This is a genomic window from Desulfocurvus sp. DL1XJH-121, assembly GCF_054819825.1.
The window spans coordinates 1-57157 of sequence record NZ_JBTVWW010000007.1 but is presented as its reverse complement, the minus strand read 5'-3'; the positions used below and the strand labels follow the sequence as shown (position 1 = coordinate 57157).

The 57157-nt window shown below is 65.0% G+C and carries 55 protein-coding genes and 1 other RNA gene (1 of these 56 cut by a window edge); 32 read left to right on the top strand and 24 right to left on the bottom strand.

Going from position 1 to position 57157, the window contains the following annotated elements; translation table 11 throughout:
* A protein-coding gene (locus ACYYG1_RS06690) for a response regulator (protein ID WP_461209518.1) crosses the window boundary here: on the top strand, positions 1-757 show its 3' portion. It extends 602 nt beyond the left edge of the window; only the last 757 of its 1359 coding nucleotides appear in the window; the start codon falls outside the window, past its left edge; the stop codon is at positions 755-757.
* Positions 758-1020: 263 nt separating this feature from the next.
* Here ACYYG1_RS06690 and ACYYG1_RS06685 read toward each other — a convergent pair whose 3' ends face one another.
* Both ACYYG1_RS06685 and ACYYG1_RS06680 read right to left on the bottom strand, forming a co-directional pair.
* Positions 1021-1998 (bottom strand): ABC transporter substrate-binding protein, encoded by a 978-nt coding sequence (locus tag ACYYG1_RS06685; RefSeq protein WP_461209517.1) that lies wholly within the window; start codon positions 1996-1998, stop codon positions 1021-1023.
* A gap of 157 nt (positions 1999-2155) precedes the next feature.
* A complete protein-coding gene (locus tag ACYYG1_RS06680; RefSeq protein WP_461209516.1) occupies positions 2156-2917 on the bottom strand; it encodes an alpha/beta hydrolase in 762 nt (253 codons plus the stop codon).
* Positions 2918-3005: 88 nt separating this feature from the next.
* On the opposite strand from ACYYG1_RS06680, the gene ACYYG1_RS06675 reads away from it, so the two are divergent.
* The 16 genes from ACYYG1_RS06675 (at position 3006) to ACYYG1_RS06600 (ending at position 20676) form a co-directional block, all read left to right on the top strand.
* Complete coding sequence (locus ACYYG1_RS06675; RefSeq protein WP_461209515.1) at positions 3006-4322, top strand: amidohydrolase; 1317 nt, start codon at positions 3006-3008, stop codon at positions 4320-4322.
* A 14-nt stretch (positions 4323-4336) separates the two neighbouring features.
* Complete coding sequence (locus tag ACYYG1_RS06670) at positions 4337-5653, top strand: amidohydrolase (RefSeq protein WP_461209514.1); 1317 nt, start codon at positions 4337-4339, stop codon at positions 5651-5653.
* 135 nt (positions 5654-5788) lie between these two features.
* Positions 5789-6079, top strand: coding sequence for a PxxKW family cysteine-rich protein (locus ACYYG1_RS06665; RefSeq protein WP_461209513.1), 291 nt, complete (start codon positions 5789-5791; stop codon positions 6077-6079).
* A 130-nt stretch (positions 6080-6209) separates the two neighbouring features.
* Positions 6210-7436, top strand: coding sequence for a M20 family metallo-hydrolase (locus ACYYG1_RS06660; protein ID WP_461209512.1), 1227 nt, complete (start codon positions 6210-6212; stop codon positions 7434-7436).
* Between the two features lie 141 nt (positions 7437-7577).
* The gene (gene mnmG / locus ACYYG1_RS06655; RefSeq protein WP_461209511.1) at positions 7578-9482 is read left to right on the top strand and encodes a tRNA uridine-5-carboxymethylaminomethyl(34) synthesis enzyme MnmG; all 1905 of its coding nucleotides are present in this window, start codon (positions 7578-7580) and stop codon (positions 9480-9482) included.
* 595 nt (positions 9483-10077) lie between these two features.
* Positions 10078-11169, top strand: coding sequence for a PilZ domain-containing protein (locus tag ACYYG1_RS06650; protein ID WP_461209510.1), 1092 nt, complete (start codon positions 10078-10080; stop codon positions 11167-11169).
* Between the two features lie 92 nt (positions 11170-11261).
* The gene (locus ACYYG1_RS06645) at positions 11262-12101 is read left to right on the top strand and encodes a hemolysin family protein (RefSeq protein WP_461209509.1); all 840 of its coding nucleotides are present in this window, start codon (positions 11262-11264) and stop codon (positions 12099-12101) included.
* Entirely contained in the window at positions 12094-13611 is a 1518-nt protein-coding gene (gene lnt / locus ACYYG1_RS06640) for an apolipoprotein N-acyltransferase (protein WP_461209508.1), read from the top strand. Before ACYYG1_RS06645 ends, lnt begins: the two co-directional genes overlap by 8 nt.
* 100 nt (positions 13612-13711) lie before the next feature.
* Positions 13712-14825 (top strand): peptide chain release factor 2 gene (prfB, locus tag ACYYG1_RS06635; protein ID WP_461209507.1). Its coding sequence is split into 2 segments (ribosomal slippage): positions 13712-13786 and positions 13788-14825, totalling 1113 coding nucleotides; the frame shifts between segments, so codons are not numbered across the junction.
* The gene (locus ACYYG1_RS06630) at positions 14809-15678 is read left to right on the top strand and encodes a GGDEF domain-containing protein (RefSeq protein ID WP_461209506.1); all 870 of its coding nucleotides are present in this window, start codon (positions 14809-14811) and stop codon (positions 15676-15678) included. Before prfB ends, ACYYG1_RS06630 begins: the two co-directional genes overlap by 17 nt.
* Positions 15679-16512 carry a MinD/ParA family protein gene (locus tag ACYYG1_RS06625; protein WP_461209505.1) on the top strand — a complete coding sequence of 278 codons (834 nt, stop codon included), beginning with the start codon at positions 15679-15681 and terminating at the stop codon, positions 16510-16512.
* A 94-nt stretch (positions 16513-16606) separates the two neighbouring features.
* Positions 16607-16882 (top strand): HU family DNA-binding protein, encoded by a 276-nt coding sequence (locus ACYYG1_RS06620; protein WP_461209504.1) that lies wholly within the window; start codon positions 16607-16609, stop codon positions 16880-16882.
* Entirely contained in the window at positions 16883-17767 is an 885-nt protein-coding gene (locus ACYYG1_RS06615) for a UshA-like (seleno)protein family 2 (RefSeq protein ID WP_461209503.1), read from the top strand.
* 65 nt (positions 17768-17832) lie between these two features.
* Positions 17833-18693, top strand: a complete 861-nt coding sequence (gene dapF, locus ACYYG1_RS06610) for a diaminopimelate epimerase (RefSeq protein ID WP_461209502.1) — start codon at positions 17833-17835, stop codon at positions 18691-18693.
* Positions 18694-18713: 20 nt separating this feature from the next.
* Positions 18714-19592, top strand: a complete 879-nt coding sequence (dapA, locus tag ACYYG1_RS06605; protein WP_461209501.1) for a 4-hydroxy-tetrahydrodipicolinate synthase — start codon at positions 18714-18716, stop codon at positions 19590-19592.
* A gap of 142 nt (positions 19593-19734) precedes the next feature.
* Positions 19735-20676, top strand: a complete 942-nt coding sequence (locus ACYYG1_RS06600) for a hypothetical protein (protein WP_461209500.1) — start codon at positions 19735-19737, stop codon at positions 20674-20676.
* Here ACYYG1_RS06600 and ACYYG1_RS06595 read toward each other — a convergent pair.
* Positions 20673-21305, bottom strand: a complete 633-nt coding sequence (locus ACYYG1_RS06595) for a YkgJ family cysteine cluster protein (RefSeq protein WP_461209499.1) — start codon at positions 21303-21305, stop codon at positions 20673-20675. The genes ACYYG1_RS06600 and ACYYG1_RS06595 overlap by 4 nt on opposite strands.
* A 202-nt stretch (positions 21306-21507) precedes the next feature.
* On the opposite strand from ACYYG1_RS06595, the gene ACYYG1_RS06590 reads away from it, so the two are divergent.
* Entirely contained in the window at positions 21508-22017 is a 510-nt protein-coding gene (locus ACYYG1_RS06590; protein ID WP_461209498.1) for a hypothetical protein, read from the top strand.
* A gap of 112 nt (positions 22018-22129) precedes the next feature.
* Here the strand turns inward: ACYYG1_RS06590 and ACYYG1_RS06585 are convergent, their stop codons facing one another.
* The 14 genes from ACYYG1_RS06585 to pyrG form a co-directional block, all read right to left on the bottom strand.
* On the bottom strand, positions 22130-23047 hold the full coding sequence (locus tag ACYYG1_RS06585) for a manganese-dependent inorganic pyrophosphatase (RefSeq protein WP_461209497.1): 918 nt from the start codon (positions 23045-23047) through the stop codon (positions 22130-22132).
* A gap of 155 nt (positions 23048-23202) precedes the next feature.
* Positions 23203-23904: a PTS sugar transporter subunit IIC gene (locus ACYYG1_RS06580; RefSeq protein ID WP_461209496.1), complete on the bottom strand. Its 702-nt coding sequence runs from the start codon at positions 23902-23904 to the stop codon at positions 23203-23205.
* The gene (locus ACYYG1_RS06575; protein ID WP_461209495.1) at positions 23898-24365 is read right to left on the bottom strand and encodes a PTS sugar transporter subunit IIB; all 468 of its coding nucleotides are present in this window, start codon (positions 24363-24365) and stop codon (positions 23898-23900) included. Before ACYYG1_RS06575 ends, ACYYG1_RS06580 begins: the two co-directional genes overlap by 7 nt.
* A 4-nt stretch (positions 24366-24369) precedes the next feature.
* Entirely contained in the window at positions 24370-24807 is a 438-nt protein-coding gene (locus tag ACYYG1_RS06570) for a PTS sugar transporter subunit IIA (RefSeq protein ID WP_461209494.1), read from the bottom strand.
* A 54-nt stretch (positions 24808-24861) separates the two neighbouring features.
* Positions 24862-25764 carry an RNase adapter RapZ gene (gene rapZ, locus ACYYG1_RS06565; protein ID WP_461209493.1) on the bottom strand — a complete coding sequence of 301 codons (903 nt, stop codon included), beginning with the start codon at positions 25762-25764 and terminating at the stop codon, positions 24862-24864.
* A gap of 4 nt (positions 25765-25768) precedes the next feature.
* Entirely contained in the window at positions 25769-26218 is a 450-nt protein-coding gene (locus tag ACYYG1_RS06560; RefSeq protein WP_461209492.1) for a PTS sugar transporter subunit IIA, read from the bottom strand.
* Between the two features lie 3 nt (positions 26219-26221).
* Positions 26222-26758 carry a ribosome hibernation-promoting factor, HPF/YfiA family gene (hpf, locus tag ACYYG1_RS06555; RefSeq protein ID WP_461209491.1) on the bottom strand — a complete coding sequence of 179 codons (537 nt, stop codon included), beginning with the start codon at positions 26756-26758 and terminating at the stop codon, positions 26222-26224.
* Between the two features lie 101 nt (positions 26759-26859).
* Positions 26860-28308, bottom strand: a complete 1449-nt coding sequence (gene rpoN, locus ACYYG1_RS06550; protein ID WP_461209490.1) for an RNA polymerase factor sigma-54 — start codon at positions 28306-28308, stop codon at positions 26860-26862.
* A gap of 210 nt (positions 28309-28518) precedes the next feature.
* A complete protein-coding gene (gene lptB / locus ACYYG1_RS06545; RefSeq protein ID WP_461209489.1) occupies positions 28519-29241 on the bottom strand; it encodes an LPS export ABC transporter ATP-binding protein in 723 nt (240 codons plus the stop codon).
* Positions 29241-29786, bottom strand: a complete 546-nt coding sequence (locus ACYYG1_RS06540) for an LptA/OstA family protein (protein ID WP_461209488.1) — start codon at positions 29784-29786, stop codon at positions 29241-29243. The genes lptB and ACYYG1_RS06540 overlap by 1 nt, the downstream gene beginning before the upstream one ends.
* Positions 29783-30364, bottom strand: a complete 582-nt coding sequence (gene lptC / locus ACYYG1_RS06535; RefSeq protein ID WP_461209487.1) for an LPS export ABC transporter periplasmic protein LptC — start codon at positions 30362-30364, stop codon at positions 29783-29785. The genes ACYYG1_RS06540 and lptC overlap by 4 nt, the downstream gene beginning before the upstream one ends.
* Positions 30361-30891, bottom strand: a complete 531-nt coding sequence (locus tag ACYYG1_RS06530) for a KdsC family phosphatase (RefSeq protein WP_461209486.1) — start codon at positions 30889-30891, stop codon at positions 30361-30363. Before ACYYG1_RS06530 ends, lptC begins: the two co-directional genes overlap by 4 nt.
* Positions 30872-31693, bottom strand: coding sequence for a 3-deoxy-8-phosphooctulonate synthase (kdsA, locus tag ACYYG1_RS06525; RefSeq protein WP_461209485.1), 822 nt, complete (start codon positions 31691-31693; stop codon positions 30872-30874). Before kdsA ends, ACYYG1_RS06530 begins: the two co-directional genes overlap by 20 nt.
* Before the next feature lie 9 nt (positions 31694-31702).
* A complete protein-coding gene (gene pyrG, locus ACYYG1_RS06520) occupies positions 31703-33346 on the bottom strand; it encodes a CTP synthase (RefSeq protein ID WP_461209484.1) in 1644 nt (547 codons plus the stop codon).
* 311 nt (positions 33347-33657) lie between these two features.
* Here pyrG and ACYYG1_RS06515 point away from each other — a divergent pair, with 311 nt between their 5' ends.
* The gene (locus tag ACYYG1_RS06515) at positions 33658-34467 is read left to right on the top strand and encodes a phosphoribosylformylglycinamidine synthase subunit PurQ (RefSeq protein WP_461209483.1); all 810 of its coding nucleotides are present in this window, start codon (positions 33658-33660) and stop codon (positions 34465-34467) included.
* Positions 34468-34497: 30 nt separating this feature from the next.
* Complete coding sequence (gene tadA, locus ACYYG1_RS06510; RefSeq protein WP_461209482.1) at positions 34498-34977, top strand: tRNA adenosine(34) deaminase TadA; 480 nt, start codon at positions 34498-34500, stop codon at positions 34975-34977.
* 99 nt (positions 34978-35076) lie between these two features.
* Here tadA and ACYYG1_RS06505 read toward each other — a convergent pair whose 3' ends face one another.
* The gene (locus tag ACYYG1_RS06505; protein ID WP_461209481.1) at positions 35077-35625 is read right to left on the bottom strand and encodes a hypothetical protein; all 549 of its coding nucleotides are present in this window, start codon (positions 35623-35625) and stop codon (positions 35077-35079) included.
* A gap of 343 nt (positions 35626-35968) precedes the next feature.
* Here ACYYG1_RS06505 and ACYYG1_RS06500 point away from each other — a divergent pair, with 343 nt between their 5' ends.
* From ACYYG1_RS06500 to ACYYG1_RS06485, 4 genes are read left to right on the top strand one after another with little or no spacing between them, the layout of a single operon-like run.
* The gene (locus tag ACYYG1_RS06500) at positions 35969-36430 is read left to right on the top strand and encodes a type III secretion system chaperone (RefSeq protein ID WP_461209480.1); all 462 of its coding nucleotides are present in this window, start codon (positions 35969-35971) and stop codon (positions 36428-36430) included.
* Positions 36431-36439: 9 nt separating this feature from the next.
* Positions 36440-36904 carry a type III secretion system chaperone gene (locus tag ACYYG1_RS06495; RefSeq protein WP_461209479.1) on the top strand — a complete coding sequence of 155 codons (465 nt, stop codon included), beginning with the start codon at positions 36440-36442 and terminating at the stop codon, positions 36902-36904.
* Positions 36905-36918: 14 nt separating this feature from the next.
* The gene (locus tag ACYYG1_RS06490; RefSeq protein WP_461209478.1) at positions 36919-39657 is read left to right on the top strand and encodes a hypothetical protein; all 2739 of its coding nucleotides are present in this window, start codon (positions 36919-36921) and stop codon (positions 39655-39657) included.
* Between the two features lie 50 nt (positions 39658-39707).
* On the top strand, positions 39708-40235 hold the full coding sequence (locus ACYYG1_RS06485; protein ID WP_461209477.1) for a hypothetical protein: 528 nt from the start codon (positions 39708-39710) through the stop codon (positions 40233-40235).
* Positions 40236-40668: 433 nt separating this feature from the next.
* Here the strand turns inward: ACYYG1_RS06485 and ACYYG1_RS06480 are convergent, their stop codons facing one another.
* The 6 genes from ACYYG1_RS06480 to ACYYG1_RS06455 form a co-directional block, all read right to left on the bottom strand.
* Positions 40669-42003, bottom strand: coding sequence for a glycerate kinase type-2 family protein (locus tag ACYYG1_RS06480; protein ID WP_461209476.1), 1335 nt, complete (start codon positions 42001-42003; stop codon positions 40669-40671).
* A gap of 209 nt (positions 42004-42212) precedes the next feature.
* The gene (locus ACYYG1_RS06475) at positions 42213-43187 is read right to left on the bottom strand and encodes an ABC transporter substrate-binding protein (protein ID WP_461209475.1); all 975 of its coding nucleotides are present in this window, start codon (positions 43185-43187) and stop codon (positions 42213-42215) included.
* 245 nt (positions 43188-43432) lie between these two features.
* Complete coding sequence (locus ACYYG1_RS06470) at positions 43433-46423, bottom strand: CHASE4 domain-containing protein (protein ID WP_461209474.1); 2991 nt, start codon at positions 46421-46423, stop codon at positions 43433-43435.
* 313 nt (positions 46424-46736) lie between these two features.
* Positions 46737-47150 carry a PaaI family thioesterase gene (locus ACYYG1_RS06465; RefSeq protein WP_461209473.1) on the bottom strand — a complete coding sequence of 138 codons (414 nt, stop codon included), beginning with the start codon at positions 47148-47150 and terminating at the stop codon, positions 46737-46739.
* Between the two features lie 122 nt (positions 47151-47272).
* The gene (locus tag ACYYG1_RS06460) at positions 47273-48037 is read right to left on the bottom strand and encodes a DUF4197 domain-containing protein (protein WP_461209472.1); all 765 of its coding nucleotides are present in this window, start codon (positions 48035-48037) and stop codon (positions 47273-47275) included.
* Positions 48038-48234: 197 nt separating this feature from the next.
* Positions 48235-48372, bottom strand: a complete 138-nt coding sequence (locus ACYYG1_RS06455; protein WP_461209471.1) for a hypothetical protein — start codon at positions 48370-48372, stop codon at positions 48235-48237.
* 813 nt (positions 48373-49185) lie between these two features.
* On the opposite strand from ACYYG1_RS06455, the gene ACYYG1_RS06450 reads away from it, so the two are divergent.
* The 8 genes from ACYYG1_RS06450 to ACYYG1_RS06415 all read left to right on the top strand — a co-directional run bounded on the left by ACYYG1_RS06450 (position 49186) and on the right by ACYYG1_RS06415 (position 56881).
* The gene (locus tag ACYYG1_RS06450) at positions 49186-49452 is read left to right on the top strand and encodes an RNA-binding regulator (protein ID WP_461209470.1); all 267 of its coding nucleotides are present in this window, start codon (positions 49186-49188) and stop codon (positions 49450-49452) included.
* Positions 49453-49632: 180 nt separating this feature from the next.
* Positions 49633-50021, top strand: a transfer-messenger RNA (tmRNA) gene (ssrA, locus tag ACYYG1_RS06445).
* Between the two features lie 163 nt (positions 50022-50184).
* Positions 50185-51396: a tyrosine-type recombinase/integrase gene (locus tag ACYYG1_RS06440; protein ID WP_461209469.1), complete on the top strand. Its 1212-nt coding sequence runs from the start codon at positions 50185-50187 to the stop codon at positions 51394-51396.
* 65 nt (positions 51397-51461) lie between these two features.
* On the top strand, positions 51462-51740 hold the full coding sequence (locus ACYYG1_RS06435) for a type II toxin-antitoxin system RelE/ParE family toxin (RefSeq protein WP_461209468.1): 279 nt from the start codon (positions 51462-51464) through the stop codon (positions 51738-51740).
* A 10-nt stretch (positions 51741-51750) separates the two neighbouring features.
* Positions 51751-52068, top strand: a complete 318-nt coding sequence (locus tag ACYYG1_RS06430; RefSeq protein ID WP_461209467.1) for a HigA family addiction module antitoxin — start codon at positions 51751-51753, stop codon at positions 52066-52068.
* A gap of 41 nt (positions 52069-52109) precedes the next feature.
* The gene (locus ACYYG1_RS06425; protein ID WP_461209466.1) at positions 52110-52964 is read left to right on the top strand and encodes a hypothetical protein; all 855 of its coding nucleotides are present in this window, start codon (positions 52110-52112) and stop codon (positions 52962-52964) included.
* Between the two features lie 968 nt (positions 52965-53932).
* Entirely contained in the window at positions 53933-55909 is a 1977-nt protein-coding gene (locus tag ACYYG1_RS06420; RefSeq protein WP_461209465.1) for an AAA family ATPase, read from the top strand.
* A 447-nt stretch (positions 55910-56356) separates the two neighbouring features.
* The gene (locus ACYYG1_RS06415) at positions 56357-56881 is read left to right on the top strand and encodes an ERCC4 domain-containing protein (protein WP_461209464.1); all 525 of its coding nucleotides are present in this window, start codon (positions 56357-56359) and stop codon (positions 56879-56881) included.
* Positions 56882-57157 lie beyond the last annotated feature (276 nt).

Here is a 57157-nt window from a genome sequence, read left to right as displayed (position 1 = left end):
CGTCCAGAACGGGGACTTCGGCGACGCCGAGCAGACCTACAACGAACTGCGCCTCTACGACCCCAAGGCCCCCAACCCCTTTGCCGCGGCCGGGGCCGAACTGCGCGAAAAGGGCGACATGAAGAACGCGGCCGAGCTCTTTCGCAAGGCCGTGGCCGCGGAGCCGGACAACGCCGAGAACTTCATGTCCCTGGCCGACCTGGAGCTCAGCCTGGGCAACAAGGACGTGGCCACCCAGCGCGTGACCGAAGCCCTCAAGCTCCAGGACGACCTGGGCGATGGCCGCAAGCTCTTCAAGGCCCTCACCGGCCAGAAGTGGACGGACTCGGAGCTCAGCGTAGCCGGTGCGCAAAAGGCCAAGAAGCGCCAGGAGGAAGAGGAGAAACGGGGCACCGTGCGCTTCTGGGTCCCGGACCTCCTGGTGGGCGTGCGCGGATTCGACGAACACTTCGCCATCACCGAGATGAGCATCAAATCCATGGCCTTTTCCGCCGGCGAAGGCAGCTTCGAGGTGGGCAAGACCCTCAAGTTCGACATCCTGCGCCTCACGGACGTGGGCACCAAGCCCGAGATCAAGGGCCTCAAGGGCGAAATCATGCGCCTGGACAAGGAGGCCGTGGGCATGGTGCTCATCGACCCGAACGAGGAGCAACAGGCCGCAATCAAGGAAATCCTGGACGCCGCCCAGGAGCGCCAGAAGGAAGAAGTGCGCGAATCCAAGGATATCACCTTCGATATCGACATGCTCTTCATGTAGGGGCGGGGCGTCCCAAGGCGCACGTCTGCTTCGTTGCTGCGAAAAATCCAGAACCGACGCGTATTTGGATACGCGTCGGTTCTGGATTTTTCTTGCGCCTCGCATCCGCACACCTTGGAACGCCCCGCCAAGCGTGGGAACGGTTGGGGAGATAAATCAAAAAGACAAAGCCCCCGCGAAGCTTCGCGGGGGCTTTGCTTTTTTGCAGGTGGGAAAGCTGCGCGCAGGGGCCGCAGACGTGCGCCTTGGGACGCCCCGCCCGGTTAGTCAACGAACCGGGCGCGTATGCGTATGCGCTCCGGCAGGTCTATGTTCCAGCGCTTGAGCCCGCTCCTGCTGAACACCAGTGTTCCGTTGGCGGGAAAGACCACGGGCTCCAGGACGCCTTGCTCCAGATAGGCCTTGACCAGGTTGGCGGCGGCCCGGCCCTGGTCCTCTCCGTCGATGAGCAGGCCGCCTAGGGCCTTGCCCTTGCCCAGGGAAAATTTCCAGAAGGAGAACACGGGCAGCGGGCTGTTGGCGGCGGTCCATTCGGTGACCGTGTCCAGAGGCACCTGGAGCCCCTCCTCGTCCCGCAGGGCCGCATAGCCGGCCAGGACGAGGGCCTCGTAGCCCTCGTCGGCCAGGCCCAGGACCATGCGCTTCCAGCGTGCGAAGCTGCCGGTCATCTTGGCGTCCAGGGAGATTCCGGAAACCGTGATCTGCGCCTTGCCGCCGAAAGAGGACTCGATGATGGCCCGGGACGTGTCCCCGTCGTCGAAGAGCACGGCCAGCCGCTTGGGGCAGGGGTGCAGTATCTCGCACAGCAGCTTGGCCGTGCGCTGGACCTCGGGGCGCTCCAGGACGCCCGTGACGTTGGTGGGTATGCGATGGCCGCGGAAATACACGCGCGGGTTGTGGTTCACGCCCATGAAGACCACGATCCGCCCCTCGTCGCTCAGGCGCTGGCCCAGCAGCCGCACGGCGTTGTCGTCCACCAGCACCACCACGTCGGGCGAGGCCTCGCGGCAGGCCTCCATGGCCGCCTCGGCCCGGGGCGCGAACCGGTCGCCGGGAGCACGCTTGGTGTCCAGGGCGAAATAGCGCAGTTCGTGGTTGCCTCCCAGGGCCTGCTCCAGGCCCGTGTGGCATTCCCTGACCCATGGATAGCGATCATGGTAGCTGTCCACCACGAACACGGAACCGGCGCGGGCCGACACGGCCCAAAGCAGGACCGCGGCCACGCACGCAACGCGAAGCAAAACCATTCTCCCCCCGAACACAGTCGGCCGAAGCCCTTTTCCCGGTAGTGTATGGACAGCATAAGAGTACACGAATCGGAAAAAGTCTCAACGCGAAATATGCCAGAACGCCTCCGGGTTTCCGACCGCGAAGGATTGTCCCTGAATATGGCTGCCTCTAAGGCAGGTGCGCCAGGGCGAACTCCACGAGCAGGGAACGCACCAACTCGCGGGTTTCCTGATGGGTGGTGATGACGTGGCGGCTGGTGACGGTCTCGCGGACGGTCAGATATTCCAGGCGACGCACCGTGGACGAGACATGGTCGAAGATGAACCGGGCGTTGGACGCCGGGACCGTGGCGTCGCCCGTGGTGTGGACCGCCAACAGCGGCGCGCTCACCCGGGGCAGCCCGCGCCGCACCCGGGCCATGCCGCGCAGGAAGCTGTGCAGCGCGGGCAGGCTGGTGACGCCCTCGTAGCCCTTCCAGGGCGCGATGCGCCGCGACTCGGGGTTGGCCGGACCGCCCGGCCACAGGGGCCGCACGCGCTTGATGAGCCCCACCAGGGGCAGACGCCAGTCCGTGGCCTCGGGCGGCAGGAAGCGGTACAGGTACACGGGCGCGGCCAGCGTGGCCACGCAGGCCGGGTCGCGCGCCTGGGCCAGGAGCAGGGCCAGGGTCCCGCCCATGGACAGGCCGCAGACCATGACCCGCTCGTGGTCCGCGCGCAGGGCGTCGTATTCGCGCTCCACGGCCCCGGCCCAGTCCGCGAAGCCCGTGCGGCTCCAGGCCTCGGGCGTCCGGCCGTGGCCCGGCAACAGGGGCGCGCGCACCGCGCAACCCAGGTCGGCCAGGGCCTCGGCGGGCCCCCGCATCTCGAAGGGTTCCCCGCCGAACCCGTGTATGCACAGCGCGGCCGTGGCCGCCAGGGGGGTATCCATGGTTTCTCCCGCGCCTGCTTGCGGGCGCCTGGCACATCCATTACAAGGTTCCCCACGCCACCGCAAACCCCTACCAGCGAGGCCCGCCATGCCCAGCCCCTGCGATCTTCTCGTCACCTGCGACATCCTGCTGACCCAGGACGCCCGGCGCACCGTCATCGAGGACGCGGCCCTGGCTGTACGGGACGGGCTGGTGGCCGCCACGGGCCCGCGCGCGGAACTGGAGGCGGCCTGGGCCCCGGCCGAACGCCTGGACCTGGGCCGGGCCATGGTCCTGCCCGGGCTGGTCAACGCCCACACCCACGTGTCCATGACCCTGCTGCGTGGCCTGGCCGACGACCTGCCCCTCATGGACTGGCTGACCCGCCACATCTTTCCGGTGGAGCAGAAGCTCGACCCCGCCCTGGTGCGCCTGGGGGCCTTGCTGGGCTGCGCCGAAATGGCCCGCACGGGCACCACGGCCTTCTGCGACATGTACCTCATGGAAGACGCCGTGGCCCGGGCCGTGGCCGAGTCGGGCCTGCGCGCGCGCATGGGCGAGGTGATCTTCGCCTTTCCCTCCCCGGCCTACGCGGACCTGGACGCCGCCATGGACGTGGCGCGGTCCCTGGAGGAGCGCTGCAAGGGCAACCCGCGCCTGCGCTCGGCGGTAATGCCCCATGCGGTGTACACCACCGGGCCGGACTTGCTCACGCGCACCATGGCCCTGGCCGAGGAGCTGGACGTGCCCCTGCACGTGCACCTGGCCGAGTCCCCGGGCGAGACCGCCCAATGTCTGGAACAGCACAGGGCGCGCCCGGTGCCCTATCTGCACGGCCTGGGACTCTTGGGCCCGCGCACCCTGGCCGCGCACTGCGTGGACCTCTCGGACGAGGAGATCGGGCTCCTGGCGGACACGGGCACTCGCGTGGCCCACTGCCCGGAGAGCAACATGAAGCTGGCCAGCGGCTTCTGCCGGGCCCAGGAACTGCTGGACGCGGGCGCTGTGCTGGGGCTGGGCACCGACGGCGCGGCCAGCAACAACAATCTGAACATGTTCACGGAGATGGGCTCCGCCGCCCTGCTCCAGAAGGTCCGCCGCGCCGATCCCACGGCCCTGCCCGCCCAGGCCGTGCTGGACATGGCCACCCTGGGCGGCGCGGACTGCCTGTCCTGGCCCGAGCTGGGCAGCCTCGAACCCGGCAAGGCCGCCGACCTCACCGCCCTGGACCTCACGCGGCCGAACATGATGCCCCTCTACTCCCCGGTGTCACACGCCGTGTACGCGGCCAGCGGCGGCGAGGTGGTCCTGACCATAGTGGCGGGCGAGGTGCTGTACCGCGACGGCGCGTTCACGCGCATCGACTACCCGGCGCTGCTGGCGGAAGTCCGCGAGGCCGCCGCCTGGGTCCGCAAACAGAGCTGAGGGGGACGATCCGCATGCAGCCCTCTCCCTGCGACACCCTGATCCGCTGCGGCCTGCTCGTGACCCAGGACGCCGAACGCTCGGTCCTGGAGGACGCGGCCCTGGCCGTGACGGGCGGCCGCGTGACCGCGGCGGGCCCCTGGGAGGACACGGCCCGGAGCTTTTCCGGCGCGTCCTTCCTGGATCTCTCGCGCTGCCTGGTGCTGCCGGGCCTGGTGAACACCCACACCCACGCGGCCATGACGGCCTTCCGGGGGCTGGCCGACGACTTGCCCCTCATGGATTGGCTCACGGGCCACATCTGGCCCGTGGAGACCCGACTGACCCCCGAGGTGGTCTACGCGGGCTCCAGGCTGGCCTGCGCCGAGATGCTGGCCTCGGGCTGCACCTGCTTCGCGGACATGTACATGTTCGAGCACCAGACCGCGCGGGCCTGCGAGGAGATGGGCATCCGGGGAGTGCTGGGCGAGGGCATCTTCTGCGGAACCACCTGCTCTTACGAGGGGCCGGAACAGGGCCTGGCCCTGGTGGAGGACCTCACGGACTCCGTGGCCGGGTCCGAACTGGTGCGCACGGCCGTCGCGCCCCACGCGGCCTACACCAACACGCCTGAAATTTTGCGCAAGTCCTGGGAGCTGGCCGAACGCCTGGACCTGCCCTGGATGATCCACGCGGCCGAGAGCCCGGCGGAGACCGCCCAATGCCTGGAGCAGGCGGGCAAGCGGCCCCTGGAAATCCTGGCGGACCTGGGCTGCTTGGGGCCGCGCTCCATCCTGGTGCACATGACGGACCTGACGCCCGGCGAAACGGCGCTCGTGGGCGCGCGCGGGGCCTCGGTGTCCCACAACCCGCGCAGCAACATGAAGCTGGCCAGCGGCGTCTGCCCGGCGCAGGCGCTCCTGGACGCCGGAGCCGGGCTCTGCCTGGGCACGGACGGCGCGGGCAGCAACAACGCCCTGAACCTGTTCGCGGAGATGGCCGCCGCCGCCCTGCTGCAGAAGGCGCACCGCGCCGACCCCACCGCCCTGCCCGCGCAGGCCGTGCTGGACGCCGCCACCCTGGGCGGGGCCCGGGCCCTGTCCTGGCCCGGGCTGGGCTCCCTGGCCCCGGGCGGCGCGGCGGACCTCGCGGCTCTGGACCTGAACCACCCCGGCCTGGCCCCGCTGTTCGACCCCGTGTCCCACGCGGTGTACGCCGCCACGGGCGCGGAGGTGCGCCTGACCATGGTGGCCGGGCGCGTGGCCTACGAGGACGGCCGCTTCTCCGGGGCGGCCACCGGCGATCTGGCCGCCTGCGCCCGCGTCCTCGGGGAATGGGCCCTGGCCGGATGAGGACCGGGACCCGGGACGGCTTTTTCCCCTTGACAAGGCCGGGTGAATATATCAATAGTCACCCGCTTCCGATGCACATCAGAAATCCATGCCGGGCCGCGCTAGGCCGGGCGGCAAGGTAAGGAGAAAAATACCATGGCCAAGAAACAGATCGCCACCATTCTGGACAACGCCGTCATGACCGACGATGGTCTGGCCGTGAACGGCGTGGTGCTGCAGCAGATTTCCGAAAAATGCGAAGGCTGTGAGCGCGTCGTGGCCCACGAGTCCGGCGGCCAGTACTGCACCAGCTACGCCCAGCCCGCCAAGAAGTGGAACATGGGCGTGTGCAACTTCGCCACCCACATGCGTGCCGAGAAGGACACCCAGGGTAACGTCAAGGTCAACCCGCTCAAGGCCTCCAAGCGCGCCGCCCGCGGCCGCTAGGCATCAAGCGTCAGACGGACGATTTCAAGGGCGGGTGCGAACCCGCCCTTTTGCTTTTCCGAGCCCGGTGGTATCGTATCCGGATAGCGGCCCGGACGCCCCGGGCCGCCACTCACAAGGGGACGACGACATGCCCAACAGCCTCCTGGAACGCCTGGACGCCATGGCCGGCGACGTGATCGACCTGCAGTGGGACCTGGTGGCCATCCCGGCCCTGGGGCCGGAAAACGGCGGCCAGGGCGAAAAGGCCAAGGCCGACTACCTCCTGGGCCGCCTGCTGGAGATGGACGTGCCCGAAGTCCGCGAGCTCAAGGCCCCGGACGAGCGCGTGGACTGCGGCTACCGCCCGAACATCCTGGCCCGCGTTCCGGGCCAGGACACCGGGCGCACCCTGTGGATCATCTCCCACACCGACGTGGTTCCCCCCGGCGATCCCCGCCACTGGGACAGCGATCCCTTCGAGCTGCGCGTGGACGGCGACATACTCGTGGGACGGGGCGTGGAGGACAACCACGCGGGGCTGGTGCCCTCGCTGCTGCTGCTCACGGCCGTCCTGGAGGAAGGCGTGACCCCGCCCATGAACCTGGGGCTGCTCATGGTGGCCGACGAGGAGACGGGCAGCGGCTACGGCCTGGGCTACGTGGTGCGCGAGCACGGGGACCTGTTCGGGCCGCGCGACCTGTTCGTGGTCCCGGACTTCGGCGTTGCGGACTCGTCCATGATCGAGGTGGCGGAAAAGAGCATCCTCTGGCTGCGCCTGGAGGTCACGGGCGTGCAGTGCCACGCGTCCACCCCGGAACAGGGCGTCAACGCCATGGTGGCCGGCTCGGCCCTGGCCCTGCTCCTGAACCGCGAGCTGCCCCTGCGTTTCCCGGCCACGGACGATCTGTTCTCCCCGCCCGAGTCCACGTTCACGCCCACCAAGCGCGAAGCCAACGTTCCCAACGTGAACACCATGCCCGGCTCCGACGTCTTCTATCTGGATTGCCGGGTGCTGCCCCGCTATCCCCTGGACGAGGTGGAGGCCGTGGTGCGCGAGCTCGCCTCCCGGGTGGAGGCCGAGTACGGCGTGGCCGTGACCTTCTCCCCGGTGCAGCGCGAGGAGGCCGCCCCGCCCACCCCGGCGGACAGCGAAGTGGTGCGCCGCCTGCAGGCGGGCATCCGCGAGGTCTACGGCGTCGAGGCGGGCCCCGCGGGCATGGGCGGCGGCACGGTGGCGGCGTTCCTGCGCCGCGCGGGCCACGAGGCCGCCGTGTGGAGCACCATCATGCACAACGCCCACCAGCCCAACGAACGGGCCCTGATCTCCACCCAGGTCAAGGACGCCAAGGTCCTGGCCCTCATGTTGATGAGTTGAGGCTGTTGAAAATCGCGCGTCTGCTTCGTTGCTTCGGAAAAAGCAAAACCTCGCGTACAGGGAGTACGCGTCGGTCTTGCTTTTCCCTCGCGCCTCGCATCCACACGATTTTGAACAGCCTCAAGTAAGGAATCGCTCAGGATGAAGCACCCCTTTCCGGACAGATTCGACTGCGTGGTCGTGGGCGCGGGGCATGCGGGCTGCGAGGCGGCCATGGCCTGCGCGCGCCTGGGCCTGGCCACCCTGCTGGTGACCAGCAACGCGGACCGTATCGGCCATCTGTCCTGCAACCCGGCCATCGGCGGCCTGGCCAAGGGCCACATGGTGCGCGAGATCGACGCCCTGGGCGGGTCCATGGGCGTATGGGCGGACAAGGCGGGCATCCAGTACCGCAGGCTGAACACCTCCAAGGGCCCGGCCGTGCGCGCCACCCGCGCCCAGATCGACCGCTCGGCCTACATGCGCGTGGTCCAGGCCGACGTCCTGGCCCAGGACAACCTCTGGGTCTTCCAGGACATGGCCGAGGCCGTGCTCATGGAGAACGGGCGCACGGCGGGCGTGCGCACCATGCTCGGCGGGCATTTCCCGGCGCGGGCCGTGCTCCTGACCACGGGCACCTTCCTCTCCGGGCTGATGCACGTGGGCGAGCGCAGCTTCCCGGGCGGCCGCCTGGGCGACCCGCCCAGCGTGGGCCTGTCCGCCAACCTGCGGGACCTGGGCCTGGACCTGGGGCGGCTGAAGACCGGCACCACCCCCAGGCTGCTGGCGGCCAGCGTGGATTTCGAGGCCATGGAGGCCCAGCCCGGGGACGATCCGCCCCCGCATTTCAGCTTCCACGCGCCCTTTGATCCCATGCCCCAGCGGCCCTGCCACATCACCTGGACCAACGAGCGCACCCACGAGGCCATCCGCGCGGGCTTCGACCGCTCGCCCATGTTCTCGGGCGTGATCAAGGGCGTGGGCGCGCGCTACTGCCCGTCCATCGAGGACAAGGTGGCCCGCTTCCCGGAGAAGCCCCGGCACCAGATCTTCGTTGAGCCCGAGGGCCTGGACCATCCCGAGGTCTACCCCAACGGCATCCCCACCAGCCTGCCCCTGGACGTGCAGGAGGCCATGCTGGCCACCATCCCGGGCCTGGAGCGGGCCCAGATCGTGCGCCCGGGCTACGCCATCGAATACGATTTCTGCTTCCCCACGCAGCTGGCCCCGACCCTGGAGGCCAAGGCCGTTCCCGGGCTGTACCTGGCCGGGCAGATCAACGGCACCTCGGGCTACGAGGAGGCCGCCGCCCAGGGGCTCTGGGCGGCCCTGAACCTGGCCGCGTCCCTCACGGGCGGCGAGCCCTTCCTGCCGGGCCGGGACGAGGCCTACATGGCCGTGCTGGTGGACGACCTGGTGACCAAGGGCACGGAAGAGCCCTACCGCATGTTCACCTCCCGCGCCGAACACCGGCTGCTGCTGCGCGAGGACAATGCCGACGCCCGGCTCACGGAAATCGGCCGCGCCCGGGGGCTGGTGGGCGACGCCCAGTGGGCCGTGTACGGCGCCAAGCGCGCAGCCCTGGCCGAGGTCCAACGCGGGCTGGCCGAAATCAGCGTGCGCCCGGACGCGGGGACCCGCGACCTCCTGGCCTCCCTGGGGGCCAAGGCCCCGGGCAAGGCCGTGCCCCTGGGCGAACTCCTGCGCCAGCCCGAGCTGCATATCGAGGACCTCGCCCCCCTGTTCCCGGCCCTGGCCGACGCCTCCCCCGAGGTCCTGCGCGAGGCCGAAACCACGGCCAAGTACCAGGGCTACCTGGAGCGCCAGGAAAAGCTCGTGGCCCGCGCCGCGCACCTGGAGTCCGCCGCCCTGCCCGGGGAGCTGGACTTCTCGCTGGTCTCGGGCCTGACCCGCGAGGCCGTGGAAAAGCTGACCCGCATCCGGCCGCTGACCCTGGGCCAGGCCGGGCGCATCTCGGGCATCACCCCGGCCGCCGTGACCTGCCTGGAGATCCATCTGACAAAACTCCGCCACTCCCAGGCCTCTCCCCCTTCACAGGGCAGTTGATTCCGCGTACACCAGGGGGCATGCCGATTCCCCGGGCCCCAGTCCAGCGCACAGGCGCCCCCGTCCTTGCGGGAGGCGTTCCCCATGACGCACGGCGCCCGGCCGGACTCCTCGTCGGCTTCCCGGTGAAAGGCTCCGAGACGTCCAAAAACTTGACTGCCCCCCTCCCGGCCAAAGGCGGATGCATGCCCGGCGCGGCGCGCCGCCCGGCCAAAGCGCCCCGGCGAAGGCGCTTCCCGGGCCCTTCCACGCGGCCGCCCCAGGAGCATTCGACGCTTTCCGGAACCAGCCCCGAGGGGACCAAAAGCACACCCATCACGTCATATTCATTGACTATTATGGTAAACAGCCAGACGGCTCAGGCCATCGGGAACGTCCCGCCTCCGCATCCCGGAAACAGGATCAAGCCCCGGATGCCGGGCCAACAACGCGATTTCGTGGAATCTTTTTTGCAAAGCGGATGGCGCGAAGCCGGTTCCCCCTGGACGCCGGCCCTGGACACGGACGCGGCGCGCCCTCGGACGGCCCCTTGCGCGCCAGGATCGGCAGATGCGGCTGGACACGGACCCGAACACCTTGAAGCGGCAAGCCATACATGAACGTATTCGCATCCCTGACGACCACGTCGTCCTCCGCCCTGGAGCGGGTTTCCGCCGGCATCGACCGCGCCTTCCTGGACCGCATCCAGGGGTCCTTCGACGACCTGGGCATGACGCGCCAGCTTCTGGACATCATCGGCTGGACCGTCGTGGCCGCCGCCCTGGCCGCCGGCCTGGTGCTGCTGGCCAACCACCTGCTCTTCAAGCGCAAGCGGCGGCTGCCCAGCAACATGGTGGGCGACCCGCATCTGGTGTCCCAGCTCCTGCGCACCGCGCAGGACCAGCGCAGCAAGGTGGAGTTCAGCTTTTCGCGCGACGACCAGGCCGCCCCGTCCCTGCACTGCTCCATCGAGGACATCAAGAAGCAGGAGATGGTCCTGGACGCCGGAGGCGCGGCCACGGTGCACCAGGGCTGGCTGGGCCGACCCGTGTCCTGCTTCTTCCGCCTCATGTCCCGCACCAACCCCGGCCAGCCGCAGTTCTACAGCTTCGATTCCGAGATCACCGGCGTGGTCAAACGCACCGACGGCTCGGCCCTGGTGTCCGTGGCCCTGCCCAGCACCCTGACCATGCAGCAGAAGCGGGTGCACATGCGCATGGCGCCGCCCATGCGCTGCCTTCTGGGCCTGGCCCTGTGGCCCGAGCCCATGGGCCCGGGCGGGGTGCCGGAGCCGGAGATCAAGCGCTGGGGCAAACCACTGCTGGTCTACCACGAGCTGGAAACCACCCAGCTCAGCGTGGCCAACCTCTCGGCCGGGGGCATGCGCATCGACCTGCCCCGCGAATCCGTGAAGGACACGGAACGCGAATTCGAGGTCGGCGAGCGTTACGTGGTGCTCATGAAGCTCCTGGATCCGGAGAACAAGACCAAGGAACGCATCTGGTGCCTGGCGCGCATCCAAAACCGCTACGAGGACCAGCAGACCCGCACCCTGGAGCTGGGCCTGCGTTTCCTGGCCCAGGGCGTCCCCGCTCCGGGCGAGACTCCGACCATGACCTGGCGCGCCTCCGCGCAGGGGCTGGACAAGCTGGGCAACTGGATTCAACGCCGCCACCTGGAGCAGTTCCGCTCCAAGGGCGGGGCCTGATCCCCGTCACGAAAATGTGCCTTTACGGGATTGCCAACAAGGCCGTAAATTTCTATAGCAATTGAGAACGCAACCCTGACAGGAGTTCCCACGTGGAAGTTGAAGACGAATCTGAGAGTTTGTTCTCCACATTGTTCGGCAAGCTCTTCAAGAAGGACGACTCCGTCCTGGAAAAATTCATTCTCTCGGCCAAGCGCGACGGCGACATCACCAGTGACGAGGTGGCGCTCTTGCTCAACGTCCTCCGCCTGGGCCGCAAGCAGGTGCGCGAGATCATGATCCCGCGCACGGACATCGCCTGCGCCCCCCTGGACGAGCCGCTGTCCGCGGTCACGGACCTGATCGTGGAGCGCGGGCATTCGCGCATTCCCATCTTCCGCGGCAACCGCGACAACATCGTGGGCATCGTCCACGCCAAGGATCTCCTGCTCCACCTCGCGCATCCCGACGCCGAGGCCCTGTCCATCCGCGACATCATGCGCAAGCCCCTGTTCATCCCGGACACCAAGAACGTCCAGGACATGCTCCAGGTCTTCCGCTCCAAGAAGGTGCACATGGCCATCGCCCTGGACGAATACGGCGGGACCTCGGGCCTGGTGACCTTCGAGGACGTGCTGGAGGAGATCGTGGGCGAAATCGAGGACGAATACGACGCGCCCCGGCCCGAGGACATCCAGGTCCTGGACAACGGGGACGTCCTGGTCTCCGGCCGCACCCCGCTCTTCGAACTGGAGGAGGACCTGGGCCTGCGCCTGAACTCCACCCAGGTGGAGACCGTGAGCGGCTTCATCTGCGAACTGGCCGGGCGCGTGCCCGGCGCGGGCGAGGCCTTCGAGACCGGCGACCGCAGGCTGGTGGTCAAGGACGCCGACGCCAAACAGGTCCACTGGATCGTGATCCAGACCTCGCCCCACGCCGAGGCCGATGACTAATCTGCTGCTCCCCGCCCTTCTGGCCTGCTGCGGAGCCTGGTTCGGCTTCGCCAACCCCCTGGCCCACGTGCCGCCCCTGGCCCTGCTCCTGCCCCTGGGCCTGACCCTGGCCGCCAACGGCGCACCCGGCCCCAAGGCGGCCTTCAGGCGCGGCCTGCTCATGGGCGCGGCGGCCTGCGCCGGGGCCCTGTACTGGATGGCCCTGCCCGTGCACGACTACGGGGGGCTGCCCTGGATCCTGGCCGCTCCCTGCCCGGTGCTGGTGGGGCTGGCGCTGGGCGTGTACCTGGGCCTGTTCTGCCTGGGCCTGTATCTGGTGCGCGGCCGCCTGTCCTGGCCCCTGGGAGCCGTCTGGGCCGGGGCCTCGTGGTGGGCCCTGGAATACTTCAAGGGCACGCTGTTCACGGGCTTTCCCTGGCTGGTGCTGGCCTCGGCCTTCTCGCCCTGGCCCCAGGCCCTGCAGGGCGCGGCCCTCATCGGGGCCTACGGCCTGTCCGGCGTGCTGGCGGCCTCGGCCTGGCTCCTGGCCTCGGGCAAGGGGCTCATGCCCGCGCCGAGGATCGCCGGGGCCCTGGTGCTGGCGGGGCTCGCCGCCTACGGCGGATACGCCCTGAACCGGCCCCTGGAGCAATGCGGCACAGCCTCCGTGGCCCTGGTCCAGGGCGACATCGACCAGAGCCTGAAATGGGACCAGACCTACCGCCTGGGCACGGTTCAGCGCTACAAGACCCTGTCGCGCAAGGCCGCGGAGGACGGAACCCCGGGCCTGCTGGTCTGGCCCGAAACCGCCCTGCCCTTCTACCTGCAGGAGGTCAACTCCCTGACCGTGGACGTGCGCAGGCTGGCCCGTGAGCTGGGAACGTCCATCATCACGGGCTCCCCGGCCTACACCTACCTGCCCGAGGAAAAGCGCTACGAGCTGCACAACCGGGCCTACCTGGTGGACGAGACCGCCATCCTGGCCGGGCACTACGACAAGGAGCACCTGGTGCCCTTCGGCGAATACGTGCCCCTGGGCCAATGGCTGGGCTTCCTGGGCAAGCTGGTGCAGGGCGTGGGCGACTTCGTGCCCGGGGACGACACCGGCCCCCTGGTCACCGGCTCCGGGGTGCGCGCGGGCATGCTCATCTGCTACGAGTCCATCTTTCCCGAGTTGGCCCAGGCCCGCGTCGAGGCCAGGGCCAACCTGCTGGTGAACATCTCCAACGACGCCTGGTTCGGCCGCTCCTCGGCCCCGTTCCAGCACCTGGACCTCACGGTGCTGCGCGCCGTGGAGCAGGGCCGCAGCATCGCGCGCTGTACCAACACGGGCGTCTCGGCCTTCGTGGGCCCCCGGGGCCGCATCCTGGCCGCCACGCCCCTGTTCACGGCCACCGTCCTGTCGCGCGCGGACCTGCCCCTGTGCGAGGGACAGACGCCCTTCCACCGCATGGCCGGATACCTGGCCTGGCTGCCCTTCGCGCTCCTGGCCCTCTGCGGCCTGGCCGCCCTGACCGCGCTCAAGGCCTGATCCCGCGGGCTCCCGCGCCTTTTCCCCTTGCGAAGCGCCTCGCGAGAGGCTATTATTTATTTTTGCCGACAAACGTCAACCAGATGGAATTTCAGAACATATGCTGCAATACACCGATCTGAAGACCCAGGGCGCGGCCCTGCTGGACCAATTTCAAAGCCTCTGGAGGCGTCTTTGACCGCGAGGCCAGCATCGCCCGGCTCCAGGAACTGGAGACCGAGTTCGCCAAGCCCGACGCCTGGAACAATCCCGACGAACTGAAGCCCCTGCTCCAGGAAAAAAGCCGCATCAGCAACATGGTCGAGCTCTGGGACGGCCTGCTCAAGGCCAAGGAGGACCTCGACGAATGGCTGGTCATGGCCGCCGAGGACCAGAGCCCCGACGTGCTCGAAGCCCTGTCCGACCAGGTGGATACCCTCTCGGACCGCCTGCAGGACACGGAGCTGCGCACCCTGCTCTCCGGCCCCCAGGACAGCGCCGCAGCCATCCTGGAGATCCATCCCGGCGCGGGCGGCACCGAGGCCCAGGACTGGGCCGAGATGCTCCTGCGCATGTACCAGCGCTGGGCCGAGCGCCACGAATTCAGCGTCAAGACCCTGGATTTCCTGCCCGGCGACGAGGCCGGGGTGAAGAGCGTGACCCTGCTCGTCGAGGGGCCCCACGCCTACGGCCTGCTCAAGGCCGAAAAGGGCATCCACCGCCTGATCCGCATTTCCCCCTTCGACTCCTCGGGGCGCAGGCACACGTCCTTCGCCTCGGTGGACGCCTATCCCGACGCGGGCAAGGACATCGAAATCGAGATCCGCGACGAGGATCTGCGCATCGACGTGTACCGGGCCAGCGGCCCGGGCGGCCAGAAGGTCAACAAGACCAGCTCGGCCGTGCGCATCACCCACCTGCCCACCGGGCTGGTGGCCCAGTGCCAGAACGAGAAGTCCCAGTTCCGCAACAAGGACACGGCCATGAAAATCCTGAAGGCCCGCCTGTACGAACTGGAACAGAGCAAGATCGACGCCGAGCGCCAGGCGGACTACGAGACCAAGGACGCCATCGGCTTCGGCAGCCAGATCAGGACCTACACCCTGCAGCCCTACAGGCTGGTCAAGGACCACCGCTCGAACACGGAAATGTCCAACGTGGACGCCGTGCTGGACGGGGACATCGACACCCTCATCCGCAACCAGCTCCTGAACGACCATGCCCGAAAAAAGTGACGAGATTCCCATCATCCAGAGCGAAGGGCTGCTGCAGGAACTCAGCGCCATGCGCGCCCTGTTGCGCGAGCATTCCTGCAACGGGGGCCACGAGGGGACCCTGCTCGGCCTCCTGCGCCTCTGCCCGGGGCTGAACATGGACGACTGGCCCGCGCTGCGCGACCGCCACGGGCTGCGCGACTGGCTGGCCCTGCCCGTCCAGGGCCAGGACTATCCCCTGCTCTCCCAGATCCAGGAAACCTTGCAGAGCATGGCCTACCAGAGCGAGCACGACCCCCTCACCGGCCTGGCCAACCGCCGGGTCTTCGACAGCGCCCTGGAGCAGGAGCTGGAACGCGCCCATCGCCAGGGCGAATCCCTGTCCCTGGCCATGTTCGACCTGGACAATTTCAAATCCGTCAACGACACCCACGGCCACCCTACGGGCGACGTCGTGCTCACGAGTTTCGCCGACGTGCTGACGTCACGGATCCGACGCTACGACCTGGCCGCGCGCCTGGGCGGCGAGGAGTTCGCCGTTCTGTTCCCGGGAACCGGGCAGATCAAGGCCGTGGCCACGGTGGAACGCATACTGCAAGAAGTTCGCGGGTTGCGCTTCACCGCTCCGGCGAACGGCTCCGAGTTCTCGGTGACCTGTTCCGCGGGCCTGGCCTGCTACAAGGGCTACGCCCCCGGACCGGCGCCGGACATGGTGCAGGCCGCGGACGAGGCCCTGTACCGGGCCAAGAGCCAAGGCAAGGACCGGGTGCTCACCGCCCCCCTGGCGGACACCCGCAAGCCCTCGCGCGCAAGCCTCGTGGAATCCAATGAAAAGAAATTCCTGTTCACCGGAACGGGTATCGAGGATGAATAGATGAGCGAACCGACCAACAAGGCCGTCAGCTTCTCCATCATCAGCGGCAAGGGCGGGGTGGGCAAGACCAACCTGGCCCTGAACCTCGGCTACGCCCTGTACCGGGCCGAGCACGCCGTGATGCTCATGGACTGCGACCTGGGCCTGGCCAACCTGGACGTGCTCCTGGGCCTGACCCCGGAAAAGACCCTCCAGGACCTCCTGGCCCCGGGGGCGCGCGCCGGCGACGTCATGGCGGCCATCGAGCCGAACGGCTTCGATTTCCTGCCCTCGGCCTCGGGCGTGCCCGAACTCATCGACCTGGACGAGGACCTGCAGGGCGTTCTCTTCGACAAGCTGAACTCCATCATCGGCAGGTACGACTTCCTGCTCCTGGACATCGGCGCGGGCATCAGCCGCACGGTGCTGCGCTTCGCGGCCATGACCCAGGAGCGCCTGGTGGTCATCACGCCGGAGCCCACGTCGCTTACCGACGGCTACGCCATGATCAAGGTGCTGCACGCCGAGCACGGGGTCACGAACTTCAACGTGGTGGTGAACATGGCCGAGACCCACGCCCAGGGCAAACAGAGCTTCGAGCGCCTGCGCGGGGCCTGCGAACGCTTCCTGGGCCTGGACATCCACCACGCGGGCACGGTGCGCGACGACCCCATGGTCTCCAAGGCGGTCATCCGCCAGACGCCGTTGCTCAAGCTCGCGCCCCGTTCCGACGCGGGCATGGACATCCTGCAGCTGGCCGTGAAACTCAAGCGCATGCGCGACGCGGACCTGGACGGACTGGCGGCCAAAAACGGCCTGAGCCTTCCGGACAAAAATTCCGCGATTAACACTTGACTAAAACCCTCTTAATTCGCATAGTTGTATGGCTGCATATTGCGCATACAGCATTAACCGGCCCCACGGGCCGGACAGACTCCGGGAGGGAGACATGAACAAAAGCGAACTGATCAAGACCCTGGCCGAAAAAAACGAAATCCATGTGGACGAGGCGTCGCTGGTGGTGAACACCTTTTTCGACTCCATCAAGCAGTCCCTGGTGGACGCCGAGCGGGTGGAGATCAGGGGCTTCGGCAGCTTCAAGGTCAAGGACTACGGCGGGTACACCGGCCGCAACCCCAAGACCGGCGACGTGGTCACGGTCAAGCCCAAGCGGTTGCCCTTCTTCCGTCCGGGCAAGGAACTCAAGGAATTCGTGAACAAGTAGATGATCAGACGGCTTATTCCTCTCCTCCTGGTACTCGTTCTCGCGCCCTGGACCGCCGCCTCAGCCGACGACCATCCACTGTCCATCGTCTTTTCCGCCAACTCCGGCGGGCACTATGAGCCTTGCCCCGTGTGCGGGGGCAAGGCCATGGGCGGCCTGGGGCGCCGGGCCACGCTGTTCGCCCGCCAGCGCGAAGCCGGGGGCAATCCGCTGTTCCTGGCCGGCCCCTACGAATTTCTGCCCCCCAGCGGGTTGAAGAATCCCACGCCCCAGCTCGCCCAGGCCCTGGGCAAGGCCTACGGGACCCTGGGCTACGACGCGATCTTCGCCGCCCCCGAGGAGGATGCATGGCTGCGCGACAGCGACGCCGAGCTGCCCCCGGTCCTGCACCTCCAGTCCAACCGCGCGGAAATCGTGACCCTGGACAAGGGCGGCTGCCGCATCGGCGTGGTGCTCTTCCCGAGGCTCTTGCGCGGCGAGCGCAAGCCCACGCCCATGGTCATGGAATCCGTGGCCCGCAAGGCCCGTTCCCTGGCCGAGCGCACGGACATCGTCATCGGCGTCAGCTCCTGGGGCGCGGCGGGCGAGGCGGAATTCCTGGACAAGACCGAGCCCTGCGTGGACGTGCTCCTGGGTTCCGGCTTCGGCCCCGGCCTGGCCGGGCGCTTCATGAAGAACGGCCGCACGTTCTGGGCCCGGGCCTACACCACGGGCAAGGCCTTCCACGTGATCCGCGTGCGGGTCCCCGACCAACGCGAGCCCGACTGGCGCTGGATCAAGGACGGCAACCTGAGCCTGGATTTCCAGGTCCTGGACAAGGACGTGACCTCCGACGCGGCCATGCTCAAGCTTTTGGACGGATTTTCCCTGGGGCACGTAAATTAGTTGCATTCCGGGCGAAAACCGGACACCGTTTGTCCGTCCCATAGACTTCAACAACCCGACGAACCATGACTATCATCACCGGCGGCGCCGTGCCCTTCGTGAAGATGCACGGCAGCGGCAACGATTTCGTGCTCATCGACAACAGGGCCCTGACTTTGCCCCAATCGGAAATGGCCCGCTGGGCCCAGGCCATCTGCCGCCGCGCCTTCGGCGTGGGCGCCGACGGGCTGGTCTTCCTGCAGGACGCCCCCGCGGGCTCCGAGGCCGACTACGTCTGGCATTTCTACAACGCCGACGGCTCCCGCGCCGAGATGTGCGGCAACGGCTCGCGCTGTGCCGCGCGCCGCGCCGTGGAGCTCGGCCTGGCCGGGCCCGCCCATGTGCTGGGCACGGACGCCGGGCCCATCCGCGCCCAGGTGCGCGCCGAGGGTACGGCGGTCAAGGTCCAGCTCACCCCGCCCCACGGCCTGAAGCTCGGGGCCGAACTGGACGTGGACGGCCGGACCTACACCGTGCATTTCGTGAACACGGGAGTGCCCCACGCCGTGGTCCAGGTGGACGACGTGGCCGCCGTGGACGTGCAGGCCCTGGGCAGCGCCCTGCGTTACCACCAGCACTTCGCGCCCGCGGGCACCAACGTCAATTTCATCCAGGTCACGTCGCCCGAGAGCCTGCTGCTGCGCACCTACGAGCGCGGCGTGGAGGGCGAGACCTTCGCCTGCGGCACGGGCGCGGCGGCCTCGGCCCTGGTGGCCCGCGAACTGGGCCTGACCGGGAACGCCGTAAAGCTGACCACCTCCGGTGGCGAAATTTTGCAAATCCATCTTGAAGACGGTACGGTCTTCCTCGAAGGCCCGGCCGTGAAGACGTTCCAAGGCGAAATGATTCTTGAATCCCTGGGGCTGGAACTTCCCGCCCGGGGTTGATAGCGAAGCAGGAGGACGCGATGCAGTTCAAGGGAGCGCTCACCGCCCTGGTGACGCCGTTCAAGAATGGCGAGGTCGACGAAGAGTCCTACCGCGAACTCGTGGAGTGGCAGATCGAGCAAGGCATCGACGGCCTGGTGCCCTGCGGCACCACCGGCGAGTCCGCCACCCTCTCCCACGCCGAGCACGGCGAGGTCATCCGCATCTGCGTGGACCAGGCCAAGGGCCGCGTGCCCGTGCTGGCGGGAGCGGGCTCCAACAACACCCGCGAGGCAGTCGAACTCACCCGCTACGCCAAACAGGCCGGCGCCGACGGCGCTCTGCTCATCACGCCCTACTACAACAAACCCACGCCCGACGGGCTGGTGGCGCACTTCAAGGCCATCGCGCAGGAAGTGCCCATGCCCATCGTGGTCTACAACGTGCCCGGCCGCACGGCCCTGAACGTCCTGCCCGCGACCATGAAGGCCATCAAGGACGCCGTGCCCGAGGTGGTGGGCGTCAAGGAGGCCACGGCCAACCTGACCCAGATCTCCGACGTTTTCGAGCTCTGCGGCCCGGATTTCTGCCTCCTGTCCGGCGACGACTTCACGGTGCTGCCGCTTCTCGCCGTGGGCGGCTGCGGCGTGATCTCCGTGGTCTCCAACATCGTGCCCAAGCTCATGTCCGACCTGGTCAAGGCCTGGAACGCGGGCGACACGGCCAGGGCGCGGGAACTGCACTACAAGTCCCAGCCCCTGAACCGGGCCATGTTCATGGAGACCAACCCCATCCCCGTGAAAACGGCATGGTCCCTGATGAAGGGCAAGGCCCTGGAGCTCCGCCTGCCCCTGGTGGAGCTGCGCCCGGAGAACCTGGCCAAGCTCAAGGCCGTGCTCAAGGAAAACGCCCTGATCTAGGCCCGTTCGCCCGAATCGAACAGTCAGGCCCGGTCCCCGTTGGGGGCCGGGCCTTTTTCACGCCCCTAGAAATATACTACGACATATAGCATACTATATGCTAGGTAGGGGCAGGCAGCGAACCCAGGCGGAGGACTGAGCCATGGCCAAGATGACTCCGATGGAAAAATCCATCTGCATGTATTTCGTCAACCTGGAGAAGAAGCTCGCGGACGTGCTGGCCGTTCCCGAGAACCTGCGCCCCCCCGGCGCCAAGGAGACCATCAAGCATCTGGAAATCCTGTTGGGCAAAAAGGACACCACGTCCTGGCACGACGCCTATCTCGCGGAGCAGATCCTGGCCTCCATCCTGCCCGAACCCATGCTGGACCAGGAGATCAACTGCCATCTCGCCAAGGCCAAGGACATGCTCGATTCCAAGGTCGTGGAGGACTACGAAAAGAACAAGCCCGGGACGCCCGAGGGCAAACGCGCCCAGCTGGCCGGGCTGCTGGCGGACCTGCAGTGGGCCTACAACATGCGCTCCACGCGCCGGGACTGCCTGCGCCGGGCCACCATCACGGGCAGCGTGTTCTTCCTGGGCGCGTTCCTGTTCTTCGCCACCATCATCGCCATGGGCAGCTTCCCCAGGCTGTTGAACCACATGCTGCCGGATGTCATCTTCCTGCTCAACGCCCTGGCCGCCGGGCTGCTGGGCGCGTCCTACAGCACGCTCACGTCCCTGCGCGCGCCCCTGGAAGACATGCCCATAGAAAAATACCAGACCATGAGCAGCGTCTGGTACATCCTCTCGCGCATCCTCATCGGCCTGTGCGCCGCCCTGGTGCTCTATTTCATGCTCCAGGCCGAGCTGGTCACGGGCGACATCCTGCCGCAGATCGCCACGCTCATGTCCAAGGTGCACGTATACAAGGACAGCATGGACACGGATTACAGCACGGCCATCAAGGCCGCCCAGGACATCTGGATGAAGAATCTCTCCCTGGTGGTGGTCTACTGCTTTTTGGCGGGATTCTCGGAAAAGCTGGTGCCCAACCTGCTCACGCGCGTGGAGAAGCGCGTGACCGCCAACGACGGGGCCTAGCTCCCGGCGAAGCCCGGGCAGCCGGTCATGCGGGCGTGCTTGGCCGTGCCCGGATAGGAGCGGCAGATCTCCGGCTTCACGTCCTGGATGGTGCAGACGAAGGCCCTGTCCCCGGGCACGCGCCTGAGCCAGGGGCAGGACTCGGCGTAGAACGGGGTGCCCGGGCGCTTCCAGATGCGGTACTGTGGCCCGCCGTCCGGGCCGCGCTTCTCCCCCACCCAGGCCAGGATGTCCTCGCGCCCGGCCGCGCGCCACAGGGCCACGTCCTCGGCCGTGCATTCGCGGTGGAAGTCCAGGGCCACGCAGCACCGGCCGCAGCGGGTGCAGGCGAAGGAGCCCAGGCCCGTGCACACGAACACCCCCGCCCTGCCCGCGCCGTCCGTCCCGGCGCGGACCGAAGCCTCGAAGACCAGGGAGCACAGCCCGGCCAGTTCCTCCCCGGCCGGCGAGCGCTCGTCCAGGGCCTCCAGCGCCCGCTCCAGCAGCGAATCCTGGGCCGGAGGGCGGCCCAGGGCGTCCAGAACGGCTGCGTACAGCTTCGGCTGCGGCCCGTAGCTCGCAAAATCCAGGCGCACCGCCTCCCGGGCCTCGGAATCCGTAAGAAACATCTGGTCCTGGCTGGCGGGCACGGCATCCTTCCTTGTGCGGTTCTGGTGCGCCCATCCTGGCCCAGAAAAAGCGAAATTTCAATACAGCCTGGGCAATACCCGCCGATTACGGACATTTCTCTTCAAATCCAAAGGATTCTTAATGGACATGGCGGCCCTCCGGACTCGTAGTACGTATCCGGGAACTGATCAAAACGCATTGGACCGACATATGGAGGGACCCATGACAGATTTGAGCGCCGCGCTGTCCGACCAGCTCGGCATTTCCAACACCCAGGCCGACTCCCTGCTCCGGCTGGCGCAGCAGGAGGACGACGAAACCACCAGCAACAGCGAAACCAGCACCGACACGGGCGACACCGTGGAATTTTCCTCCGAGGCCCTGGCCCTGGCCAAGGCGCTCCTCGCCAGCGAGGAGTCCAGCGACACGACCGGCGACGGGGACGAATCCAGCGACACGGCCACGGACTCGGATTCCAGCGGCACGACCTCGGCCTCGACGTCTTCCTCGAGCTCCGCGACGGGCTCCACGGCGAGCGCGTCCGGCGGCACCAGCTCCTCTGACGAGATCGAAGAGCTGGAAGCCGAAATCGAGGAACTGGAAGCGGAGATTCGTTCCCTGCGCTCCAGCGCCGCCACGGACGACGGCGATGCCGAAAAACTGAAGCAAAAGGAACAGGAACTGAGCATGAAGGAATCGGAGCTGGCCCAGCTGGAGAGCAGCTCCTCCTGATCCCGCCCAAGGCTACTCCCCTGCGTCCCGGACCGCCCTCCGGGACAAAGAGAAGCCCGGCGCGGGACAACCGCGCCGGGCTTTGATCTTCAATCCAGCCGCGAGACGGGGCCTACTTGAAGGCCTTGGCCTGGAAGTCGGGCACGATCTGCTTCTTGCGGGACATGCAGCCCTGCATCCAGAAGGACTTGTCGCCGGCGTCGATGCCGAAGGCCTTCTTGAACACGGACTTGTCGTCGGACACGTAAAGGATCTCGGAGCCTTCCTTCATGATGTCCGTGAGCATCAGGATCACGGTGTGGTGGCCCTTCTCGTCCTTGACCTTCTGGATGTCGGCGTACAGGTCGTCCACCAGGGGGGTCAGCATGGCGCCGTCCACGACCTCGAGCTGGCCGATGCCCACGCCGTGGCCGTCCATGTCGAAGTCCTTGTAGTCGCGGAAGACCAGCTCGCGGATGGGAGTGCCCTCAACGGCGCTCTTGACCTTGAACATCTCCAGGCCGACGGCCATGGGATCGGCCACGCCGGCGATCTTGGCCAGCTCCTCGACGGCCTTCTTGTCGGCCGGGGTGCAGGTCACGGACTTGAACATCACGGTGTCGGAGAGGATGGCGCACATCAGGGCGCCGGCGATGCCCTTGGGCACTTCCACGCCGTAGAAGTCGTACATGCTCTTCAGCACGGTGCCGGTGCAGCCCACGGGCCAGACCCACATTTCGAGGGGCTGCGGGGTGGCCAGGTCGCCCAGCTTGTGGTGGTCGATGACGGCCACCACTTCGGCCTCGGCGATGTCGGCGGGCAGCTGGGACAGCTCGGTGGTGTCCACGATGGCCACCTGCTGGCCGGCCACGGAGGTCACGACCTCGGGGGTGGCCAGGCCGAACTTCTCCAGCACGAAGGCGGACTCGGGAGTCACCGGGCCCTGGGCCACGGCCTTGGCTTCCTTGCCGGTCTTGCTGGCCAGGTCGGCATAGGCGATGGCGGAAACGATGGTGTCGGTATCGGGGTTCATGTGACCGAAAACAAGCATTGAATACCTCCTCAAAGTATTGGCTTCAAATCGTTCTAACGCTCTACTGCACCCAGAGATTGTGCCAAATAGCACAAAGCGGACCGACTGCCAAGTGCCTAGGGCATGGGAAAACAATTTTCAGGACGGGGAAAGACAGGAGGGGCAAAGGGCCGTCAGCCCAGGAACAGGCTGGCCGCGGCCACCACGCACGCGCCCCCGAAGACCACGCCGTAGCCCCCGGGCACGCGCAGGGCCAGCAGGCCGCCCACGCTGGCCGTGATCCACAGGTGGCCCCAGGTGAACATGTCCTGGGGCGGATGCAGGAAGCCGAGGCCCAGCAGCCAGTAGACCAGGGCCGAAAGCACGGACAGGCCCGCGGTGAAGAACAGAAAATAGGCCGCGGCGGCCTGGGCGGCCGCCCTGCGAACCAGGCGCCCGGGGCGATAGCCCTCGTCGCCCTCTTCGAGCCACTCCTGCAGGGAGTTGTAGCCCGCGTCCTGCCAGCGTCTGAGAACCTGCTCTCCCCGGGCCGCGAACCAGGCCAGGGGCAGGGTCAGGAGCACGGGGAAAATCACGTCCGCGGGCCCGTGGAAGCCGAATATGGCGCACAGGGCCAGGACGCCCAGGGTGGAGGCCGCCGCGTTGGGCGGGATGAAGGTTCCTGCGGGGATGAGGTCCAGCCAGAGGAGCTCGAAGATCAGGGCCACGGACACGGCGAAGTTCAAGTCGCCCGTGAGCACGCCCCAGACCAGGCCCTGCACCAGGGGGCGCTCCACCACGCCGAGATTGAAGGAAAAACGAAGCAGGGAAAAGACCGTGAACAAGGCGGCCGCTGTCACGACCCAGAATGCGGCAGTGGCGCAGGCCCCTACCACGGCTCGCCCACCTGAACGGGTTCGTTGGGCACGCAGCGGAAGTCCAGGTCCACGCCGCTGTCGTGGAAATAGCGCAGGCAGGAGCGGTCGGCCCCGTCCAGGGCCACGTGGGGACAGAGATGCTCCTTGCCCGGGGCGTAGTGCAGGTTACCCAGGTTCAGGACCTTGAAGTTCAGGCCGTTTTCATGCGCCCGACGGGCGTCTGGACAGTTGGCGAAGAGCACGAGGACGTCGGGCTCGTGGGAGGAAAAGGTACGCTCCATGAACTGGTGCGACTCCACCACGCCCACGAAGGCCTTTTCCACGCCAGCGGGAATGGCCAGGCCCATGATCTCCTGGCGCAGGGGATCGGCGCGCACGTCGTCGTTGACCACGACGATCATGCGCGGCTTGGTGAAGGGCAGCCAAGTTTCGATGATCTGCCCATGGATCAGGCGGTTGTCCACGCGAACCCAGAACACGGCCTCAGCCTCCGGCGACCTTCTTGCGCAACACTTCCCCGGCCACAACGATGCCCTGCATGCCTGCGTTCTTGGCCTCCTCGGCCACCTTGGCCAGGGACATGGAGCGCATGCCCAGGACCTTCAGCAGCATGGGCAGATTGACCCCGGTGATGACCTCCAGCTTGTAGGTCCCGAGCAGGGACAGGGAGATGTTCGTGGGCGTGCCCCCGAACATGTCCGTGAGGATCAGCACCCCGGCCCCGGCGTCCACGGACTCCACGGCCTTTTTCAGGGACTCCACGATCTCGTCCATGCCGTGGCCCATGTCCACGGGCACCGCCCGGCAGCCTTTCTGCTGCCCAAGGATCATCTCCGCGGCCGCGAGAAGGTGCTCGCCGTAATCCGTGTGCGTGGCCACGACCACGCCCACGTCCTTGGATTTGTTGTCTTGGCTGCTCATTATGATGATGGTCCGGACTGACTCGCCTGCCCGCGGCCCACCCCGACGGGGCCGCTATTCGAGATCAAGGTGGCGGTGTTCGAGAAAGACTGCATAATCCGAGTCGGCCAAGGAGTCAAAGACCGCCTTGGCCACGGCCACGGAACGATGCCGCCCGCCCGTGCAGCCGAAGGCCACGGTCAGGCGATAGCGGCCCTCGCGGGCGTAGCACGGCAGGACGAATTTGAGATAATCGAGCTGCTTGTCAAGAAACCCGGTCCCGATCTCGGAACGCAGCACGAAATCGGCCACGGGCTTGTCCAGCCCGGAATAGGGACGCAGGCTCTCGTCGAAATAGGGGTTGGGCAGAAAGCGCAGGTCGAAGAGCATGTCCGCGTCCGTGGGCACACCGTGCTTGAACCCGAAGGACAGGACGTAGACCCGCAGGCCCCAGCGCTTCTCCTTGAGGAAATTCCACTTCTCCTGCAGGAAGCGGCGCAGGTCGTGGATGGAATAGCCGGAGGTGTCCACCACCAGCTCGGCGCGCTCGCGCACTCTCCAGAGCAGCTTGCGCTCCTCCTCCACGGCGCGCTCCAGGCCGTAGGCGCCCTCCAGGGGATGGGGCCGCCTGGTGGCCGCATAGCGCCGCAGCAGCACGGGGGCGCTGCATTCCACGAACACCACGCGGGGCGTGACGCCCATCTCCCGCAGCCGGGAGAGCATGGCCTCCCACTGGGCCTTGAAATTCTCGACCCGCACGTCCAGGCCCAGGGTCAGGCCCCGGTGGGACATGTGCGGCTCGCGGACGAACAGGCCGACCATCTCGGGGATGACCGTGGGCGGCAGGCCGTCCACGGTGAGGAAGCCCAGGTCCTCGAAGACCTTGAGGGCCGTGGACTTTCCCGCGCCGGAAAGCCCGGTGAGGATGATGACGGGAAACGTCGATGCTTCCGCCGCCTGCGCTCCCCGTTCGTCCATGCCCCTAGGCCCCCTTCACCAGACGCCAGAGATCCTCGGCGTCGTCCGCCACGAGGAAGGCCTTGCGGAACTGGTCGTCCTTGAGCAGGCGCGAGATGTGGGCCAGAACCCGCAGATGCATCCCGGCCACCTGCTCCGGCGCGAGCACCAGGAAGAAGATGCGGCAGGGTTTGTGGTCCAGGGCCTCGAATTCCACGCCCTCCTCGCTGCGTCCCACGGCCACCAGGATGTTCTCGATGTTCTCGAGCTTCCCGTGGGGGATGGCGATACCGTCCCCGATGCCCGTGGTGCCGAGCTTCTCGCGCTCCTGCAACACAGCCAGGGCGGCCTTCTGGTCCAGGCCCTGCTCCCGCTGCGCCACCGCAGCCACAAGCTCGGCCAGGACCTCAGTCTTGGTCCTGGCCGAGAGTGTGGGCAATACCAAATCCTTATCCAGCAAATCTCCAAGCTTCATTCGCTACATCCCAGGGTCGATGAGACCGTAATCGCCGCTCTTGCGGTTGTAGATGACGTTGACGCGATCGGTCTCCGCGTTGAGGAAAACAAGAAACTCATAGCCCTTGGACTCCAGCTGCATGGCGGCCTCGTCCACGTTCATGGGCTTGGGCTCGTAGGAGTCGGTGGCCTGGATGGCGGGCACGCGCTCGCCCTCTCCGGAATCGGAGAAGCTGATCACGTCCATGCGCACGGATCCGCGCTTGCGCCTGATGTCCTTGGCCTTTTCCCGTGCCTTGCGCACCTGGGCGTCCAGCTTGTCCAGCACCAGGTCCACGGTGGAATACATATCCTCGGACTCTTCGTTGGCGGACAGGTTCAAATCGTCTCCCGTGAAAACCACATCGGCCTTTTGCCGGAACTTGTCCACGGACAGATTGACCAGAAGGGAGGCGTTTTCCGTCCTTGCGTACTTGAAGAGCTTCTCGAAACGATTCTTGGCGTACTTCTTCAGATGGTCGGAGGGTTCGAAATTCTTGAAGTTGAAATTGATCTGCATGGGCGTCCTCCTAACTTGAGGTGAAGAACACCGGGGATTCCCGGTCATCTTCAGTGTAGGACGAAACCAAACCAAAATAAAGGGACCAGGAGGCGGGCAGATCAAAAAATCTGTTTGCGCTTGGAGGACGAAAGAATACCCAGTGCGCTGCGGTACTTGGCCACGGTGCGCCGGGCGATGTTGATCTGCAGGTCGTCCTTGAGCATGTCCGCCAGCTTTTCGTCGGACAGGGGCCTGCGCGGGTCCTCCTTGTCGATGAAATCCTTGATCATGGCCTTCACGGACTCGCTGCCAACTTGGCTGCCGTCGTCCAGGTCCAGGGCGCTGTTGAAGAAGAACTTCAGCTCGAACACGCCGTGGGGCGTGGACACGTACTTGCTGGTGGTGATGCGGCTGATGGTGGACTCGTGCATCTCGATGTCGTCGGCCACGTCCTTGAGGATCAGAGGCCTGAGCTTGCGGACACCGTGGCGGAAGAACTCGCCCTGGAAGCGCACGATGCTCTCCATGACCTTGTACAGGGTGCGCTGGCGCTGGTAGAGGCTCTTCATCAGCCAGACCGCCGAGCGCATGCGGTCCTGCATGTACTCCTTCTCGTTGGAGCTGCGGGTCTTGACCGCGTCCACGTAGTAGGGGCTGATCTGCAGCCGGGGCATGCCGTCCTCGTTGAGCACGATGACGAACTCGCCGTCGTACTCGTACACGAACACGTCGGGGGAGACGTACTGCGGCTCGCTGCCAGCGAAGGAAGACCCGGGCATGGGGGCCAGGCTCTTGATGACGTCCAGGTACGCCTTGAGCTCGTCCATGGAAAGCTTGAACTTGCGCGCGATGGGCTTGTAGCGGCGCTTCTCCAGGTCCTCCAGGTGGTCGGAGACCAGGGAGACGAGAATGGGGTCGTCCAGGCCCAGGGCGTCCATCTGCACCAGCAGGCATTCGCGCGGGGAGCGCGAGGCCACGCCCAGGGGGTCGAAACGCTGCATGCGCAGGATAACGGATTCCACCACCTGGGGGGAGACCCCGCAAAATTCGGCCAGTTCGTCGGTTTCGGCGCGCAGGTAGCCCAGGCCGTCGAGGTTGCCGATGACGACCTCGCCCACGGCGGCTTCCTCGGGGGTGAAGTCGGAGAGCCTGAGCTGCCAGTCCAGATGGCTTTCCAGGGACGGCTTGGAGGACAGGCGCGCCTCAAAGGACATGCCCTCCTCCGGCGTCTCGTACTCCCGCATCTGGACCTGTTTGGCCGTGGAGGAGAACTCGCCGAGGTAGCTTTCCCACTCGGCGCTCTTGATGAGCTCCTGCTCCACGTTCACGGGCTCGGAATCCCCGCGGGTCTCGGACGGCGTCTCGGCGCGGTCCTGGACGGCCTCGCGGGCCTCCTCGGACATCTCCTCGGGCTTTTCCTCCAGCAGGGGGTTCTCCAGCAGCTCCTGCTGGACCATGTCCACCAGTTCCAGGCGCGAGAGCTGCAGCAGCTTGATGGCCTGCTGCAGCTGGGGGGTCATGACCAGCTGCTGAGAAAGCTTGAGTTGCTGTCTGAGTTCAAGTCCCATATCGAGGAGTACGCCTTCCCTATGCGGAGTATGCCCGCGGTTCACTCAAAGGCGCCCGGGAAACCCCCCGGGCTGCCGCGCCGTGAGCCGAATGTGAAATACCGAACGCTCCAGACCCGGACGCAGGGTGACCATGCCATAGTCCGTCGAACCTTGCAACACCGATGGCAAGGTTTTTGAATGTAAATTTAGAAATGTGAAAACAAGATCTTAGAGACTGAAGCCTTCGCCGAGATAGACTTTTCTCGCCTTCGGGTCTTCGATAATTTGCGCAGGGGTGCCGGCCAGAATAATCCGGCCTTCGTACACGAGATAGGCCCTGTCACAGATGCGCAGGGTCTCGCGCACGTTGTGGTCGGAGATAAGAACGCCAATACCCTTCTCCTTCAATCCCCGCACGATGCCCTGGATGTCGTCCACGGCGATGGGGTCGATGCCGGCGAAGGGCTCGTCCAGAAGCATGAATTTGGGGTCCAGGATCAGGGCCCGGGCGATCTCCAGCCTGCGCCGCTCGCCACCGGAGAGGTGCATGGCCTTCTGGTCCGCCAGACGGGTGATGCCCAACTCCCTGAGCAGGGAGTCGGCCTTGGCCTTCTGCTCCGCCGGGGTGAGGCGCGTGTGCTCCAGGATGATCTCCAGGTTCTGGCGCACGGAGAGCTTGCTGAACACCGAACTCTCCTGAGGCAGGTAGGACAGGCCCAGGCGCGCCCGGTCGTGCAGGGGCAGGCCCGCCAGTTCGTGGTCGTCCAGGCGCACGTGCCCGCCGTTGGGTTTGACCAGGCCCACCAGCATGTAGAACGTGGTGGTCTTGCCCGCGCCGTTGGGGCCCAAGAGGCCCACGACCTCGCCCTGCTCCACGTTGAGGCCGATGTCGTGCACCACCTCGCGCTGGCCGTACCGCTTGAGAAGCGCCTCGGCGCTGAGCACGGACACTACTTCTTCCCTTCCTTGCCGGAATCCTTGCCCTGGTCCGCCGGGGTGAAGAACACGGCCTCCACCTGGGCGTCGCGGGTGCCCTCGACCTCGCTGCGGTTGTCCTTGAGATACAGCCGGATGACCCGGCCCGCGATGGTGTTGCCCGCGTCCACCAGGCGCGGGGAATCCTCCATCACCAGCACCCCCGGCTCCACCTTGTAGGTGGCCTTGCCGCAGAAGCCCTCCTTGCCGTCGCGCAGCAGGCGAACCTTGCCCGTGGCCACGATCTTCTCCACCTCGCCGGGGTCCGCGCCCACGGAGCCCGTGGTCTTCTTGCCCGTGTCCTTGAGGACCACCAGCAGCTTGTTGCTCCAGATCTCCATGTCCGGGCGGGACACGTGCACGTGGCCGGTGAAGGTCACGCTGCGGCCGTCCTGCTCGTAGATCATGGTGTCGGAGGTGATCTTGGTGGGCACCTTGTTGCCGTCGGCGGCCAGGGACGGGACGCAGGCCAGGGTCAGCAGGACGGCGGCGCACAGGACGAGAGAGGCGAAAGGCTTCACTTCTTGGGCTCCTTTGCCGGGGCCTGGGCGGGCCAGAGGGTGCTCGTGACCCCGCCCCCGGCGGTGATGTCGTTGGAGGAAAGCAGCATGGTCAGGCGCGGGGCGCGCAGGGTCAGGTCCCCGCGGTCCAGGCGCACCTGGTCCGTGAGTTCGATCTCGCGCTTCTTCCCGGCGTAGTCCAGGCGCTTGGAATGGATGGTGTTGGGCCCGGAGACGATGAGCACGTCGGGCCACAGGGCCGCGTCCCCGGTCTCCTGGCTGACCTCGCCCTCGGAGGCGCTGACCAGAACCTCGGAACCGTCGGGGCGGTAGTAGGTGATCTTGGGGTTGGTCAGGCGCACCAGGGCCTGCTCGCGCAGGTAGTCGGCCCCGTCCGCCGTGAGCCGCCATTCGGCCTTGCCCTCGGCGCCGCGGGACAGCTCCACGCGCTGCATCACGGCCTCGACGTTCACGTCCTGGGCCAGGTCCGCCAGCTTCTTGGCGTCCTGTTTCGCGCACATCCAGAACCAGAGGCCCACGCCCACGCCCGCCCAGAGCAGGAAGCCGATGACGCAGGCCAGGACGATCTTGCGGCTCAACGCTTCCTCCACTTGGCCCACTGGGCGTCCAGGTCGCCGCGGGCGTCCAGGATGTAGCGGACGGCCTCGCGCACAGCGCCCTGGCCCCCGGCCAGTTCGGTGATGACGTCGGCCAGGACCAGGATCTCGGGCTGGGCGTTGGCAACGGCCATGGGCAGGCCCACGAGGGACATGACCCCGGCGTCCACCCAGTCGTCGCCCAGGAAAGCGACCTCGTCCAGGCCGAGCTTCAGGCGCTCGCAGATGCCCTTGAGGACGTCGATCTTGGCCGTGTGCCCGGCGTGGTATTCCTCGATGCCCAGTTCGCGCACGCGGCTGGCCACGGCCGGGGAATCCAGGCCCGAGATCACGGCCACGTGCAGCCCGGCCGCCTGGGCCAGCTTGATGCCCAGGCCGTCCTGCACGTTGAAGCGCTTGGACACGTTGCCCTGGTGGTCGTAGTACAGCCCGCCGTCGGTGAGCACGCCGTCCACGTCCAGAACCAGGAGCCGCACGCGCGCGGCCTGTTCACTGGGTTTGGCACTCATATTCGAGACTCCAGAGGGTCTTGAGGTCCTTGAGCAGGGCCCGCAGGGAGCCCAGGGGCCAGGAGTTGGGGCCGTCGCACAGGGCCTTGTCCGGGTCCGGGTGCGTCTCCAGGAACACGCCCGAGGCCCCGGCGGCCACGGCGGCGCGCGCCAAAAGCGGCACGAACTCGCGCTGCCCGCCCGAGCTGGCGCCCTGCCCGCCCGGGATCTGCACGGAATGGGTGGCGTCGAAGACCACGGGGCAGCCGAGGCCCTTCATGATGGCCAGGCTGCGCATGTCCACCACAAGGTTGTTGTAGCCCAGGCTCGCGCCGCGCTCCGTGAGCCAGATGCGCCCGTTGCCCGTGCTCCTCAGCTTGTTCACCACGTTGGCCATGTCCCAGGGCGCCAGGAACTGGCCCTTCTTGACGTTGACCACGCGGCCGGTGTTCCCGGCGGCCACCAGCAGGTCCGTCTGGCGGCAGAGAAAGGCCGGGACCTGCAGCACGTCGGCCACCTCGGCCACGGGCGCGGCCTGCTCGGGCAGGTGGATGTCCGTGATCACGGGCAGGCCCGTGGCCGCCTTGACCTCGGCCAGCCACTTGAGGCCCTGGTCCATGCCCGGGCCCCGGAAGCTGGTCACCGAGGTGCGGTTGGCCTTGTCGAAGGAGCTCTTGAACACGGCCGTGAGGCCCAGGTCCGCCGTGATTTCGGCCACGGCCTCGGCCACGCAGAGGGCCACGTCCCGGCTCTCCAGAGCGCAGGGGCCTGCGATGACGAACGGCCCGGCCAGGCTCGCTTCGAACAGATCGACGTTGGTCATGCGGTTCCTTTACTTGTCGCCGTACTTCTGCTTCTTGGCCGCGCCGATGAAGGCGGCGAACAGCGGGTGCGGATGCATGGGGTTGGACTTGAACTCGGGGTGGAACTGGCAGCCCAGGAACCAGGGATGATCCTTGACCTCCACGATCTCCACCAACTCGCCGTCCGGGGACAGGCCCGAATAGACCAGCCCCTTGTCGCCCAGCATGTCGAAGTATTCCTTGTTGAACTCGTACCTGTGGCGGTGGCGCTCGTCAATGGCGGGGCGCTGGTAGGCCGCGTCGGCCCTGGTGTCCTTGACGATTTCGCAGGGGTAGGCTCCCAGGCGCATGGTGCCGCCCTTGTCGCTGCGCTCGTCGCGCTTCTCCACGCACTTCTTCTGGAAGTCGTACCATTCCTTCATCAGATAGATGACCGGATGCGGGGTGTTGAGGTCGAACTCCTCGGAGTTGGCCCCGTCCAGCCCGGCCACGTTGCGCGAGAACTCGATGACCGCGCACTGCATGCCCAGACAGATGCCGAAGAAGGGAATCTTGTTCTCGCGGGCGAACTGGATGGCCTTGATCTTGCCCTCCACCCCGCGCGAGCCGAACCCGCCGGGCACCAGCACGCCGTCCAGGCCCTTGAGCTTCTTGGCCACGTTCTTGGCGTTGATTTCCTCGGAGTTCAGGTACTGCAGGTTGACCTTCACGCCGCTGGCCACGCCGCCGTGGACCAGGGCCTCGTGCAGGCTCTTGTAGGCCTCCTTGAGGTCCACGTACTTGCCCACGATGCCGATGCAGACCTCGCCGTCGGGGTTGTCCAGCTTCTGCACCAGCTCCTTCCAGGGGGTCAGGTCCGGGTTCTTGGCCGGGAGCTTGAGCATGATGGCGACCTTCTGGTCGATGCCCTCCTCGTACAGGGAGAGCGGCAGCTTGTAGATGCTGTCCACGTCCACGGCGGTGAACACGGCGTCCTTGTCCACGTTGCAGAACAGGGCGATCTTGCCCTTGAGCTTCTCGTCCAGGTCGGTCTCGGAACGGCAGAGCATGATGTCCGGCTGGATGCCGATGGACCGGAGCTCCTTGACGCTGTGCTGGGTGGGCTTGGTCTTCAGCTCGCCGGCGGTCTTGATGTAGGGCACCAGGGTCAGGTGGATGTACAGGCACTGCTCCTTGCCCAGGTCGCCGCGCATCTGGCGGATGGCCTCCAGAAACGGCAGGCCCTCGATGTCGCCCACGGTGCCGCCGATCTCGATGAGCGCCACGTCCAGGTCGTCGCTGGCCAGCGAGAGCACGGCCTTCTTGATCTCGTCGGTGATGTGGGGGATGACCTGCACCGTGCCGCCCAGGTAGTCGCCCCGGCGCTCCTTGTTGATCACGGTGTTGTAGATGGAGCCGGAGGTGTAGTTGTTCCTCTGGCTCATGGGCACGTCCAGGAACCGCTCGTAGTGTCCCATGTCCAGGTCGGTTTCGGCCCCGTCGTCCGTGACGTAGACCTCTCCGTGCTGGAAGGGGTTCATGGTCCCGGGGTCGACGTTGATGTAGGGATCGAGCTTCTGGATGGTCACCGTCAGCCCCCTGGCCTTGAGCAGCGCGCCGAGGGAGGCGGCGGATAGGCCTTTGCCGAGGGACGAGAGAACACCACCGGTGACAAAAATGAACTTGGTCTTCATGCTCCGGACCTGCCTGTATGGATCGGGTTCAACAAAGACGCGGCCGCAGGCTCCCGGGGGAGCGCCCGCGTGCCGCATCGGGCATCTCTATTCACGGTTCAGCCCGCCGAATCCTAGGGGGATCAGGCGGGCCGTTTTTGAGGGCAGAATTCCTATGACATCCTAAAAAATTGATATTTATCAGGATGTTGCGGACCATTCACGTCATGGTTTCGAGTTGACGATGTGGGCTTGGGTCATTATGGTCCCTGTGTTTTGCATAAGCTAGTCAACGGCCCACCTAGTGTCAAGAAAACTTCTGGAGGATACACATGGCCAAGGTCAAGGCGCTGGTCATAACCGGCTATGGGACCAACTGCGAAATCGAGAGCGCGCACGCCGCACGCCAGGCCGGAGCGGACAGTGCGGACGTGATCTATTTCTCGGACCTCGTGGCTGGCCGGGCTCGCCTGGAAGGCCATAATTTCCTCATTTTTCCCGGCGGGTTCCTGGACGGCGACGACCTGGGCGCGGCCCAGGCAGCGGCCCTGCGCTGGAAGTTCGCCCGGGCCAAGGGCGACGGCCCCATCCTGGACCAGCTGAAGGCCTTCTTCGAGGCCGGGGGGCTGGTGCTGGGCATCTGCAACGGGTTCCAGCTCCTGGTGAAGCTGGGGCTGTTGCCGGCCATCGGCGGCCGCTATTTCGAGCGCCAGGTTTCCCTGACCCTCAACGACTCGGCCAAGTTCGAGGACCGCTGGGTGCGCCTGGCGGCCAACCCCGCGAGCCCCTGCGTGTTCACCAAGGGCATCGACGCCCTGGACCTGCCCGTGCGCCACGGCGAGGGCAAGCTCGTGCCCGCGGACCCCGGGACGCTGGCGGCCCTGGAGGCCGCGAATCTCGTGGCCCTGCGCTACGCGCACCCCGAGACCGGCGAGCCCACCCAGGAATACCCCTTCAATCCCAACGGCTCCCCCAACGCCATCGCCGGGCTCACGGACCCCTCGGGCTGCGTGCTGGGGCTGATGCCCCACCCCGAGGCCTTCAACCACCGGACCAACCACCCCGGCTGGACCCGTGGCCAGGACACCAAGCTCGGCACCGCGCTCATGGAGAACGCGGTGAATCACCTGAAGGGGCTGTAGCCCGCCGCGCCGCACGCCCCAGGAGGTCGGATGCTGCTCTTGCCGCCCGGGTGGAAGGATTGGGAATCCGCCATGCGCCTGGCCCTGGCCCAGGCGCGCCTGGGCGCGGACCTGGGCGAGGTGCCCGTGGGCGCGGTGCTGCTCTCTCCCGAGGGCGAGGTGCTGGCCGAGGCCTGCAACCGCCCGGTGACGGACCACGACCCCAGCGCCCACGCCGAGATGCTGGCCCTGCGCCGCGGCGCGGAGCGCCAGGGCAACTACCGCCTGGCGGACTGCGTGCTGGTCTGCACCCTGGAGCCCTGCCTGATGTGCCTGGGGGCCATGCTCCACGCGCGCATCGGCGGCCTGGTGTTCGGCGCGCGCGACCCCAAGGCCGGGGCCCTGGTCTCGCGCATGGACGGCGCGGACCTGCCCTTCGCCAACCACCGTTTTCCGTATCTGGACGGGATTCTGGCCGAGGAATGCGGGGACATCCTCCAGGACTTCTTCCGCTCCCGGCGCTCCGCCTGAGGGACGCGCCGGACGGACCGGAGACGCTTGAAAGGCGGGCCACAGGCCCGCCTTTTTATTTGCCGCCCGAGGGGGATGGGCGGCTGCGGCGGGGCGGGATCAGGGCAGGCCCGCGCCGCAAAGCCTGAGCACCGCCGCGGCGGTCCAGGGCGCTCCCCTGCCCGTGGAGCAGCCCTGGGCGTTCAGGGTGCGGGCCGCGCGGTCGCAGTCACCGGGCGAGAGCGAGCCGTCGCGCTCAAGGGCGCGCACCACCCGGAGCACCTGCGGGCACTGGGATTCAAGGCGCGGCACCGGGGCGTTGCCCGAGGCGTCGATGCCCAGGCCCTGGACCACGCTGTCCAGGCAAAATCCGCACAAGGACAGGTAGCGCGCACGGATGTCCTCGTACAGGGCCCCGCGCACGGCGCCCGACCGCTCGTACAGCTTCAGGGCCCGGGCGAAATGCCTCGCGGCCATGCGCACCAGCCCCTGGTCCAGATAGATGTGCCCCACGTGGTTGGCGGTCTCGATCTTGCCCTCCAGCCCGTTCAGATCATAGGCGCGCAGCACGGCCCGCTGGAAAAAATGATCCGCGGCCATGAACCGCCCCTGGCGCACCGCCAGAAGCCCCCGCTCATAATCTTCCTGTACGCGGTCATGAATATTCATGGCAGGTCCTCCATGCTTTCATGTTATGTCGATTTGGTTCCGTGATGGCAAGGAGTATTTTGCATAGATGAATGAAATATCAATTCGCGCAGCGCATCACACCGCGGCATTCCTCGGTCGTGGACGGCGGCCAGTGCGGAAACCACGGGCCGTGACCAAAGAAACCAAACGGCTGCCCCCACGGCGATTTTCTTTATTGTGCATACGGCGCATGCATGGCACCTTCCTTGCTACTACTCGTATATCTACACGATTCGGCCAGCGATCATTGAGGAAAAAGACCCGAACGCGGCAACGTTGTAGTCACCGGCGCCAACCATTTTTGCACATGACAGGAAGACCCATGCCCCAGCACCGATTCAGCCAACTGGTCACAGCTCTCGGCTCGGCGTTGAACGCCCCGGACCTCGCGCCCGGCGGGGACGACACCCTTGAACTGATGGTGGACGGCGACCTGCGCCTTATTCTGGGATTGGACGCGGACACGGAATGCATCCGCCTGCGGGCCGACATTCTGGACTGCGGCGGGCGGCCGACGCCAGCCCTGGCGCGCATGCTCTGCTCGGCCAACCTGTACTGGCGGGGCACGGCCGGGGCCACCCTGGGGCTGGACCGGGAGGACGGCGCGGTCTGCCTCCTGTACGCCTCCCCCATCCAGGTCCACGACGACAAGTCGTTCCTGGAAACCGTGGAGACGTTCCTGAACCTGGCCGAACACTGGCGGAACGAAATCAGGGGCTTCATGGACGGCGGGGAAACACCCCGGGACGAACCTGAAATCCCCTTCAACGCCCTGCGCATCTGAGGATTCCCCATGAGCATCACGCACGACCATCTCCAGGCACTGGCCAAGGCCCTGGGGCTCCCGGAACTGGCCCTGGACGACGAGCAGAGCTGCACCCTGTCCTTCGGGGGCGGGTTGTTCGTGTATCTGGCCGCCCCGGCCGGATCGCCCTTCCTGGCCCTGCATTCGGTGGCCGCCATCCTGGCCGGAGACCCTCCCGACGAACTTTTCGAGAACATCCTGGCCTGGAACGCGGCCCCGGGGAACCTGCCCGTGACCCTCGGCTGGGACGAGGAACAGGGCCTGGTCTGCGCCTGCCTGCGCTACGAATCAGCAGCCCTCGACGTCCCCGGCTTCGTGAACATGTTCGAGGGATTCCTGGCCAGGGTCCGCCAGGTGCGCGACGACGTGCACGGCGTCCTGGACAATCCCGGCGCGACCGCCCGTTCAGCCCAGGGCGACCCCGCCCCCGACACCCCGATGCACAGAGTCTGAGAAGGAGAACCGACATGCCCATCGACCATATCAGCATCGACACCTTCGTGAACGCCAAGCAGTTCGACTCCGTCCACATCGACGGCTCCAAGGTGATCGACGTCCCGAATTCGGACCCCGACGCCGTCCAGGGCGGCACCGAAGCCAAAGTCGACGCCATGAACAAGAACATCAACGCCATCGAGGCCTTCAAGCAGTCCCTGAACAGGACCTTCGGCGGAGACGTGGGAACCCGCTTCGCAAAAGACATGGAGGACATCTTCTCGAAGGGCAAACCCCTGACCGGGCGTCTGGTCGAACAGGGGCTCAAGAAGGGAAAAGATCAGGTCATTTACACCTTCTGCAACAAATTTTGCTACGACAGGAACGGCGACCCCTCCGACGACTTCAAGAATCATTGCAGAAAACTGCTCGAACCCCTGGGATTCAGCCCTTCCTACCTCGACTCGTCCGGCACCTATGCACACATCGCCGAGACGTGGATCGAAAGACTGCGCGACGAGGTGGAGGCATCGTCGGACTTGCCGGACCTCATCGGCGACATCGCCATGAACAGGATCGACAGCCTGTGCGAAGAATTCGCCAAAACGTACAAGGTCCATACCGGCGACTACGAAAGGACGCTGCGTGCAAACAAACAGCTCACGCCGAAATTCGAGGCCATCTGGCGGGAAGTCGCGGGGGACTCCCCTTTCGCCAAGCTCGTCAGCGACGTGAGAAAGGCCGAGCTCATCTCGGTCGTTGGAGAAAAGATCAAGACAGACGAAACAATACGCTCAGACAAGTTTACATTGAAAGAAAAGGAGCCCCTCTGCGACCAGTTGCTCAAGGACGAGATCACTCGCGAACTGGATTATCAGGGCAGGCTTGAACACTACAAAAGTCTGTCTCCGGACATCGAAAGAGCCCTCACCGAGCGCACCGAAGTGCGGGACGAGCTCGCCCACAAGCTGGAAGCCGCACACGCCAAGCAGGCCCTCGACAAGCCCCGGGCGGTGGAAGTCCTCAAGGAGGTGCTGGCGGAGCACAACGCAACGTCCCTCGCCAACCAGACGGGCCTCAAGAATTTCGCACCCATCCAAGCCGTATGCGACGACCTTTTCCGCAACGACGCCAAGCTCAAGGACTTCCCCTTCACGATCAACAAGGCCATGGCGGACAAGCTCATCTCCTCCATCCAGACCAGCGTAAAGGCAAACGAGAAATTCAGCCGCGAGTACCTCACGAAGGAGCGTTTCGCCGCCTGGGCCAAGGAACCGGCGCGCCAATGCCTCCTGGACATCATGGACAACAAGAACCTCTCCAGGCTCGTGGACCAGACCAACGGCTTGCGCAACAAGGAGGCCGTACGGGACCTGTGCATCGGCATCATGGGCGACAGGCTGCTCACGGAGGACCTGTCCGACGCCGACCTCAAAGACATGGTGGACACGGCCCAAAAGAAGGCCGATGAAATCGTCACCGAAATGACCCGCGACGCCAGCTACCTCGTCCTGGCCCTGAAGACGCCCGGCGCCAAGGAGCAGGTGTTCGAATCCATGCGCCTGCTGCAAAAGCGGTTCAACGAGCTCCCCGCCCAGATGGACACGCAGGACAAGTTCAAGGCCTACAACACCATGATGGACACGGCCATGGCCGCCCTGCGCTGGGACAGCATCAAGGACCTGCGCACGGCCGGCATAAAGTTCCAGGAGCTGGGCGACGAGTTCAGGAAAAAGGACGGCGACCGTTTCGATTCTCGGCTGGCCAACACGCTCGCATCCTACGTCTTCCAGTCCAACAAGCATGTCCTGGCCGGGCACGCCTCCACGAACAGTATTCCCAAGCAAACGAACGTGGCGTGCATGGACAACCTGCTGAAACGCATCGGCCAGGCCTTCGTGGACCGCAACATGCCGAACGCGCCGAAGCAGCTGCAGGGCCAGGCCACGGTGCTGGGCAAGGGGGTGTTCAACACCGTTTTCAAGGGCACCTACAACAAGGGCTACCAGGGCGTTTTCAAGCCCATCCTCTGGAGCACGAACACCCACGCCGGCTCCGGCGAGGCCGTGGGCATCGACCACGTCAACAACAACTTCCACGTTCGCAACGTTGTGGCGCGGGACCTGGAAAGGCACCTCCTCGATTCCCACCTGCTCCCCGACTGCGAGTTCACCAAGCAGGGGGGCAAACGGGGCATCCTCATGGCCTTCAAGCCCGGGAGCGACAGGACGGCCCTGGACCGCACGGACTTCACGTTACGCAGGCAGGCGACCAAGCTCGCCTTCCTCGACGCCATGCTGGGGCAGGTGGACAGGCACCACAACAACTTCACCATTCAGACAAAAGACGGCAAAATCACCGGCATCACGGGAATCGACAACGACATGTGCCTGGGCACGGAAATCGACGGGATGAACCCGACGACGGGCGAGATATCCTTCCCCGGCGCCAACCACGCCCTAAAGTTCCTGCCACCGATCATCGAGAAGGCGGACTACGACGCGTACATGGCGATTACGCCGGAAACCATCGAGGCGATCGTCGGGGACAGCCTGTCCCCGCAGGAAGTGAAGGCCCTGGAGCAGCGGGTGGAATTCATCCAGAGCTACCTGGAGACCCTCAACGGCCTCGGGAGAGTGCTGGACGCCGACGAGCCGGGCTTCCAGGACACGTTCACCGCGATTTATGAAGCGATGTCGCGCAGCTACAACAGCTATCTCGAGACCTCGCCGATCAGGAACGACTTCGGCGGCCTTTGGAATATCCAATAAGGGCCCGGCGAACCGCCATGCCGACACACATTGCACACAAGGAGCGCACAATGCCTTGGGCCGATCCCAGCGAATATCCGGCGTTGACAGATATGGAGATATCCTTTGTGTCCGAGGGGCTGCCCGTGCCGCCCGTGCCCCGGTCCCTGGCCGGGGAGATGGACCGCATCGACAACTGGCACTGGGGCACCCGCATCCCCGACTACTCTCCCTACGACCTGGAGCATTTCGTCAGGGAGGCGGAGTCCGGCGTGGAGCCCTACTTCCTGGCGGCCCACGCCGGGCACGGCATCCAGAGCGTGGCCCTGCACTGCTATCTCGCCCTGCCCGGGCTGGCCTGCCTGATCCAGGAGCCCTGGGGCGGCGCGTACACCAACGACGAGCGCGCGGTCCAACGGCTTGAGCAGGCCTTCGCCCTGATGCGCCAACTGGTGGAACGCTTCGAGGGCGACTCCTCGCAGGCCCGGCGCATCGTGATCCAAAGCTCCCTCTGGCCCTCCCGCCTGGGAACGGCCACGCCCACGGGCGTCCAATGGACGGAAACCCCCACCCCCTTCGAGGACGCCCTGGCGCTGTAGGGGCCACACTCCGACGAACAGGCAGACACGCAACAAAACAGGGCGCTGGATGAAATCCAGCGCCCTGTTTTATTTGGAAAAGAAAAGCCACTGCACAGACAATCTTTACAAAGTTTTTTGATGAATTCATGCCGCCTGAATGAATGCAACCGCAACGCTGGTTTTTGAACATTGCGATTAGAACCGCTCGATGCTGGGTGAACCCGTCGAGAGGGAATGTTGTTTCAGCGCCACTTGGGGAGTCGTTGAGGGAACATATAGTGGCTGAATACAAAAGACAAAAAACCGAGGATCAACCCAAAGACTGACCCTCGGCCCGCCCGAATGCACGAAGCCCTCCGCTCAACGGAGGGCTTTCGCTTGTCGCGGGCCTTCCCCGCTTCCTGGCAATCCACCGGCGCGCGCCGGGTCCAAGGCGCGGCGGGCGCATCCCTTACCCCCGGTCCACCAGAATCGCCACCACGTCCATGACGTTGGTGCGGGTGGGGCCGGTCCTGATGAGCGCGCCCGCGCCGTCGAAGAACTCGTAGGAGTTGTTGTCCATGAGGAACCCGCGCGCGTAGGCGCTCTGCTCGGCCGTGGCTGGCACGATGTGGGGCAGGACCATGGCCCCGGCCGCGTCCGTGGGGCCGTCGGTGCCGTCGGTGCCCAGGCTCATGACGGCCACGCGCTCGCGCAGGCCTTGCATGCCCGAGAGCTCCAGCGCCGCGGCCAGGGCGAACTCCTGGTTGCGGCCGCCCTTACCCTGGCCCTGGATGGTCACCGTGGTCTCGCCCCCGGCCAGCAGGCACACCGGGCCCGCCGCGCCGTATTCCCCGGCCAGGCGCATCATGCGGACGGCCACGTCGCGCGCCTCGCCCTGCATGGCCGAGTCCACCACCACCGGGGCGTAGCCCAGCTCTCCGGCGGCCCGGGCCGCGCCGTCCACGGCCATGGCGTTGCCCGAGATGACGACGTTCTGCACCAGCGAGAAGCAGGCCTCGCCCTGCTTGCAGGTTTCCGGGGCCCTGCCCGCGCAGCCCGCGCTGATCATGGCCTCCACCTCCGGCGGAATGCGGCCGCACAGTTCGAATTTTTCCAGAATACCCATGCAATCCAGATAGGTGGAGCCGTCCGGGGCCGTGGGGCCGGAGCCGATGACGTCCAGATGGTCGCCCACCACGTCGGAGATGATCAGCGTGACCACCGTGGCCGGGGCCAGGGCCCGGGCCAGCTGGCCGCCCTTGAAAGCGGAAAGATGTTTGCGCACGGCGTTGATCTCGTTGATTGTGGCCCCGCATTCCAACAGCCTGCGCGTGACGTCCTGGACGGCGGCCAAGGTCACGGAGTCGCGCGGGGCCGGGACCAGGGCGCTGGCCCCGCCCGAGAGCAGGAAGAACACCAGGTCCCTTTGTGTGGCGGCCCCGGCCAAGTCCAGGATCGCGCGCGCCGCGCGGTGCCCGGCCTCGTCGGGCACGGGATGCCCGGACTCCATGATCTCCGTCGCGCGCAGGGGCACGCCGTGCCCGTATTTGGTGGCGACGAGGCCCCTGTGCAGCCTGGGGCCCAGGATGGACTCCATGGTCTCGGCCATGGCCGCGGAGGCCTTGCCCGCGCCCAGGACGAACACGCGATCGTATCGCGCCAGGTCGTAGCGCCTGCCGTCCACGGTGAGCACGTCGCCCTCGATCTTCAGGGCGGCGTGCAGGGCCGGGGCCGGAGAAACGGCCTCCAGGGTGCGCCTGGCGATGTGCATCAGCTGGTTCTGCTTCTTGGTGCGTGCGGTCATGGCGGCCTCGTCGGGTTCGGGCGTGATCGGGTCGTGCGTTCCCGGAGTCGTGCGTAGCGAGTCGCGGATCGGGCCGAGGCCCTGGAAGATGTTTCTCTATCCAAATCGCCCGGCGCGCGCAATCCGCCCCGCCCGCCCACGAAAAGCCCCGATGCGCTCGGGGCTTTGGAGGGTGCGAAGGCGGCGGATCAGCCCCGCCCGGGCCCGCGTCACTGGAATACGGCCAGCTTCCCGATCTCCTCGGGCAGGGTCAGGCCGAAACGCGCGAGCTGCTTTTTGTTGAACACGAAGGTGCCGTTCTGGTCGTTGACGACGGGCAGGTCCCGGACGTTTTTCCCCTCCAGGATGTCCTTGGCCATGAGTGCGGCCACACGGGCGTGGGATTCGCCCCGGAGGACATAGGCCCCCACCACCCCCTCGTCAGTCACTGCGTAGTCCTGGTTGGCGAACACAGGCACCGGGCTGTTGGCCGAGGTCCAGCGGACCACTTTCTCCACGGGAACGTGGCGGCCCGCCCCATCTTCCAGGGAATGGAACACGGGCATCACGATGAGGCCGTAGGAACGCGAATGCAAGACGGTCCAGCGCCACTCGTCCCAGTCCGCGGCGACCTTGTAGGTCACGATCCGCCCACCGAAGGTGATGGTCTTCCTCTCCCCGAAGGTGACGTCGATGATGGCCCGCGTGGTGAGGCTGTCGTCCATGAGCACGAGCATGTTGGAGGGGCCGGGAACGATCTCCCGCAGGTACCGGGTCCACGGGAACAGGGGAACCCGCTCGATGACCCCGGTCACCTGGGGCGGGATGGCGTCGAAATAGCTGCGGGGATTGTTGTTGATACCCATGTAGACCACGGGTGTCCCGGTCCTGGCCAGGGGCGGCCCGAGCAGTCGCAACGCGTTGTCGTCGCTGAGGATGACTAGGTCGGGGGCGAGCTCGCGAAAGCGCTCCATGGCCGCGTCCGCCCGGGCCTGGAATTCGGATTCCGGAATGCGTTTGGTGTCCATGAACACGTGACTGACGGCATGGTTCCCGGCCAGCACGTTGTCCAGGGCGCGCATGCACTGCGCGGTCCAGGCCAAATCGGTATGGTAGCTGTGGATGGCCAGAACGATCCCGGCTCGGGCAGCCCCGGCCCAGGACAATGCCGCCGACATGACGAAAACGAACAGTAAACGCCTCACTCCGGATTCCCCCTATTCGAAACTCCTTGCGAACCGCGCCTTGCAGGCGGAAATGGAAATCGCGCGACACCGAAGACGATCATCATCTGGAGGAAAGGGTTACCAGAAGAGCCAATAAACAGAAAACTCCAGCAAGACTGGATGTAACCGGCCCTATACCCGTGCGGCCCCGTGCAGTCAAAAAAGGTTGCATTCCCGTGGCGGAAACGGGCTCCCCCCGCCCTGATTTGCGCTTCCACCAGCCGTCACCCCTGTTCCGCGTCCGTCCCCAGGGGCAGGTCGATGGTGAAACACGCGCCCTGGCCGGGGCTGGAGGACAGGGAGAACCTCCCGCCGTGCCCCGAGGTGATGATGAAGTAGGACACCGAGAGCCCGAGCCCCGTGCCCACCCCGGGGGGCTTGGTGGTGAAGAACGGCTCCATGACGCGCCGCTGCAGGTCCTCGGACATGCCCGGCCCGTTGTCCCGCACCTCCACGCGCACCCAGGAATCATGCCTGGAGACGCGGATGTCGATGCGCGGGGCCTGGATGGGGGGATCGGCTCCGGCCATGGCCTGGGCCGCGTTGCGCAGCAGGTTCAGCAGCACCTGCTCGATCTCCGTGGCCGAGCACTCCACCGGCGGCAGGCCCTCCTCCACGGACACGTTCAGGGTCATGCTCTTGAAATCGTAATTCTTCTTGAGATCGAAGTCGCTGTTGGCCAGGGCCACAGCGCCCTCGATGATCGAGCCCATGTCGCAGGGCGTGTGGCCGGATTCGCTGTGGCGGCTGAAGTCCAGCATATGGCGAATGATGACCGAGGCACGCACGGCGGCCTTCTGGATGTCGTCGATGAACTGGTCCAGCTTGCGCACGCGCACGTACTCGCCCAGTCGCTCCAGGTCCAGGCCGAGCTCCTCGGCCACCTTGCGGTTCTTGTGGAAGTTCGGGTCGGTGCGCTTCAGCAGGTTCTGGGAGGCCTGGAGAACGATGCCCAGGGGGTTGTTGATCTCGTGGGCGATGCCCGCGGCCATGCCAGCCACGGAGAACATCTTCTCGCTGTGGACCATGATCTTCTGCATCTTTTTCATGGCCGTGATGTTGCGGGCGACGGTGGCCAGAAAAGCCTTGCCGCCGATGTCCACCGCCACCCCCGACATCGCGAACAGGCCGAAGCTGACGCCCGCGCTGCGGAACTCGCCCTCGTAGTTCTCGGCATGCCCGACGCGCCTGACCTGCTCCTTGAACTTCTCGCGCAGGGGCGGATCCATGGTTATGCCCAGTTCGTCCAAGGTCCGGCCCTGGACCTCTTCCAGGGGGCAGCCCGCCAGATCCAGGAAGGCCGCGTTGGCGTCCTCGATGACCCCCGTCTCCATGTCCGTGACCAGGATGACGTCCGGGGACAGCCGGAACAGGTTGGCGAACTTCTCCTCGGAACGGCGCAGGGCCTCCTCGGCAAGATACTGCTCCGTGATGTCCCGGAAGAACACGGCCATGCGCCCGGCCGAAAGATGGAAGGCGGTCATGGAGAAGACCTTGCGCATCATCCCGTCGCGCTTGAGCACGTACTTGAATATATGTGGTTCTCCGCCCTCGGCCAGGCCGAGGTACAGATCGGGATAATGGGTCGAACGCAGCACGGGGAAGGCCTCCAGCAGGGGCATGCCCACGATGTCTCCGTTCGTGTCCAGCAGCCTGTGCGCCGCCGGATTGACCTCTTGGAGGAAAAGCTCCCCGCCGCGGACTTCGTAGATATGCATGCCCGTGGGCGAATTGTTCATGACGCCGCGGTATTGCTCCTGGCTCTCGCGCAGGGCCACCTCCGCCCGATGCCGCGTCGTGATGTCCTGGGCCGTGCCGATCATGCGCAGGGCGCGCCCCGCCCCGTCCCACTCCACGCCCCGGCCCCGGGCCTCGACCCAGAGCCAGGAGCCGTCCTTGACGCGCAGGCGGAATTTCGCGTGAAAGTCCTTGGAGCGCTCTACTCCGTCCAGAAAGGAGGCGCGCACCCGCTGGGCGTCCTCGGGATGCACCAGGGCCAGGCACGCGTCCAGGGTCATGGCCTCCTCGTCCGGTGCGGAGCCCAGCATGGCGTAGGCACGCGGGCTCAGATACATGTTCCGGGTCTCGAGGTCGCAGTCCCAGAGGCCCTCGTTGGCCGCCTCGAAGGCCAGGGAAAGCCGGTGCCTGTTGTGCTCAAGCTCCCTGGTCACCTCCTCCAGGGCGTCGAGCATGGAATTGATGGTCCGGGCCAGGCGCGCCACCTCCCCCCTGCCCCGGACTTCCACCCGGCGCCCCAGGCCGTGCCTGCCGTCGATGCCCTGCACCTGCCGGTCCAGGGACTCGACATGCACCAGAAGCCCCCGGTCCATGAGCAGGTACAGGGCCAGCCCCACGAACAGGAAGGCCACGAGCATGAAGGCCAGATTCAGGTTCCTGGTGGAGCGCCCCTGCGCCATGATGTCCCGGCTCACGGGCACCCGGACCAGGGCGACGGGAGTCCTGTCCACGTCCCGCAGCAGGGCGTAGCCGTCGATGCGGTCCCCGTCCACGGCAAAGGACACGATGCCCTGCCCGCCCTCAAGGGCCGCCAGGGCCCGCGCGGGCTCGCCGCCCCGGGGCAGCTGCCCCGGGGGGAGGTACTCCCACTGCTGGAGCGTGATGTCGGCTATCTTCTTCACCAGGGCATGGTCCAGGTAGCGCCCCATGACCAGGGCGCCGCCCGCGGGGGCCTCCCCCTCGTCGTTGAGCACGGGCATGGACCACAGCCAAAGGATGCCGTCGGGCATCCGCACCAGGCCGGACCGTCTTTCGTGGGGGTCGGCGGACCGCACCCACGGGGATTCGGGGCCGAACACGGACAGGAATTCGGCGCTGAGCGGCACGGAGGCGTCCCGCACCAGGTCGAACCGCTTGCCGTGGACCAGCCCGCCCTGCGCGTCGAAGAACAGCATCACGCTGAGTTGCAGGTTCCGGAAGGTGTCGTCCATGAGATTGGACTCCGGATACCCGTCGTCCTTGCCGGTCACGAAATCCAGGGTCTCGCCCCACCAGGCCCAGTCCCTGAGCTGGGTCATGACCCGTTCGGACTCGCGCGTGAGGGCGTTCTGGACGCGCTGGACGCTGAGCTGGACCTTCCTGTTTTCGAGTTGTTCGTACCCGCCCATGATGACCTTCTCGGACACCAGGACGAGCACCGTGATGCAGACGGCCGCAATAAAGGCCAGGATACATAAGATGGTGCTGCGTATGCTCATGATTCTCCAGCCGGATTTCGCACAACTTCTGGTTTCGGCACGCTGCCCGGGCGTTCGGCGCCACCCGGGATTCCCACGGGAAATTCAGGGGAAATGGTTTGCTGTCCATCCTATATCGTCTTGAGCGGCGCAGTCAAAAGGAACATCGCTTTTTGCACGGCCCGCCCCGCGCGGATGCGCCCCAAACGGCCGGGAGGCCGCTATCAGGCGTGAAAGGGGGGCGCGCCCGCGCGGAGCGGACGTCGGCAGGCGGGCGCGTCCGCAGACGCGCCTGGAAAAGGAGCGGATCGGTGGAAAGTCGTGTCGCCGGGGATCAGCCCATGGCCTCGGCCAGGGTCTGGCGCTTGCGGTAGACCATGCCGTCGAACAGGGCCACGGTCTCGCCCCGGGCATCGCTGATGGTGACCTTGTAGGTGGCCAGCTTGGGGGTCAGGGAGGTTTCCTCGGCCACGGCGGTCAGCTCCGCGCCCGAGCCCGCGCAGACATAGGAGATGGAGCAGCTGATGGCCACGGCGGCCTGTCCCCGGGAGTTGGAGGCCGCGGCGAAGGCCAGGTCCGCCAGGGAGAAGATGGCCCCGCCGTGGACGATGCCCAGGCCGTTGTTGTGGTGCTCGGCCAGGGGCATGCGGGCCACGGCGTGCCCCGGGCCCACTTCCAGGAGCTCGATGCCCAGGAACTGGGCGAACTTGTCACGGGAACTGATGAAATCCTTGGCGATGTCGTGCATGGAGGTCAGGGGGGGTTGAGGTGAGGAGAACCAAAGGCGCGGACCTGCCCGCGTCCCGTGCGTCCGGGTTTTTCCCAATACACAAGGCCGCCGGCCCCGGCAAGCCCGGCGGCGGGGACTGGCTACAGGGAACCGAAAACCTTCTTCAGGATGGCGCTGCCGCGCGCCGCCGCGTTGTTGCGGATGTCGGCCTCCTCGCGCTCCATCATCAGGTACAGGCCGTCGAGGGCCTTGCGCGTCACGTAGGCGTCCAGGTCCACGTCCGTTGCGGAAAGATTCACGGCCTTGGCCGCGCCGGTCATGTTCTGGAAATGCCGGGTCACGCCCACGCCCTGCATGGCCTCGGACACGATGGGTTCAAGGCGCTGAAGGAGCGCGGAGTCCGAGGTGCGGCGGAAGAAGTCCGTGGCCGCCGTGTCCCCGCCGTTCAGGATGCCCTTGGCGTCGTCGAAGGTCATGCCCGTCACGGCCTTCTTGAGCACGTCCACGGTCTCGGGCACGGCGCGCTCGGCCGCGCGGTTCATGCTGGTCACGAAGGAGTCGGCCAGCTTGGACTGGCCCACTAGGCGCAAGCCCTTCTCCACCGTGGCCAGGGAGTCCGGCACCGGGATCTTCACGTCCGCGTTGCCCAGGAATCCGTCCGCCACCCCCAGGGAGGACGTGGCCTCGCCCACGGCCTGTTCCAGGGCGGCCTTGAGGCCCTGGACCATCTCCGAGGCGGTCAGGCTCCCGCCCGAGGACGCCGAGGTGGCCGTCGCCGAGGACTTCACGGCGTCCTTGACCTTGGACAGGGTGTCGGCCCAGCCCGCCAGGCCGGGCGTGGCCCAGACAGAAAGCAACGTCAGGAGCGGCAAAGCCGCGCACAGGCTCTTCAGAAACCTCTTCATGTTCGCCTCCTCCGGCTCGCGACCGGCACGCAATGTGTCCCCGCATCATGCACGCAAATCCCTCGCGGGGGCAACCGTCCGGATGAGAAAGGGACAGGCTCCCGCATGGCGCCCGAAACCGGACGCCCCGCCCCGGGAAAACAGGAAGGCCCCGTCCGCGCGGACGGGGCCTTTGCATTTTCTTGTACGCCGCGCCCTCAACACAGGCCGTAGGCGGAGCGCAGCTTCCGTTCGTCGGGCAGCCCGTAGTAGGTCCCACCCTTGGGGCCGCGCCACCGGTCGGGGCCGACCCTGGTCAGGTCCACCGGGGTCTTGGCTCCGTTGGCGTTGCGCACGTAGCCTCGGGTCTTCTCGGCCTTGACCAGCGCCGCCTGCCTGGCCGGTTCGGCCCGGCGCCCGGGTTCACGCGGGGCCGCCTGCGGACAGGGCCACGGTGGAGGCCAGCATCAGGGCCAGGGTCGGCAGCAGGACGAGGGAACGAATCGTATTGTTGGTCGCAGACATGACAATGACTCCATTGCTGGGATGGCACCCGGAGGGCGCGCCGGGAGACGAAGAACCGGCGTCTTTACCCTCGCGGCGCCCGCATCCGGGCCGATGCGCCTTCTCCATGGCGAAACCGTCCCCAACCCTGCCGAGGACCGCTAGTTAAGAATCGTGAAGACAGGAGAACGAATAGATTGTGATAAAAATCTCATGAATATTATTCTAAGGAAAGGCCCGCAATACACGGCAGAATCAGGCTCACCCAGGAAACCGGATGAATATTGGAAAGCGTTATTACTCAGCGTCACAACACAACTATTCATAATTTAAAGATTTTTCACAAACAACAGTGTAAACCTGCGACCCGCCTCACCCTGCCGCTCGACGCTAATTTGGCACGCAACCACCTGTTCATAGTGAAGATTATTCCATGATTTTTTTTGCACATACGCCTTGACTTCCCTTTCCCGCGGTCGTAAGGAAAATTAGTCTGAAATTCAGAGACGTCATGTAGGACGTGGCCGCACACGGTCGGCTCAATCTGATGAGAGCAAATACGGAAGTCAACAAGGGGCTGTGTACGCATCTTGCTGTACATGGCCCCTTTTTGAATAAGGACGCATAAGCGTCGATAACTGTTTATTCCATGGAGTATCGAGAGGATGACGAAGAGTATCTACGTGGGCAATCTGCCCTGGAACAGCACCGAAGAGGACGTGCGGGCCGCCTTTGCCAACTACGGCGATGTGAAGTCCGTCAAGCTGATCGAAGACCGCGAGACCGGACGTCCGCGCGGCTTCGGTTTTGTCGAAATGGACGAGTCCGAGGCCCAGGCCGCCATCGAGGCCCTGGACGGAACGGATTTCGGAGGCCGGAACATCAAGGTCAACGAAGCCCGTCCCCGCGCCCCGCGCACTCCGCGCTGGTAGGAATCTAAGCGCAAACCAAACGGCCCGCCCTTCCCTGGAGGGGCGGGTTCTTTTTTGCCTTGTTCCGGGCGCGGGCTTCGCACAGGGTCTCGCCCCGCACTTCGTCCTGCCGGGGCGGACGCGAGATTGCCCTTGCCATGACGGGGAAAAGACTTATATGAAGGCTGCGGTTCTTTGACAGGGGGCGACCTGGTTTCGACGGGGATTGTTGAAGCCAAGGCTGCAAGTCGAGGTTGGTCGATGGCCTCGTAAAAATCGACCTAGCACACAAGTGCCAACGATGACTACGCTTACGCCATGGCCGCCTAATTAGGCTAACATGGTCCCAGAACATGATTCTGGCGGCTCTCCGGGCCTACGCCCGATAAACCGGAGACGTCGACGACACCCCTCGGGCTAGCCGCGCGCGGCCACCTGTCCCGCGCATCGGCGAAACTTCAGGCAGGCATGTCTTCCGGCCGCCCGGTCAGGGGCAATCCGGCTGACGAGAACGCAAACCTGACCTAAACTTGTAGAGGCTTTGAGCGGATCATTCTCGGACGGGGGTTCGATTCCCCCCGCCTCCACCATTCCCTTCTATAATTGTGTCCAATGAAAAACAATAAGCCCTGAAATTTCGGGGCTTTCTGTTTTTCTACTGTCTATTAGCGTCCATCTTGATCCATTGACATCTAGCCTTCCACAGGGGTAATTCATGGGGTAACAGCTCTTCCCCAAAAGGAGTTACCCCATATGCCGCTCACAGCTACCCTCATTCGTAACGTTAAGCCCCAAGCTAAGCCGCAAAAACTGTTTGATGGAAGAGGACTATTCCTTCTTGTCTCCCCCAAGGGGGGTAAGTGGTGGCGGTTCAAATATCGAATTGAGGGCAAGGAAAAACTGATTTCCCTCGGCACATATCCAGACGTGTCGTTGAAGGAAGCCAGGGAGCAACGGGACAAGGTCCGTAAAATGGTGGCCAAGGGGATAGACCCTTCCTCCGCCAGAAAGGCCGAGCAGGCAGTTGAGAAAGACACCTTCGAGGCCATTGCCCTTGAATGGCTGGACAAGCAAACCTCGATCTGGGTTCCGAGCCACGCCCAACGCCAAATCCGCCGACTCGAACAGCACGTCCTCCCCTATCTTGGCGACATCCCCATCAAAGACATTACTCCCCCTACCCTTCTGGCGGTCCTGCGTCGCATCGAGGACAAAGGCGTTATCGAGACGGCACACCGCGTCCACCAATTGTGCGGACAGATATTTCGGTATGCCGTTGCCACTGGCCGGGCCGAACGCGATCCATCGGGTGATCTTCGAGGGGCCCTGGCTCCGGCCAAGGGCGAACACTTCGCCACGATGACTGACCCTAGGGAAGTGGCCGCACTTCTACGAGCTATGGATGGCTTCTCAGGCCAACCAGCCACGCGATGCGCCCTGAGACTCGCACCTTTGGTTTTCGTACGTCCTGGCGAGCTTCGATCGGCTGAATGGTCCGAGATCGACCTTGATAAGGCTGAGTGGCGAATCCCTGCGGCCAAGATGAAGATGCGACAAATGCACATCGTTCCGCTGTCCAGGCAGGCCATTGCTATCCTTAAAGAAATTCATCCCCTCACCGGCAATGGCAAGTATGTTTTTCCTGGGCTGCGATCGGCGTCTCGGCCCATGAGCAACAACACGATCAATGCCGCCCTGCGTCGCCTTGGGTATTCGGGGGACGAAATGACCGGCCATGGCTTCCGATCCATGGCGTCAACCATCCTCAACGAACAAGGCTGGCCCCCAGACGTAATCGAACGTCAGCTTGCCCATGCCGAACGGAACAAAGTCCGGGCCGCCTACAACCACGCAGAACACCTCCCCCAACGACGAAAGATGATGCAATCTTGGGCGGATTACCTGGACGGGCTCAAGGCCGGGGCTAAGGTGACGCCCATTCGTCGGGAGCGATTGGACGGCTAGGAGACGGCCAAGGTGATCTTTCTGCATATTGCCCCATTGACTGCTGTTACCTTAGGGGTTACACAATGATCAAAGGGTTTGCCCACAAGGGCCTTGAAACGTTCTTCAGGACCGGGAACACCAAAGGCATCCAGACCAAGCACGCGGACAGACTAGCCATGATGCTGGACCGCCTGGACGCGGCTGCGGAGGTCCGAGACATGGACGCGCCTGGCTACGGTCTGCATCCCCTGAAAGGCAAACTGGCCGGACACTGGTCCGCAAAGGTTTCCGGCAACTGGCGTCTGACCTTCCGTTTCGAGGACGGGCACGCCTACGTTGTGAACTATCAAGACTACCACTAAGGAGAGCACTATGAGCACCACCAGAAAGCCCACCCACCCCGGGGGAATCATCCTGCGGGAATACATGGAACCGCTTGGCCTGACCGTCACAGGCCTTGCCGCGCACCTGGGCATCAGCCGCAAGCATCTCTCCCAGGTCATCCATGAGAAGTCAGCAGTCACGTCCGGCTTGGCCCTGCGCCTTGCCCGCGCCTTCAACACCACCCCCGACCTATGGTTGAACCTTCAGCGTAAGCGCGATCTATGGGAAGCCGAGCGATCCACCCCTGGACTTGAAGATGTAGCCCCCTTGCCGGGTCTGGAAAAATATGAACAAGCGGGAGTGTGACTGCAACCAGGGGCATGGTATCGGCCTGGGGAGAATTTACAATGCGTCGCCAATGGAAAAAAGAGTCTGACTTAATCCGGTTTGTCGAGCTTCAACAACAGCTTGGTTATAAAGACCAAGATGATCTTTTCGACTTCTTAAAGCGAGAGGATATTCCTGCGTTCGAACCTGTGGATATCCCACGCATGGACAGCGATGGAACCCTTCTCATATGTTGCGTTCCTGTAATGGATCGTGTCGAAGGTGAATTCCCAAACGAACATATGCGGGCATTTTATCCAGACGAAATCGAAACTTTTTATGTCGATTCTCTTCGAATAGCGAAGCTAAAATCCTTGGATAATCCACCGATTGAATTGGTTTGTCCTCCCTGTCAATCAAAAGAAATTACTGGAATTGAAGAAAATAAAGTTCGTGCTGAACTCAGAATGACACCAAAACAATTTGGTGATCTTATCTGGAACAATATGCTTGAAGAATGTTTCCCAGGAAAAATTGATTATTTTTCTTATGAGCAATATTGCGCTGAGCATGGGGTCAAATCAAAGTTACTTGAGGATACCCAACGAAGAGAGGAAGTAGCACAATGCCGTTGTGATCCCATCGACGCTTTTCATGCTCCTGTCGCCCCCGATAAAATGGCAACACGGCCCCCAGCGACGAACAAAGACTACTCTGTACGGATGCCGGAGATCGTCCAAGCCGTGCTTATCATCAAGGCCAAATGGGACGAGGCCAGGGAAGGCTCCTCTATCCGAACCTACGGCTTCACGGAGGAGGAGTTGGAGGCCTTTTGTCCTTCCCTTTCTCGTGCCTCACTGAGGGCCATTAAGGAGACTCTTCCCGGCAATGGCATCCAGATTTGGCAGAAGCGAGGAGCACGCCCAACCATGTAATCGCCATATTTCGCCAGCCTGAAATAATTGAATATTCTCGTTTTCCAGCGCCCCCAATAATTCGCCGCGCAAAAAGCGTGGCGTTTTGACTTTTTGAAGCCTCAAAAAGCTCGTCAAAAGCTATTTCGCCAGCCTGAAATAATTGGACTTTTAGCCTTTTTGAAAGAACGAGGGTGGCGAATTAATTTCAGCGTAAATCGTCGGCGATATTGAAGTTGTCTTCTGGCAAGCGGTATCCTCTTTGGAAACACGACCAAGGAGGATATTCATTATGCAGACTTCTCGTATCGATCCCAACGGCCTCTACCGCATCAACACCATTGTCCATTCCAAAGGCAATGACGCTCCCCTGATCGACGTTTCTCCTTCCACTTGGTGGGCGGGGGTGAAGTCGGGCAGATTCCCCAAGCCCGTACACCTTGGGCCACGCACGACTTGCTGGCGCGGTGCCGACCTCTTGGCTCTGGTGGATTCCCTTTTCTCCGGCCAGGAGGAGTAGCCATGGAAACGGAATCTTCTGAACGCCGTCTGGCTCCCCGTCGAGCGATCCGGACGTTCTGCCGTTGGTGCAACGGCGGCGATCCCGAGTCCTGCACGGCTACGGACTGCCCCCTGTACCCCCTGCGCCTGCCTCAACCCGCAGGCCGCGTACCCGCCCCGCTGCGAAGCATCCACGCGTATTGCCTGACATGCCTTGCCAGCCCCGAAGAAGTCCGGACTTGTGCCGGAAACACCGCCTTCGACGGGCAAACGACCTGCCCTCTGTGGCCCCATCGACTGGGGAAACGGCTTGTGAACGACAAATACCGTTCAGAGCGAAGAGAGCAGGCCTTAAATCAGCGCCGCGAGTCCGGCCCAGAGGGCCTTTTTGTGTCCGTAGAGGCGAGAGAAGGGAGGGGGCTGGTGGATTATACCTGCCAGCCTTTTTCGGGCCCTCTCTGCGTCAAAAATGACGGGGAAGCGCGGTAATGATCGACGCTACTGCCGAGTTCCTGACCACATGCGAGGATCAAGGGTTGCGACCTGAAAGAATCATCGGGGACGGCGAGCTGCACCGTTGCCCCGTGGAAGGCAAAGCGCACGGCCTGGACGGCGCGTATGTCCTGCACCAGGACCCACCCGCTTCCGGTTGGTGGAAGAACTACCGGACCGGCAATGAGGACACGTGGACGACCGCTAGCGGCAACGATCCTTCCATAAGCCCCGAGGACCGGGCCAGACTGCGCGCCCGCATCAAGGCGGACCAGGAGGCTCAACGCGAGGCCCAGGCCAAGCACCACGCCGAAGCGGCTGCCGAGGCGGCGTCGATCCTGACCGAAGCCCCCGGCTGCCCGATCGATCATCCCTACCTGAAGGCCAAAGCCGTCCCCGCCTATCCTGGACTCAAGCTCTCCCGGGATGGACGGATCATCGTCCCTGTCCTCGACGCGACGGGTAAACCCGTCTCTCTGCAATTCATCGCGGACAACGGCGAGAAGCGATTCTTGACCGGCGGTCGGGTTGCCGGTGGGTTCTTCGCCATCAAGGGAAACGACGGCCCGCTGTACATTGCGGAGGGCTACGCGACGGCGGCGACGATCCACGAGGCGACCGGGGCAACGGTCCTGGCGGCCTTCAACGCGGGCAACCTCCTGGCCGTGGCAAAGCTGGCCCGGACGATGTACCCCGAGCGCCCGATTATCCTTGGCGCTGACGATGACCTACACACGGACGGGAATCCCGGCGTCACGAAGGCGACCGAAGCGGCCCAGGCAATCAACGGCGTGGTGGTCGTGCCCAGGCTCCCCGACGGGGCTGAAGGGTCCGACTTCAACGACCTAGCGTCCGTTGTCGGGCTGGACAAGGTAAAGGATCAGCTTATCCAGAGGCAGGAATCCGATAAGGGGATGGACCAAGAATCCGTCATCGAGGTCATTACCGCCTCCGATATCTTGGACATGACGTTCCCGGACAAGCCTTTGATCGGCGGCCTGCTGGACGAACGTGAGAGCCTGCTTGTCTGTGGCCCCTCGGGGCTTGGCAAAAGCATCCTGACCTTCAATCTGGCTTTGACACTTGCTATAGCGCCCGCAAATGGTCTTTGGGGATTGTTCCCCCTCCCCCGCCCCTTGCGCACAGTATTCATGCAGTCGGAGAACAGCGGCAAGGCCATGCAAGCGCGATTGCGTTCCATCACGGATGCAGCCCCAGAACTGCGCCCCGGCCTGGACGGGTTGTTCTTCCCCAGGATTGGGGACGACTGCCGAGCATCCGGGATGCTTGGCGATGATTCGTTTCGCGCTCGCATCTTGGGAGTACTGACGGCGGTGCGGGCGGATATCCTCGTGCTTGATCCCCTGATCTCCTTCCATGGCGCAGACGAGAATGACAACGCGGCCATGAGACGTTCCTTGGATGCGCTAACAGCAATTTGTGATGCCGCAAATGTGGCCTGTGTGGTCGTGCATCATGTCGGCAAGTCCGGCAGTGATAACGCGGTCTTCGCCGGACGTGGCGCGTCCGCCATAGGAGATTGGGCCGCAAACATCCTCCTCATGAATCCCGTGCTGGATGATGAGGGTAATCGAACCTCCATCATCGAGATGAAGCACATGAAGGCTCGCAACTTCGAGACGGCTTCCCCCTTCTTTCTGGATCGTCGCCCCGAGTTGACCATGCTTCGTGTTGAAGATCCTCGGGATGGAGAAAGCCGGGAACGGGCTGAAGCGGTGGTGGACTGCCTGCGGAAAATGGGCGGCAAGGCTAGAAGCAAGTTGGCGCTTGAGAATGCCCTGGTCGAATCAATGGGCGTCGGAAGGACGACCGCTCAACGAGCAATCAACGATGCCCGACGTCGAGGCGAAATTCGTTTCTTCGAGAATGGCGGCAGGAGCAAAGGCGTCGTATTGCCCACATTGCCCAAAAATGAGGCGGCAATACAATGTTCAATTATTACAGGCAATTAATATATTGCCCACAAGTTTATTGCCCACGGGGTTTTGGGCAATTTCTAACCTATTGAAATCATTATACTGCCCATCTGCCCGCATTGCCCCCCTAAAGGGGGGAAAAAGTGGGCAATAGAAAATGTGCCCACAACTTTTTCCCTTGAACCTTTGGGGCCGAGGCAAGTCCACCATGCAGATAAAACTTTCGGAGAGGGCCAGGAAAGCAATCGAGGTTCACCCCCTGGAGGCCAAGATTGGGACCCAGGAAGAACCCTCCTTGTCCCTGAAGGCCACTCCTGAAGAATGGTCCTGGAGCGTCATTGGTCGGGCCGAGCACCCAGGATCGGGAAAGGCAGGCCTGTTGGTCAAGCACCACCCCTCCGGTCGGTTTGCCCTGGACGTGGGAAGACATTTGCTCTCGGTCAACCAGGAATGGGCCGAAGCCGAGGCGGCGAGGAGGCTGCAATGAAGCTCATCATCGACAGCCGGGAACAACGGCCCTTCGCCTTCGCAAACGAGAAGTACGGGGTTACCGTGGAGCACGGCCCCTTGAGCGTTGGAGACTATAGCTTGGCCGGACTCGCTGACCGCGTGGCCGTCGAGCGGAAGTCCTTGCCCGACCTCGTGACGTGCCTCGGACGGGAACGGGAACGGTTCGAGAGGGAGCTTCAGCGTGGTGCCGCGCTCGACACCTTCATGGTCGTGGTAGAAGCGTCATGGGCCGATCTCGCCAGTGGGAGCTATCGCAGCGCAATGAATGCCCATGCGGCCTGTCAAAGCGTCTTGGCGTTCTCCTGCCGCTATCGTCTGCCCTTCCTGTTTGCCGGGAGTCGGTCCAACGCTGAGTACGTGACTTGGGGCTTTCTCCGGCAATACCTGGAATCGGCGCGAAAGAGATACCGGGCCATCGTGAGAGCCCACGGAGAGGCCCTAGCAGGCCCCCTAAGCTCGTCTGAGACAACTCCCGATGCACTACACACGGCAGCATAAAAACGAGGCTTGAATTTTTAAAAACGTGCGCTGGGCCGGATTCGGAGCTTGGCTATTTCGTTTGGCTTGAAACTGAGGCGAGGGGAATATGAGAAGCCACAGACAAGCCCCACGGGGAGCCGTCACGGGTATTTAGAGGCATGGTTGGATCGATCGCCACGGCATGGAAACTTCAACCTCAAGAACACAACTAGGCATACTGTGCTGAGATGGTTATCACCTGACAGTAGGCCATGAAATGAGCGTGGTCATGCCGCCCTTGGTTGGGGTACGGCT

Coding starts and splice junctions, on each gene's coding strand:
- ACYYG1_RS06650 (WP_461209510.1), top strand. CDS start 10,078: ATGAACGTATTCGCATCCCTGACGACCACGTCGTCCTCCGCCCTGGAG.
- ACYYG1_RS06500 (WP_461209480.1), top strand. CDS start 35,969: ATGCCCCAGCACCGATTCAGCCAACTGGTCACAGCTCTCGGCTCGGCG.
- ACYYG1_RS06560 (WP_461209492.1), bottom strand. CDS start 26,218: ATGAAGCTTGGAGATTTGCTGGATAAGGATTTGGTATTGCCCACACTC.
- ACYYG1_RS06615 (WP_461209503.1), top strand. CDS start 16,883: ATGATCAGACGGCTTATTCCTCTCCTCCTGGTACTCGTTCTCGCGCCC.
- ACYYG1_RS06675 (WP_461209515.1), top strand. CDS start 3,006: ATGCCCAGCCCCTGCGATCTTCTCGTCACCTGCGACATCCTGCTGACC.
- lnt (WP_461209508.1), top strand. CDS start 12,094: ATGACTAATCTGCTGCTCCCCGCCCTTCTGGCCTGCTGCGGAGCCTGG.
- ACYYG1_RS06465 (WP_461209473.1), bottom strand. CDS start 47,150: ATGCACGACATCGCCAAGGATTTCATCAGTTCCCGTGACAAGTTCGCC.
- tadA (WP_461209482.1), top strand. CDS start 34,498: ATGCTGCTCTTGCCGCCCGGGTGGAAGGATTGGGAATCCGCCATGCGC.
- ACYYG1_RS06620 (WP_461209504.1), top strand. CDS start 16,607: ATGAACAAAAGCGAACTGATCAAGACCCTGGCCGAAAAAAACGAAATC.
- dapF (WP_461209502.1), top strand. CDS start 17,833: ATGACTATCATCACCGGCGGCGCCGTGCCCTTCGTGAAGATGCACGGC.
- ACYYG1_RS06430 (WP_461209467.1), top strand. CDS start 51,751: ATGAGCACCACCAGAAAGCCCACCCACCCCGGGGGAATCATCCTGCGG.
- ACYYG1_RS06450 (WP_461209470.1), top strand. CDS start 49,186: ATGACGAAGAGTATCTACGTGGGCAATCTGCCCTGGAACAGCACCGAA.
- ACYYG1_RS06460 (WP_461209472.1), bottom strand. CDS start 48,037: ATGAAGAGGTTTCTGAAGAGCCTGTGCGCGGCTTTGCCGCTCCTGACG.
- pyrG (WP_461209484.1), bottom strand. CDS start 33,346: ATGAAGACCAAGTTCATTTTTGTCACCGGTGGTGTTCTCTCGTCCCTC.
- hpf (WP_461209491.1), bottom strand. CDS start 26,758: ATGCAGATCAATTTCAACTTCAAGAATTTCGAACCCTCCGACCATCTG.
- ACYYG1_RS06630 (WP_461209506.1), top strand. CDS start 14,809: ATGCCCGAAAAAAGTGACGAGATTCCCATCATCCAGAGCGAAGGGCTG.
- mnmG (WP_461209511.1), top strand. CDS start 7,578: ATGAAGCACCCCTTTCCGGACAGATTCGACTGCGTGGTCGTGGGCGCG.
- ACYYG1_RS06480 (WP_461209476.1), bottom strand. CDS start 42,003: ATGACCGCACGCACCAAGAAGCAGAACCAGCTGATGCACATCGCCAGG.
- ACYYG1_RS06505 (WP_461209481.1), bottom strand. CDS start 35,625: ATGAATATTCATGACCGCGTACAGGAAGATTATGAGCGGGGGCTTCTG.
- ACYYG1_RS06440 (WP_461209469.1), top strand. CDS start 50,185: ATGCCGCTCACAGCTACCCTCATTCGTAACGTTAAGCCCCAAGCTAAG.
- rapZ (WP_461209493.1), bottom strand. CDS start 25,764: ATGGACGAACGGGGAGCGCAGGCGGCGGAAGCATCGACGTTTCCCGTC.
- ACYYG1_RS06660 (WP_461209512.1), top strand. CDS start 6,210: ATGCCCAACAGCCTCCTGGAACGCCTGGACGCCATGGCCGGCGACGTG.
- ACYYG1_RS06665 (WP_461209513.1), top strand. CDS start 5,789: ATGGCCAAGAAACAGATCGCCACCATTCTGGACAACGCCGTCATGACC.
- ACYYG1_RS06415 (WP_461209464.1), top strand. CDS start 56,357: ATGAAGCTCATCATCGACAGCCGGGAACAACGGCCCTTCGCCTTCGCA.
- ACYYG1_RS06625 (WP_461209505.1), top strand. CDS start 15,679: ATGAGCGAACCGACCAACAAGGCCGTCAGCTTCTCCATCATCAGCGGC.
- ACYYG1_RS06600 (WP_461209500.1), top strand. CDS start 19,735: ATGGCCAAGATGACTCCGATGGAAAAATCCATCTGCATGTATTTCGTC.
- ACYYG1_RS06515 (WP_461209483.1), top strand. CDS start 33,658: ATGGCCAAGGTCAAGGCGCTGGTCATAACCGGCTATGGGACCAACTGC.
- ACYYG1_RS06570 (WP_461209494.1), bottom strand. CDS start 24,807: ATGAGCAGCCAAGACAACAAATCCAAGGACGTGGGCGTGGTCGTGGCC.
- ACYYG1_RS06470 (WP_461209474.1), bottom strand. CDS start 46,423: ATGAGCATACGCAGCACCATCTTATGTATCCTGGCCTTTATTGCGGCC.
- ACYYG1_RS06585 (WP_461209497.1), bottom strand. CDS start 23,047: ATGCTTGTTTTCGGTCACATGAACCCCGATACCGACACCATCGTTTCC.
- ACYYG1_RS06420 (WP_461209465.1), top strand. CDS start 53,933: ATGATCGACGCTACTGCCGAGTTCCTGACCACATGCGAGGATCAAGGG.
- ACYYG1_RS06425 (WP_461209466.1), top strand. CDS start 52,110: ATGCGTCGCCAATGGAAAAAAGAGTCTGACTTAATCCGGTTTGTCGAG.
- kdsA (WP_461209485.1), bottom strand. CDS start 31,693: ATGACCAACGTCGATCTGTTCGAAGCGAGCCTGGCCGGGCCGTTCGTC.
- ACYYG1_RS06495 (WP_461209479.1), top strand. CDS start 36,440: ATGAGCATCACGCACGACCATCTCCAGGCACTGGCCAAGGCCCTGGGG.
- ACYYG1_RS06680 (WP_461209516.1), bottom strand. CDS start 2,917: ATGGATACCCCCCTGGCGGCCACGGCCGCGCTGTGCATACACGGGTTC.
- ACYYG1_RS06435 (WP_461209468.1), top strand. CDS start 51,462: ATGATCAAAGGGTTTGCCCACAAGGGCCTTGAAACGTTCTTCAGGACC.
- ACYYG1_RS06530 (WP_461209486.1), bottom strand. CDS start 30,891: ATGAGTGCCAAACCCAGTGAACAGGCCGCGCGCGTGCGGCTCCTGGTT.
- rpoN (WP_461209490.1), bottom strand. CDS start 28,308: ATGGGACTTGAACTCAGACAGCAACTCAAGCTTTCTCAGCAGCTGGTC.
- ACYYG1_RS06590 (WP_461209498.1), top strand. CDS start 21,508: ATGACAGATTTGAGCGCCGCGCTGTCCGACCAGCTCGGCATTTCCAAC.
- ACYYG1_RS06670 (WP_461209514.1), top strand. CDS start 4,337: ATGCAGCCCTCTCCCTGCGACACCCTGATCCGCTGCGGCCTGCTCGTG.
- ACYYG1_RS06485 (WP_461209477.1), top strand. CDS start 39,708: ATGCCTTGGGCCGATCCCAGCGAATATCCGGCGTTGACAGATATGGAG.
- ACYYG1_RS06490 (WP_461209478.1), top strand. CDS start 36,919: ATGCCCATCGACCATATCAGCATCGACACCTTCGTGAACGCCAAGCAG.
- dapA (WP_461209501.1), top strand. CDS start 18,714: ATGCAGTTCAAGGGAGCGCTCACCGCCCTGGTGACGCCGTTCAAGAAT.